Below are 57671 nucleotides of genomic sequence, written 5' to 3' on the forward strand. Positions count from 1 at the left end.
AGCGGCTAACCTTGCGAGATTACCTTCATCACTGGCGCTGTGACCATCACGGTAATGGGCCAGTTGTACTGAGTGTAGATAGGCCAAACTGTCGCCACCCATAGCATCGACTGCGAGCATGGCTTTAATAGGAGGCACCGAGTCGAGTACGATTGTGGTATCGCGCAGCAGACCATCAAAATAGTTTTCCCCAAAAGGTTGTCCAGTTAGCTCGGCAATACGCAGATCGTGGGGCATAACATAGTCGCGCCAGTTAGCATCGATTTGTTTACGTCTTGGGCCAGTGAGCATACCGCCGCCGTGGAGCTTAATGGTAAAGCCTGCTTTTGCGGCGGCATCGAGTAACGGCGCCGCGGCATAACACCAACCACATAAAGGGTCGATAATCGCGTGCAGAGTGCGCACTTTGGTTTCCGAATTGCTGCTGGCCGTGCTAGCAGAATGAGTTGTTGGGGTCGTCATAGTGTTAAACCTTTTGGCTTAAGTTCGTCGCGACATTAGCGACTTAAGCCCTTTGAGATCATTGATTAAAATAGTTTGGTTGGTACCGTTATTTAGGTGCAGTCATTTAGCTAAAAATGGCACGCAATCGCTCACGTGCCTGTCTTTAACTGTTTGCACTTAACTATCTTTTACACCTAACTAGCTGTACCTAATCGCCGAGATAGGTATGGCTGGGCTTACATAGGCCAGGTCATTTCGCCCATGTAAACTTTGGCGCTGATCTCAAGCCCTGCATCGGCTGGCATTTGTGGGTATAGCGCCAGCATCTTTTGGATTAATTCGGCTGAATCTTTCGAGGCTTTTGCAGCAATTTCAAAGGCTTTTACATATTCACGAGTAAAACCGATGGCGTGGGTATTAAATCGCGCTTCGCCTAAATAGTGCCCTGGGATCACTGTGGTCGGCAGCAGTTTTTCCATTGCATCTAAATGGGTTAACCATTCCTGACGCTCAGAGGCAGTTTGAGTGTCAGCCATCCAAACATGCGTGTTATCAAATACTTCTACGCCACCTGTAATGGTTTTTGCCGATGGTACCCACAGGAAAGTGTGTTTAGGGTGTTTATCATTAAAACCTTTGATAATCACTTGCTCACCGTCGATAGTAAAAGTGTCACTGTGAATCGCCTTAGGTAACACTAATTCGCTTGGCGCATTATCTTTTAAAATCGGCCCCCAGTAGGCGAGTTTGCCTTCCATTGAGGCTTTAATAGCATCGACAGTGGTTTGAGTCGCGACGATTTGTGCATCGGGGAAATTCTTTTTAATCACGGCTAAGCCGAAATAGAAATCAGGATCGCTATGGCTGATATACACCTGAGTCAGCTTTTTACCGCTAGCCTTAATGGTGTCGACCAATGTTTGGGCATCGTTATTTTGAAATTGCGCATCGACTAACATCATTTCACGCTCGCCGATGATAAAGCTTGATGACACGGCAAAGATACTGTTTTCGCCCGGATTAAAATGGCTCACTTGCAATGGCGCAGCATTGACCGCGCTAAGTCCCGCCAGCAACAAGGTGGCGGCTAGGCTGATTTTAGACGAGGCCTTCAATGTGGCGTTAACTGTGTTACGTATTGCATAGGTCGATGTGTTCATTTGGGGCTCACTTATAGTCACAGGGTGAAAGAGTAAAAGGTTCGATTTAGCATTCATTGATTTGCAGCTGCTGCAAAAAGTGAGTTAAGTATAGGTTGCAATAATCAATAGATAAATGCGAGTATCTGCCCATGTTTGTTGCATTAATCGGACGAATAGCTGTATGCACTCTGGCACTCTTAATTATTAGCTATTAGCTATTAGCTATGTGGATACGCGAGTATGTGAGTGGGCCTTCGAGTGATTGAAAGTTAGTGATTGAAAGTTAGTGATTGAATGTGAGTGGAGATAAATCATGGATAGACTCGAAGCGGCTAAGGTGTTTGTGACTATTGTTGAGCGCGGCAGCATGATCAGCGCCGCCAATGCCTTAGATATGTCGCGTTCTATGGTGACCCGTTACTTGAGCGAAATGGAAGAATGGTCTGGTGCTAGGTTGTTGCATCGCTCGACGCGTAGCCTCAGCTTAACGCCCGCTGGTGAGCAAGTGCTGGACTATTGCCATCGACTGTTCGAATTGGCTAATGAAGTGCCGGCGGTAAGCCATGCCGCTGTGGCGATTCCGCGGGGATTACTACGTATTAGTTGCTCCCAGTTTTTGGCGCATCAGATTTTAGCGCCCGTGGTACAGCAATATTTAGCCAGTTATCCGCAGGCGAGCGTGAATTTCCACGTGAGCAGCCAAACCGTCGATTTAGTCGCCGAGCGGATTGATCTGGCTATTCGCATTACCAATGAACTCGATCCCAATCTTATCGCTAGGCGCTTAGGGGAGTGTGAGTCTGTGGTATGTGCCGCACCGAGTTATCTTGCCGCGCGCGCCGCCGTGCTGCATCCCGAGGATTTAACTCAGCACAACTGCTTAACCTATTCCTATTTTGGCGATGTGATGTGGCGCTTTTATAAAACCGATGTAGGGGCGAAACAGGCTCAAGCGCTGAACTCCGATCCTAAGTCAAACCAAGGTCAAGCTTTTAATGTGCCTGTGAATGGGAATTTCAGCGCCAATGATTCAATGGTGGTGCTCAATGCTACGCTGGCAGGTGAGGGGATTGCCATGCAGCCCGTTTGGGCGGCGAAACCTTATTTAGATTCGGGTCAGCTAGTGCCTTTATTAACTGAGTTTAAACCTCAGTCCCTCGGTGTGTATGGCGTGTATCAATCCCGCAAACATATGCAGCCTGCACTTAGGGTGATGATGGACATGCTGGTGGCCTACTTTGCCAGCTTGAATTGAAACAGTGTCAGTTTGAAATAGCGCCAGTTTGAAATAGCGCCAAAGTCTACGGCACTCATAGCGTAACTGGATGCCATAAAAAAGGAGCTTAACCCTTTCGAGCTAAACTCCTCAGATTTACACTTGTCTAGAATCTAGAATCTAGAATCTAGATTTACTTTATCATGCGCTTGTATTTCAAGCGGTGTGGCTCAACCACATCGGCGCCATAGGTGTTCTTCAACCATGCCGAGTATTCTGTGTAGTTACCTTCGTAGAAGTTCACTTGACCTTCGTCGCGATAATCCAGAATGTGGGTCGCGATACGGTCGAGGAACCAACGGTCATGCGAAATCACCATAGCGCAACCTGGGAATTCCAGAATCGCTTCTTCCAGTGCGCGCAGGGTTTCAACGTCTAAGTCGTTGGTGGGTTCGTCGAGGAGTAATACGTTACCGCCCGCTTGCAGCAGTTTGGCTAAATGCACGCGGTTACGTTCACCACCAGATAAAGTACCGATGACTTTTTGCTGATCGCCACCACGGAAGTTGAAGCGGCCTACATAGGCGCGGCTCGGAATTTCCATGTTGTTGATACGCATGATGTCTTGACCACCGGAAATTTCTTCCCAAATGGTGTTCTTATCATTCATCGAATCGCGGAACTGCTCAACCGAGGCCAGTTGCACAGTATCACCCAGCTCAATGCTGCCGCTGTCTGGCTTTTCTGCGCCGGATAACATGCGGAACAGGGTCGATTTACCCGCGCCGTTGGCACCGATAATGCCGACGATCGCGCCCTTAGGCACAGAGAACGACAGGTTGTCGATCAAAACGCGGTCACCGTAAGATTTGGTCAGGTTATTCACTTCAATAACCTTGTCACCTAAACGAGGTCCGGGCGGAATAAACAGCTCGTTGGTTTCGTTACGTTTTTGGTAATCGTTAGTGTTCAGTTCTTCAAAGCGTGCCATACGGGCCTTGCCTTTAGACTGGCGGCCTTTCGCGCCTTGACGTACCCATTCCAATTCCTTGGCAATGGTCTTTTGGCGAGCGCTTTCTGTGGCTGATTCTTGCTTCAGACGGGCATCTTTCTGCTCAAGCCATGAAGAATAGTTACCTTCCCACGGAATACCTTCACCGCGGTCGAGTTCTAAAATCCAGCCAGCGGCATTGTCGAGGAAGTATCTGTCGTGGGTAATCGCGACCACAGTACCAGCATATTCCTGCAGGAAGTGCTCAAGCCACGCCACAGATTCAGCATCCAAGTGGTTGGTGGGTTCGTCCAGTAACAGCATTTCTGGCTTTTCAAGCAGCAAACGACAAATCGCTACGCGGCGACGTTCACCACCGGATAATACTTCGATTTTCTCATCCCAATCTGGCAGACGCAGGGCGTTGGCGGCGCGCTCAAGGACGTACTCTAAGTTATGGGCATCTTGGGCTTGAATAATGGCTTCGAGTTCGCCTTGCTCTTTTGCAAGGGCGTCGAAATCGGCATCCGGCTCGGCGTAGGCGGCATAAACGGCATCGAGGCGAGTCAGGGCATTTTTTGCCTCTGCTACCGCTTCTTCAATCGCTTCACGCACGGTTTGATTCGGATCGAGTTTAGGTTCCTGCGGCAGGTAACCGATTTTCAATCCCGGCATTGGGCGCGCTTCACCTTCAATTTCGGTGTCGATACCCGCCATAATGCGCAGTAGTGTCGACTTACCTGAACCGTTGAGGCCGAGTACGCCAATTTTGGCGCCGGGGAAAAAGCTTAAAGAAATATCTTTAAGGATCTGCTTCTTAGGCGGAACAATTTTACCCACCCGCAGCATGCTGTAAACAAACTGAGCCATTTTTCTCTATCTTAAGTGACTAATGATGCGGCTAATTCTACTCGATTGCGCGCCGAACTCAACTCGACAATGAGCCAAGTTCAAGCACTATCTGCAGGAATTTCATGTTTCAAATACTGGGATTGTGACCGCGTTCCGAGTAGAATACCGCGCAACCCTACCTATAAGAATTGGCAGCTGGAGTAAGCAATGCTGAAAAAAGATATGAATATCGCAGATTATGATCCGGAACTGTTTAACGCAATTCAGAATGAAACTCTGCGTCAAGAAGAGCATATTGAGCTGATTGCTTCTGAAAACTACACCAGTCCACGCGTGATGGAAGCGCAAGGTTCACAGTTAACCAATAAGTACGCTGAAGGCTATCCAGGCAAGCGTTACTACGGTGGTTGTGAGTATGTGGACGTAGTTGAAACCTTAGCGATTGAACGTGCTAAACAACTGTTTGGCGCAACTTACGCTAACGTACAACCTCATTCAGGTTCACAGGCAAACAGCGCTGTTTACATGGCATTGTTAAAACCTGGCGATACCGTACTGGGCATGAACTTAGCTCATGGTGGTCACTTGACCCACGGTTCACCGGTTAACTTCTCTGGCAAACTGTACAACATCATTCCTTACGGTATCGACGAGTCTGGCAAAATTGACTACGACGAGATGGAACGTATTGCCTTAGAACACAAGCCTAAGATGATGATCGGCGGTTTTTCTGCCTATTCAGGTATCGTTGACTGGGCAAAAATGCGTGAAATCGCAGACAAAATAGGTGCTTATTTATTTGTCGATATGGCACACGTTGCCGGTCTTATTGCTGCGGGCGTTTATCCAAACCCAGTACCACACGCGCACGTTGTGACATCTACGACCCACAAAACCTTAGCGGGTCCCCGTGGTGGCGTGATCCTATCTGCTGCTGACGATGAAGACTTGTATAAGAAGTTGAACTCTGCGGTATTCCCTGGCGGTCAAGGTGGCCCATTAATGCACGTTATCGCCGGTAAAGCGGTGGCGTTCAAAGAAGCTCTAGAGCCAGAATTTAAAGTGTACCAACAGCAAGTGGTTAATAACGCTAAAGCTATGGTTGAAGTGTTCCTTGAGCGCGGTTACAAAATCGTCTCTGGCGGAACCAGCAACCACTTAATGCTAGTTGACCTGATTGGTCGTGACTTAACGGGTAAAGAAGCCGATGCTGCCTTAGGTAGCGCTAACATTACCGTGAACAAAAATTCAGTGCCAAACGACCCACGTTCACCCTTTGTGACCTCTGGTGTGCGTATCGGTACGCCAGCTATTACGCGCCGCGGCTTTAAAGAAGCGGAATCGAAAGAGCTGACGGGCTGGATTTGTGACATCCTTGATGATGCAAGCAATCCTGCTGTGATTGAGCGTGTTAAAGGCCAAGTATTGGCACTTTGCGCACGTTTCCCTGTTTACGGCTAATTTGCCTATGCATCTACGCTTAGTAGATGAAGGGCCGAGATTGACCGCCGACAGACTTGATACTTATCACATCAGGTATTTAGCATCAGGCACTTAACATCAAGTAGTTAACATTAGGTTGTTAAGCTCAGGTAGTTAACCTCAGCCCATAAATAGGATAAAATCCCATGGCCGCATCTCGCGGCCATTTTTATTGGTAAAATCTTAAGTTTAAATCCATGGCGTTTGACTGAGATTTAACAGGTAAAGCCATTAACGCTTTACCACCATTCACTGGCAGGAGGCTCAATGCATTGTCCATTTTGCAGCGCGACAGATACTAAAGTCATCGATTCCCGATTAGTGGCAGAAGGCCACCAAGTGCGCCGTCGCCGAGAATGCACCGAATGCCATGAAAGATTTACCACCTTCGAAGGCGCCGAATTAGTCATGCCTAGGGTGATTAAGCGCGATGGTTCACGCCAACCCTTCGATGAAGAAAAACTCCAAGGTGGCATGTTGCGCGCCGTTGAAAAACGCCCCGTGTCTATGGATGAAATCGAGCAAGCACTCAGCAAAATTAAATCTACCCTGCGCGCCACTGGCGAGCGGGAAGTGCCGTCAGAAATGGTGGGTAACTTAATGATGGAGCAATTGATGAGCCTAGATAAAGTCGCCTACATACGTTTTGCTTCTGTGTACCGTGCCTTCGAAGACGTGTCTGAATTTGGCGAAGCCATCGCCAAACTGCAAAAGTAGTCATTGAGTTTTGTCGCCGACAAGGCAGACGTGTACGAGCGATTGGCGTGAAAGCACAAATTTAAAAGACAGGTTTGTAAGACTGGTGAAAGCCGAAACCTTTAACAACAGGGTTGAACATGAGCTTGAACATAAGTTGGTCCGTACTCGATACCCAAATGATGAGCCGCGCGATTCAATTGGCGCGCAAAGGCTTTTACACCACGAGGCCCAATCCCAGTGTGGGCTGCGTTATCGTTAAAGATAATCAAATCATCGGTGAAGGTTATCATCAAAAAGCGGGTGAACCCCACGCCGAAGTGCATGCGCTACGTATGGCTGGCGAACGCGCCCGCGGCGCAACGGCCTATGTCACTTTAGAGCCCTGCAGCCATTATGGCCGCACGCCGCCCTGCGCCTTGGCGCTGATCAATATTGGCGTTAAACGTGTGGTGGTCGCGGTGGAAGATCCTAATCCGCAAGTAGGTGGTCGTGGCATTCAAATGCTGCGTGACGCTGGTATTGAAGTGGATGTGGGATTACATCGCGATGAAGCCTATGCCTTGAATTTAGGCTTTATGAAGCGGATGGAATCGGGTTTACCCAGAGTTACAGTAAAATTGGCTGCGAGTCTCGATGGTAAAACCGCGCTGTCTAACGGTGTGTCTAAATGGATAACCGGTCCAGAATCTCGTCGCGACGTGCAGCGATTACGTTTACGTTCTTGTGCACTGGTCACGGGAATTGAAACCATACTGGCGGACGATCCCTCACTCAATGTGCGTTATCAGGAACTTGGCAGCTTAAAAGACAGTGTAACCGAGGCGCAATTACTACAGCCATTAAGAGTCATACTCGACAGCCGCGCCCGTTTGCCGTTATCGGCCGCCTGCTTGGCTATCGTATCGCCGATACTCTTGGTCTCGACCGTGGCTTATCCCGTAGAGTTTCAAGCACAATTGCCCTCCCATGTGAGTTGCCTCGTGTTACCTGCAATTGCAGGTCGCGTCTCATTGCCTGAACTATTAAGCTATTTAGGCCAAAGTTGTAATCACGTGCTGGTGGAAGCGGGTGCAACCTTAGCGGGCGCTTTTTTAGCAGAGGGGCTTGCCGATGAGTTAGTGCTATATCAAGCGATGAAAATCCTCGGTGGGCATGGGCGTAATCTGCTGCAATTGCCCGATTATCAAACCATGGCGCACATTCCTGCATTAACTTTGGTCGATGAGCGCAAATTAGGGCCAGATACCCGTTTAACTTTGAGCGTTATGCTTGATACCTCTTTATCTAAATCGAATTGGAGCAAGATAACCGTTTAACCTTGAGTCTTATGCCTTATTACTTCTTTATTTAATTAAGTGAGTTAACCATGTTTACTGGGATTATTGAAGCCGTTGGCACCCTGCGCAAACTGGAGCGTAAAGGCGATGATATTCGTCTTACCGTGGCGAGCGGCAAACTGGATTTAAACGATGTGCGTTTAGGCGACAGTATTGCCACCAACGGTGTGTGCTTAACGGTTGTGCAGCAATTAGCCGACGGTTATGTGGCTGATGTCTCTGCCGAAACAGTGAGTCTCACCGGTTTTGCTAACTACAAAGTGGGCACTAAGGTGAATCTTGAAAAAGCCGTCACCCCAACCACACGCTTAGGCGGGCACATGGTCAGCGGCCATGTAGACGGTATTGCTATGGTTGAGCAACGCCTAGTGCGTGGTCAAGCCATCGAGTTTTGGTTAGCCGCACCCGCAGAGCTTGGGCGCTACATTGCCCATAAAGGTTCCATCACCATTGATGGCGTGAGTTTGACGGTTAACGAAGTGGACGGCAGTCGATTCCGCCTGACCATAGTGCCGCATACAGCAGGGGAAACCACGTTAATCGACCTGCAAGCGGGCGATAAGGTGAATATCGAAGTGGATTTAATCGCCCGTTATCTTGAACGCTTGATGAATTATGATGGCAAAGACAGCAAGAGCGGCGGCGTCACCATGGAAATGTTAGCCCGTGCCGGCTTTGTGCGTTAGTGCACAGGAGCAGATTATTTAACTTAAGCTTATCGGCAGCTTAGGTTATTTAGGTATAGAATTTCATAACAACAGCAAAATCATAAGGTCCTACAATGGCGCTGCACAGTATAGAAGAGATCATCGAAGATATTCGTCAAGGCAAAATGGTTATTTTGATGGATGACGAAGACAGAGAAAACGAAGGTGATTTGATCATGGCGGCCGAAATGGTAACGCCAGAAGCGATTAACTTTATGGCGAAATATGGCCGTGGACTCATTTGCCAGACCATGACCAAAGCCCGTTGCCAGCAGTTAAATCTGCCCTTAATGGTGACGAATAACAACGCCCAGTTCTCGACTAACTTTACGGTTTCTATTGAGGCAGCCGAAGGCGTGACTACCGGTATTTCGGCCCACGATCGCGCGGTAACAGTCAAAGCGGCCGTGGCTAAAGAGGCTAAAGCGTCTGATTTAGTGCAACCTGGGCACATCTTCCCGTTAATGGCGCAGGACGGCGGCGTATTAACCCGCGCAGGCCACACTGAAGCCGGTTGTGATTTAGCCCGTCTTGCGGGACTTGAGCCATCGGGCGTTATCGTTGAGATTTTGAACGAAGACGGCACTATGGCACGCCGCCCAGATTTAGAGATTTTCTCCGAGTTGCACGGTATCAAAATCGGTACTATCGCGGCATTAATTGAGTATCGCAACACCAAAGAAACCACGGTTGTGCGTGAAGCTAAATGCAAACTACCGACCCGTTTCGGCGAGTTCGACATGGTGACCTTCAGAGACACTATCGACAATCAACTGCACTTTGCCTTAGTCAAAGGTGAGGTGAAAGAAGATTGTTTGGTGCGCGTGCATTTGCAAAATACCTTCAACGATTTACTCCACTCAGAGCGCGATCAGCAACGCAGCTGGCCACTCGAAAAGGCGATGGAGCGTATTTCTGCAGAAGGTGGTGTATTGGTTTTACTCGGGAATCAAGAACACCCCTGTGAAATCCTCTCTAAGGTGAAAGCCTTTGAAGCCGAAGATCAAGGCCAAGCGCCTGCTTCTGCAAAATGGCAGGGGACATCGCGCCGAGTGGGTGTTGGCTCGCAAATTCTCGCTAGCCTTGGCGTGACTAAGATGCGTCTGCTCAGCTCGCCTAAACGCTACCATTCACTTTCAGGCTTTGGCCTTGAAGTGACTGAGTATGTGGCGGACTAAAACCTAAAGTTACACTGAAGTAAAATTAACAATTTCTGATAATTTGCATAGGGCTCTGGGCAATTGGCTGTGATATCATGTCGCCACTTTTCGCCCCGAGCTGGGTGCTTTAGCTAAATTAGGTAAGATAATGAACGTAGTTCAAGGTAATATCGAAGCGAAAAATGCCAAAGTTGCGATTGTAATTTCGCGTTTCAACAGCTTTTTAGTTGAGAGCTTGCTTGAAGGTGCACTTGACACGCTGAAACGTTTTGGCCAAGTCAGCGACGACAATATCACTGTTGTCCGTGTACCAGGTGCGGTTGAGTTGCCGCTAGCTGCGCGTCGCGTAGCTGCCAGTGGTAAATTCGACGGTATTATCGCATTAGGTGCGGTGATCCGTGGTGGTACTCCTCATTTTGATTTTGTTGCAGGCGAATGTAATAAAGGTCTAGCTCAAGTTGCTTTAGAATTTGATCTGCCTGTTGCTTTCGGTGTTTTGACCACTGATACCATTGAACAAGCGATTGAACGTTCAGGTACCAAAGCGGGTAACAAAGGCGGCGAAGCTGCTCTAAGCCTGCTTGAAATGGTCAATGTTCTGCAAGAACTTGAACAACAGTTGTTATAGTAGGAAAAATAATGAAGCCTTCTGAGCGCCGCAAGGCCCGCCGTTTAGCCGTTCAAGCCATCTATTCATGGCAACTAAGCGGGAATAATATTGCCGATGTCGAGCATGAGTTTTTAACTGAACAAAGTCTCGATGGTGTTGATGTAGCTTATTTTCGTGAGCTATTTTCAGGCGTTGCAACGAAGAAAACCCAATTGGATGAGCTGATCATCCCGCATCTGGAACGCCCGATTGATGAAGTGTCTCCAGTAGAGAAAGCCATAGTTCGTTTAGCGACCTATGAGCTGACTTTCCGTAAAGATGTGCCATACAAGGTCGCGATTAACGAAGCGATTGAGTTGGCAAAAGCTTTCGGTGCGGACGAGAGTCATAAGTTTGTGAACGGACTGCTCGACAAACTGGTTGCACGCAAGTAATAAAGACAAACGGTATCTTAGGATACCGTTTTTCATTGCTAACAAAGGTGGCCGATGTAAGTCGTGCCAAACTGTACAGTGAAAGAATTCCAATTAATTGAATGTTATTTTAGCAACCGCGGCCCCACTCGCCGTGATGTGAAGCTTGGCATCGGTGACGATTGCGCTTTAGTGCAACCTGCAGAAAACAAGTCGATCGCTATCTCCTGTGATACCTTAGTTGAAAATGTCCATTTCTTCCCCGATATGCCTCCCGCTGCCTTAGGTTACAAAGCTTTAGCGGTAAATTTATCTGATCTGGCTGCCATGGGCGCTGAACCCGCGTGGATGACGCTTGCCTTAACACTACCCGAAGTCGATGAGACTTGGCTAAGTGGTTTTAGTGAAGGTTTATTTGAAGCGGCCGATTACTATGGCATCGCCTTAATTGGCGGCGATACGACTCGTGGTCCACGGGCTATTAACATCACAGTGCACGGCCAAGTCCCACAGGGTAAGGCACTCACGCGTCATGGTGCTAAAGCGGGTGATTGGATTTATGTCACGGGCACGCTCGGAGATTCGGCCTTAGGTCTGGATATCATTCGCGGCGCGCAACAGGCCAGAGCCGAGCATAAAGAATTCCTGATTAATCGCCATTATCGTCCAACACCAAGAGTCTTAGCGGGTCAAGCTTTGCGTTCGCTTGCCTCCAGTGCAATCGATCTTTCCGACGGGTTTATCTCGGATATCGGTCATGTGCTTAAGGCTTCGGCAGTTGGTGCTGTGGTGGATGTTAATTGCATCCCGCTTTCACGCGCGATGCAAGATACCGTCAGCGAGGAGCATGCCTTAGGTTATGCGCTTACGGGGGGCGAAGATTATGAACTGCTGTTCACCGTTCCTGAAGCGCAAAAAGGTGCGCTTGAGACAGCGTTGAGCCATGCAGGAGCAAAGTTTGTTCGCGTTGGACAAATTTGTGCAGGTAGTAAGCTCAAGTTGCAACTTAATGGTGAGCCGTTTACGCCGCCGTATCACGGTTTCGAGCACTTTTAAGCGAAGAGCATGTTAATGAAATGGTTGTCAAAGGATCAGGTGCTAACGCGCCTGTCATTAAAAAATCCTGTCCACTTTTTGGCACTCGGTTTCGGTAGCGGGCTCGCCGCTAAAGCGCCTGGCACCTTCGGTACTTTGGCCGCAGTTCCCCTCTATTTATTGATGGCGCCATTACCGCTCACTTGGTATATCGGCTTAACCTTATTGAGCGCATTTGCGGGATTTTATATCTGCGGTAAAGCCGCTCAAGATATGGGTGTTCACGATCACGGTGCGATTGTGTGGGATGAAGTGGTTGGGCTACTGATCACTATGATAGCGGCACCAGCAGGTTGGGGTTGGTTGTTAGTCGGCTTTGGTCTATTTCGCTTTTTCGACATCATCAAGCCTTGGCCTATTCGATGGCTCGATGCCAAAGTTCATGGTGGCTTTGGCATTATGATTGACGATGTCTTAGCGGGCGTGTTTTCGTTTATTTGTCTGCAAGGGCTAGTCTGGTGTGTTAGCTAACATTATCGCTAACCTAACATGATAGTTAACCTGACATGTTAGTTAGCATGACCAACAACTAATTCTTAGCTTTGATATAGCCCCTTAGCTTGTGATATAGAGTGTGTAGATTCAAGCGGTTAGCGATCTCATTCGTTATCTGATTCATACTACTATTGCAGCAGTTCCCTTGCGTTCGCGAGGGTATTGCTGGTGATAGTATCGCCACCTAACAGTCTTGCAAGCTCTTGGATACGCTGCTCACGATCGAGCGATTTCATTGTGGTCTCAGTACTGCCTGCCTTATTAAATTTATCGACAAACATGTGTTGATGACCATTGCCCGCAACTTGCGGCAAGTGAGTCACGCACAGTACTTGGGTCGATTCCCCTAAGCTGCGTAACATGCGGCCCACCACTGCTGCGGTGGGGCCGGAAATCCCGACATCCACCTCATCGAAAATTAATGTCGGTGTGGCAACTTTCTTCGCGGTAATCACTTGGATCCCTAGCCCTATCCGTGAGAGCTCACCGCCAGACGCGACTTTCGAAATCGGTTGCAAAGGTTGGCCAGGGTTAGTGGTTACCATAAATTCGATATTGTCACTGCCATTGGCTGACATTTGCTCGGGGTGGAAATTGACTTCGATCGTAAATTTACCCTTAGGCATATTCAGTTCGTGGATTGACTGAGTCACCAGTTTGTCGAGTTCTTTAGCATAGCGGGCACGGCTTTGGCTGAGCTTTTGCGCATTGCTAAGATAAGCGGCTCTACTTGCCTCGACTTGAAGCTGAATTTCTTCAAGTTTACTTTCATCACTGTCTAAGGTGCTTAGCTCAGCCTTTAATGCTAAATGATGTTCGGCCAGTTTATTCGGGCTAACATGATGCTTACGCGCCAGTTGCATGGCTTTTGATAGCCGTTCTTCTAAATAGGCAAAGTGGGTTGGATCGAGTTCAAGCTTACTCAAATAGTGCTGTAATTCGCCGGCACTTTCTTGCACTTGGATTAAGGCATCATTGAGCATTGTGTTGATATTGCTTAATGCAGGATCGTAGCTTTGCAGATCTTCGGCGAGGGAAACGACTCGATTGAGCAACGACTCTATGTTGTTCTCTTCGCCTTCAGTGAGTATATCTAAGCTCGCTTGACAGGTGTCAATCAACTCAGTGCCATTGGCTAAGCGTTTGTGCTCTTGCTCAATTTCATCGAACTCATCAACTTTAAGATCAAACTCATCGAGTTCTTCTACTTGATATTGCACTAATTGCTTACGGGCAATACGTTCATGCTGTGAGGTTTCGAGTTGTTTTAGGTCAGCCTCAATTTGCTTGCAGCGTTGAAAGCTGGCGGCAACCGTATCGATAAGTAATCTGTGGTTGGCATAACTGTCGAGCAGGGTGAGTTGATGTTCACTTTTTAACATCGCATGGTGCGCATGTTGGCCGTGAATACCGATGAGCAACTGACCCAGTAATTTGAGTTGCGTCAGCGGCACTGGATTCCCATTGATGTAGGCGCGTGAACGGCCATCGCTACCAATGGTCCGACGTAGTATGCATTCATCATCGAGTTCAAGATCGTTATCTTCTAACCAACGTTTCGCCAATGGAATATCATCCAAGGAAAAGCGGGCGCTGACCTCGGTTTTATTGGCTCCGGGACGAACACTGCTGGCATCGGCGCGATTGCCTAGGCATAGGCCTAGCGCATCGATGGCAATCGATTTACCCGCACCAGTTTCACCTGTGATGCTGGTCATACCGGGGCGAAAATCCAGTTCTAAAAAACGGACGATAGCGAAGTTATTAATGCTGAGTTGGCAAAGCATAGTGAATTCCTGTCGAAAAACATACCAAACCACTGTATTGATAAACAGTATATACTGATTTTATATACAGTAAAGTGGCTTGGGTAAATAATCGGCATTATCGGTAGTAAATATTTTTAATTAACTGATTATGCATAGGTTCTTACTAAGCTTTCTAAGATAGGTAAACTGAAGAAAGTGACTAAGGTGCCAAATAGAATGCCTTGAGCACTGGTTGAAGCCTGAGTGTTATAACGCTGGGCAAGTAAGTACACGCTAGCCGCGGTGGGCAGTGCGCTCAAGATCACGCCCATGATCAGGTAGTCACCACTTACTCCAAAACGGTTAAGCATAAAGTAGACGAGTGCAGGTTGGATAGCCAGCTTGAAGAGGTTGATAAGGCTCAGTTCGATAAAATTCTTGGGGCTAAATACGCTGCTATCTTTCTGGTAGCGCATCGCTTTGGCGAGTACCATGCCGATAGCAAATAGGGCGCAGGGGCTTGAGGTATTGCCTATTTGCTGGATCATTAGCGCCAGCCCTGACGGCAGTTTTATCTCTAGCGCCGAAATGCCGACGCCAATTAAGCTACCAATAACGATAGGGTTTTTACCGACCGCCATCGCCATTATGACTAAGGCGTGGTGTTGTCTTTGGGTGTTAGTGGCCAGTTCCATCGAGACTAAGGCGACGGCAAACATCAGCACGGATAATAAGCTGGCAATCGCGGCGGCGACTAAGGCACTTTGTTGCTGCGGAAAGAGGATGATGAGCAGTGGAATACCAATAAATGCCGTATTACCAAAGGTGGCATTGAGGGCTCGAATAGCGGCAACCGCATGCTGTTTAGGGTTAGCGATCAGCGATAGCCCAAGGCAGACAAGATAAGTGATTACCATAGCTGTGCTGTAGCCCGCAATAAATCCCCATTGCAAAATCTCGTCAATCGGCTGCTGGGCGAGGGCGATAAGCATGATTGCAGGGAACGCAATATAGTAGACATATTGGTTTAGCACTTGATCCGTATCGACGGGCAAGAGTTTTAGTTTTTGCACTAGTGTACCGAGCAACATGATCCCGAAGACGGCAAACAGAGGGGTTAAAATGGTCATTTCCCTCACTCATCCTTACGATTAAATTTGAATAAACTCGCCCACCGTCGTCATTTTACTGTCGCTATGATTCTTGGTGGACAGAGTTACAGCACTTGCTTCTTTTTATGTCACTTTAGAGCCAGATTTAGCGCCAGCGCAGTAAAACTCGCCACAAAATAACATACCATTTCAATCTAAGGCTATTGCGCTATGGTCGTATAAGTGAATAATTCAATGTTTAAAACACAATCACTTAGTGAATTTAGCGTTTTAACGTCAATACCCAATATGTGAAATTAGGATATGCAATGAGTGATGATTTAGGCGCTGAACTACAACTTGTCTATCTTTTTGTGCATTTAGTCAATGCGGGCAGTTTTTCGCAGGCGGCGAAGGAGCTCGATATGCCCATCGCCACTGTGAGCCGCAAGTTAGCGAAGTTGGAAGAGAAGCTCGATAAACAGCTCTTTATGCGCAGCACCCGCAAGTTACGATTGACAGAGGAAGGGCTGGCGCTCTTTCAACGCTACCAGAGTGTGGTTGCTCAATTTGATGAACTAAGTGGTTTAGGCAGTGATAAACCCGAGGGAACCTTACGCATCGCCGCGCCGATTTCGATTATTTCCATTGTGTTTATTCAGGCATTGAATGAGTTTGGCCGTTTGTATCCAGATATCCGTTTGCACATTTCCCAGAGCAATGAGTTAGTCGATTTGATCGACAAAGGCATAGATGTGGCGATTGTTGGCGGTGCTCAGCCTGATTCTTCTTGGGTGTCGAGTACCTTAGGCGAGCTCGACTATTGCCTGTTTGCCACACCAGAATATTTGGCTCAGGCACCTAAACTTGAGCATCCCGATGATCTTGAAGCCCATCAACTGATAAAAGTCTGGCCGCTGTTTAATTGGCATTTAAAGCATCCAAGCGGCGAGTCTTTTTATTTTAATGGCCCGACTAAGCTCACCCTCACGGATTTACACGGAGCGATTCAGGCGACCTTAGGCCATGGCGGGATCTTGTATGGTCCTGAACTATTTGTAAAACAGCAGATTAAAGAGGGAAAACTCAAAGTATTACTGCCTGAATGGATTGGCGAACAGAGGCGAATTTCGATTTTATATCATCAGCGCAGCCAGCAGCCGCTAAAGGTAAGAGTCTTTATTGAGTTTATGCAGTCAAAGGCGCCAGAGTTATTCTCTATGCGTTGATTTAACCGAGTTATTCTTTAATAAGGGAACTGATTTTTAGCGTCTTTTAGGTTTTACGGTGTTTTTGCTCATGGTGTTTTGCGTTTGTTTTGCGTCTTGCAGGCTGGAGCGTGTCGCGGGCAGTATGCCGAGTTCTAAGAAGTATCCCACTAAACGCCGTAGTTCAAATAAAGAACCGATACGCTGTTGATCTTTGATGGTCAGTTTCCAACTGTCGGTGCGTCCTTCGCTATTGGTTAAGATAAATCCTTGATAAACAATCTTTCTCATTGGAATAACTCAATCTTTATTGATGCTATTTATAGCAACTGGATATCTTTGACGGGATTCGTTGGTGAGGGTGTAAAACGATGATCCCTTTCTTATTCTGCATGGATAATAGGTGCTTGAGTAACCCCAAGCACCCCCATCAATTAAGCGACGCTGATACCGATATTTGATACGCCAGCTTCGATAATGTCTTTGCGTAAACCTTTGACCAGTTCTGCAGTGATCTTCGGATTTTCTTCAATAATTTCCAGCAGAGAATTTTGTAATTCTTTCTCTTCTTCCATGACTTCATGGGCGAAAACGAAATCATCTAATGCTTCATCCACCAAATCGACATCGCTGATCGCTTCGATGTAGTTAGCCACTGTGCTGGATGACAATTTGCTGATATTGACTATGTCTTCTTCAATTTTGCCTTGAATCGCACCCAGTAAGGTCGATATGGCGACCACTGCATCCATAGCAGGGTAGACGCCATAGGCTTCAAAATCAGCAGGATCTGGGGTGTTATCTTCCAAGCGTTGCAGATGCACATCGACATTGAATTTGAGCTTGGAGTCGTACTGGGATTGCCACAATAGTTCTAATGCGGTACTCAACACAGTAGGATCGCCAAACTCACAAACTTCGGAAAACAGTTGATAGTTGGGCAACATACGTTGGCAAAGTGCAGTGGCAAAGAGTTGTTTTTGTGGCAGTGTTAACGCCTTGAGACGTTTAAAGAAGCCCGTTTTTTTGGTCATCTGTTATTTCCGCTGATAGCTGTGATATCACTTGATTTGCCGCAGATTCTACCTTAGTTAACTCATCAAGTAACTCTAGTATTTCGGGTTCGAGATCTTCGACCGCTGTTTCACGTTTTAGTGCCGATTCAATTTCTTGGCATAATCTTTGGGTTGTAGGCACGCCGCAGTAGCAGCTCGCACCATGTAGTTTATGGATAGTACTGAGCATGACGGGGTGATCGTTTTGACTCAGCGCCGTCTGAATTGTCGTCACGGTTTGCGGTAAAGAGTCGAGCAACATTCTCAGCATGTCTAAGGCGAGGTCTGCCTTGTGATTAGCTTGGGTTAAGCATAAATCCCAGTTCAGCGTATGCAGGTCAAAATGGGTGAATTTAGGCCGAGTGATCCAGCGATGGATAACGTCTTTGAGCGCAGCCTCATCAATAGGTTTCGGTAAATATCCATCCATGCCACTGCCTAAAATCAGCTCGCGTTCTTCGGCAATCGCATGGGCCGTCACGGCAATAATTGGCGTGTTACGGTTCATTGAGCCTTGGCGAATTTGCTTAGTGGCACTAATGCCATCTGTGCCTGGCATCTGAATATCCATAAAAATTAAATCGAAGGTGCGAGTCTTCGCCTGTTTAACCGCTTCATCGCCACTGTTGACCGCGATAACCGTCGTCACTAACTCACTGAGCAAGGTGTCGATTAGTTTTAAGTTGGCAAAGTTATCATCCACCGCCAGTACGGTTAAGGATTGGCGCGCCGCCGGCGTGGCTATGGTCACTGGGGCTATGATGTCGTATTCCATCGGTGGATAGAGTAAGTTGCGGGCAAGCTGGTGCTCACTCACGGGCAGAGACAACACCACATCGGCATTCGGGCGGATAAATTGGGTTAAGGCATCCTGTTCTTGGCAATCGTATAGCACCACAAGGCAATCGGTTTTGGTCTTTGCCAAGTTAAGTGTGCTCACCAGTTGTCCTGAATCGCTAAATCCATGGCAACTCAAGAGAACATAGTCGTATGGCGCTTCAGCCGTGTTGAGTGTGGTCAGCAAGCTTGGGATATGCTGATGGTGAGTCACTTTAGTATCCCATTGATTCAATTGGCGACTCAAGACAGCATGAGTCAGCACTCGGGGCTCATAAAACAGTATGGTTTTGTCTTTGAGTTTTTCGAGCGGCAGTGAGTCACCGATTTGGAACTGACCTAAGCCAAGTGGCAAACTGAACCAGAAGTTTGAGCCTTTCTCTGGGGATGAGGTAAAGCCGATTTGGCCGCCCATTTGATTCACTAAACGCTTAGTGATCACTAAACCTAAGCCTGTGCCACCAAAGCGGCGGGAAATCGACGAATCGGCTTGGCCAAAGGCTTGGAATAAAAAGTCTTGCTGGCTTTCATCGATACCAATACCGGTATCGACCACATCACAGCGCAGTACCACTTGTTCTTCCGACTGGCTTTGCAGTTCGATTTTGACCATCACGCTGCCAGAGTCGGTGAATTTAATCGCGTTACCGACCAAGTTATTGATGATTTGGCACACGCGCATGGCATCGCCATTCACATTGTCGGGTACGTTAGGAGCGATATCGACGACGAGTTCTAGGCCCTTGGCCTGAGCGCTGCCCGAGATTAGCGTGATGGTATCGCCTATGGTTTCCCTTAGACCGAAGGGCATGTTTTCCAACACCATTTTACCGGCTTCGAGTTTAGAAAAATCGAGAATATCGTTGATGATACCCAGTAGGTTAGTGGCGCTGCGCTCAATGGTTTTGATGTAATCCACTTGGCTCGAATGCAAAGGGGTTTTCACCAATTGCCGCGCAAAACCAATAACCCCATTAAGCGGCGTACGTAACTCGTGTGACATGTTGGCTAAGAATTCAGATTTAATTCGGCTGGCTTCTAGGGCGCGTTTTTTCGCTAAATCTAACTCGACGTTTTGGATTTCAATCTGTTCTAAGGTTTCCCGCAGATCCGACGTGGCTTGGTCGATATTTTGCTGCATCTCATCATGGTATTCCGACAACGACCCCGCCATGGCATTGATGCCGCGTTTGAGTAAGTCGAGCTCACCAATCAAGTTGCCATCTAAGCGGGCGTCCAATTTACCTTCACGGATTTTAGCAACGACGCGCACCATTTCAGTAATGGGCTGAGTGACGTTTTTCACCAGCCGGAAAGTGAACAGCAAGTTCAACTGTACCCCGATCAACACGATAATAAAGGCGGCGACCGCGGCTCTATGTTGCTCGAGCAAGGCGCGTTCTTTATTGATTATGATGGAGATATAACCTAACAGTTGACCATCGTCTGTTTGGATATCGTAATTGGCGGGAGCGGCGCTGGGCCCGGTGGAGAAAATCGGTGTCCGTAAAATCAGGCTGTCGCCCACATGCTCAATTTCGGTTTTATGCAGTGTGTTAAGCGCTTCTTTGTAGCGCATAATTTCAAAGTCTTTGTGGTAGTGCGAGGTCACAAAGAGTTGATTGTTGGCGTCGAAAATCGCGATGGATTTCACTAAGGTGGATTTGTTGAGCTGCGCTGCGGCGAGTAAGCGTTTGGTCGCCTCGCGATCATTGGCCACTAAACCGATTTCACTGGCAATTGACAGCGGCTCGATAATATTGCTGCCCTGTTCGACGAGCGTATCTTCGAGCTCATAAAAACGGTTTATGGTAAAGTAGCTGCCCAGAAGGATACCGACCAAGATTGTTGGCGCGAGCGCCAGTACAAGAACCCAAGAACGTAGGCTGTATTTGGTCATGTTGTTGACTGGGTTCATAGCAGCGGCGGTGTTTCCTGTAACAGAGACTAAGATAATTTTATAAGACTGCCAGAAAGAGGGCGGTCTTTGCCAGTATTTTATTGATTTAGAGGCCGAAATGGCGCAATTTTTTAAAGCAAAACCAAATAGTTCCAAACAGTTGTCGGCTAAGTTATCGCTGAGCGTCAATCAGCTCGATCACTTAGGGGCAGGTATAGCACAACATCAAGGTAAAGTCGTGTTTATCCCCGGCGCACTGCTCGATGAAACCGTGACGGTACAGCTCACCGAGCAAAAGAAAAATTATGCCCGCGCCAAGTTAATTAAAGTCGATACACCTAGCTCTGAGCGCGTAGCGCCTGAGTGTCCACACTATCACACCTGCGGCGGCTGCGACTTACAGCATATGTCATTATCGGGCCAGCGTGAGCATAAAGAAGCGGCGCTGCTGGATATTATGGCTAAGTTTGCCGGCGCCGAAGGCGGCACGTTATCACCCGCATTAACGGGTGAAGGTTGGCATTATCGTCGCCGTGCCCGTCTTGCGACCTTATTTGATAAAAATACTAAACATTTAAGCTTAGGTTTCCGTGCCGCCAGTAGCAGCAATGTGGTGCCTATCAGCCAGTGTCAGGTGTTAGCTAAGCCGTTATCGGACTTAATAGTCCCCTTTGCTAAGTTGCTGAATCAATTGTCGGCTAAAGCCAGCTTAGGTCACCTTGAGTTAATTGCCGCCGATAATGGTCATTTCGCCGTGCTGCGTATCACTAAGGCGCTAAACGATAAAGATCTGGCTAAGCTGTCAGCCTTTGCTGAGCAGCATCAAATTCACATTTGTCTGCAGGATAATGAAGGCCAATTCCAAGGCGTTGGCGCTGAGTTAGTGTTACCGGTTTATCAGCTGTTAGATGACAAAGCTGAGTCGGATGCGGTGAGTTTAAGCTTCACCCCAGGTAACTTTGTGCAAGTGAATGGACAAATTAACAAGGCCATGGTCGCTCAAGCGATGGATTGGTTAGCGCCAGCGCCTGATGAGCGCATTTTGGATTTGTTCTGCGGTATGGGGAATTTCAGTTTGCCCTTAGCAAAAATGGGCGCGGATGTGATTGGCGTCGAAGGAGTTGCCGAAATGGTGACTCAGGCTCGGGTGAACGCGAAAGCGAACAATCTTGATAAACTGACCTTTTACCACGGCGATTTAAGTGCGGATTTATCCCTTGAGCCTTGGATGGGCAAAATTGATAAATTACTGCTCGACCCCGCCCGCGCTGGGGCGTTTGAAAGCTTGCAATGGCTGAAGAAAATGAAGCCGCGCAAAGTCGTGTATGTTTCGTGTAATCCTGCGAGCTTGGCCCGCGATAGCGCTGTACTGTTAGAGCGCGGTTACCGATTACAGCAATTGGGACTTATCGATATGTTCCCACAAACACACCATATCGAAGCCATGGCACTGTTTGAATTAACCAAGTAATTTGCGCTGGCAAAGTAAGCAAAGCGTTTGAATAACGTAAAAAATGTGATTATTACGTCGGTTGGGTTTGACAAGTTCGCGCCAATGCTGAAGATAGGAGAGCTGAAGTGGTGCCCACTTTCTCTCTGAGCACGGATAAGGAAATAAATTAGATGGTCTCTGTTCGCGAAGCGCACTTTAATGATCCCGATTTTCACTTAGAAGATTGGGTAGCTCGCTATGTTGGTCATGCCGATGAAGCGCAGATGCTGCTCTCTTTGATAGGGCAGATTGACGCCTTACCAGCCAAGAGTCCTGCGGCGAAGAGAGAACTGCTCGAACGTGCTCGAGAGATGATTGAAATCCTCGCACCGCTAAACATGGACATTGAAACCCTGCAGGCGGCAATTTTGTTTGTGGTGCTCGATGCTGGGTTACTGACCGAAGAAGCCATCCAAGAGAAATTTGGTGAACCGCTGGCGCGTTTAGTGGCGAGTGTCGTGACCATGAACGCCATCGGTGCCTTGAAAATCAATCCTAATAGTCGTTCAACCGAGCCGCAAATCGATAATATCCGCCGCATGTTATTGGCTATGGTTGAAGATGTGCGCGCCGTGGTGATCAAGCTTGCCGAGCGTGTGTGTTTGCTACGGGCGGTGAAAAATGCCGACGAAGAAACTCGCGTGCTGCTGGCCCGCGAAATTGCCGATATTTATGCGCCGCTGGCTAACCGTTTAGGGATTGGACAATTGAAGTGGGAGCTGGAAGATATTTCTTTTCGCTATCTGCATCCTGATACCTATAAAGACATTGCTAAGCAATTAGATGGCAAACGACTGGATCGTGAAGTCTTTATCGACAAGTTTGTCAGTCAGTTGCAACAAAGATTAGATGAAGACCAAATTCGCGCTAAGGTCTACGGCCGGCCGAAACATATCTACAGTATTTGGCGCAAGATGAAGGGCAAGCACCTCAAATTTGATGAGTTGTTTGACGTGCGCGCCGTGCGTATCGTGACTGAGCGTCTGCAGGATTGTTATGGCGCGTTAGGTGTTGTGCATACGCTTTGGCACCATATTCCGCGGGAATTTGACGACTATGTCGCTAACCCTAAGCCTAACGGTTATCAATCGATTCATACCGTAGTGGTGGGGCCTGAGGGCAAAACCGTTGAAATTCAAATTCGTACCCAAGACATGCATGAAGATGCAGAGCTGGGTGTGGCCGCGCACTGGAAATACAAAGAAGGCAATCATTCCGGTAAGCAAAGTGGCTACGAAGAAAAAATTAACTGGCTGCGTAAAATTCTGCAATGGCAGGAAGACGTGGTCGAAAGTGGCAACTTGGTCGAAGAAGTGCGCAGCCAAGTGTTTGAAGACAGAGTCTATGTATTCACCCCAAGCGGTGAAGTTGTCGACTTGCCACTGGGCTCAACCGTGCTCGACTTTGCCTATTACATTCACTCCCAAGTGGGACATAAATGTATTGGTGCTAAGGTCGATGGCCGTATTGTGCCGTTCACCTATCAGGTTGAAACGGGCGAGCGTATCGAGATCATCACCTCGAAACAGCCCAACCCCAAGCGTGACTGGCTTAACCCTAACTTAGGTTATATCCGTACCTCGCGGGCGCGTTCGAAAATTCAGCATTGGTTTAAGCAGCAGGACAGAGACAAGAATATTGTCGCCGGCAAAGAAATGCTTGAATCCGAATTGGCGCGGGTGAGCCTTAAAATTAAAGACGCGGCTATTGCGGTCGAGCGCTTTAATATGGCGAACATGGATGACTTACTGGCGGCGATTGGCGGCGGTGATGTGCGTCTGCATCAAGTGGTTAACCATATTCAGAGCCGACTGCGACTCGACGAAGTGTCAGAAGAAGATGCGGTCGAAGAATTAGTTAAGAAAGGCCAACATAAACCGACCTCCAGTGGCCGTGGTCAGGTTGAAGTCAACGGTGTGGGTAACTTGCTTAACCATATCGCTCGTTGTTGCCAGCCCGTTCCCGGTGATGAGATTTTAGGTTTTATCACTAAGGGCCGCGGTATTTCTGTGCATCGCGCTGATTGTGAGCAAGTTAAAGAGTTAATGCGGGTTCACCCAGAGCGTGGCGTCGATGTGGTCTGGGGCGAAAATTACTCCGGCGGTTATCGCATGCGTCTGCGGGTATTAGCCCACGATCGCAGTGGCTTATTGCGTGACTTAACCTCAGTGCTGGCGGCCGAAAAATCCAATGTACTGGCCATGAGTTCGTCATCGGACACTAAAAATCAGACAGCCGCGATTGAGTTGGAACTGGAGCTTTATAACCTCGATGGTTTATCGCGAGTGTTATCTAAACTGACCCAAGTCGATAGTGTGATCGAGGCAAGACGGCTTTAAGGCTAGCAACGCCTATCGAAGTGAATAGCCTTGAAATCTCTAGCAATATAAAAGACTTTGAGAAGCCATCTTGAAGCTAGAAAGTAATAAAGGATAGGGGCGGCAAGGCGAATTTCGCTGGCCGCCTTTTTATTTGGTTTTTTTATGAAAATTGAGTTGGATGACCAGTTAATTTAGTCTTTTGTATGTTTAGCTGTTGCTGCAAGCCATTCATAATGGCTTGTCATGGCATTCACTCACCGACTCGCAGCCAGTCCATCCGTGGATGCTCGACCGCCCCGTCCATGGGGCGGACGGTCGTCTCGCTAATCATCATGGCACGCCTTTCGAGTGCTTGCGTAACCTGTTGGTTTTAAAGACTAGATCTAATCTTAACGATTATAGGCGCTACTCTATTGGGCAGAAATGAGCTATGTTTTGCACGGAATTCTCTGCATTCCGGATAAACAAAAATAATTCTAAGCGCTGAATCGTGGGCAGCGATGAACTTAAGGATGTAACGCTTGGCTTGAGGCTTTACCTTTACACCATTTGCCGCTGTTGTGCTGCTTTTTAAACTCGCACATACTATCCCATCGACCACTTATGCCACTGTATTGACGGCGAAACTCTTTGGCTGAAGTGAGCCATGCATCGGACGAAATGCCTAATTCATCGAGCAGTTTTGGCAGCTGATTATCAATATAACCTTTTTTATCAAGGCGAATGGCTCGTCCCGTCCAATCTATTAACTCAAGATAATCAGCAAAATGAAACGGAATACCCGTTTGCTGATTCTGAAGTGTTGAACCATCAAATTTTGCGAGGGCTTTATGTGGTATTTGCTGTAGGTTATCTGCGGTAGTTTTGGCCAGTTGGGGCGCGTTGCTATGAGGATTAAGCGCATTCACGCGCTCCTGAATCGATGTAAAATCAGAGGATTGCAAAGAGTCGGCAATCCCTGCTCGAATAGGATTTAAATCGACATACATCATGCACGCCAGCAGTGCTTGCTCATCTAACAAGGCTTGTGACTTAAAACGGCCTTCCCAAAAAGCACCTTTACACTCATCTTCACGATTGGCCTTACGGGCAATTTCTTCATTTAAACAGCGCATAAACCAAGAGATACTGCTCAGTCGCTCATGCCACTCGGCGAGAAATGCATCAAGTAACATCGCTTCACCGTCGATTAAAGCATCACCATTCATATACTTAGTGGCGACAGCATGGCCTTTAGTGATTTGACACCAGCGGCGAATAATATCTTTTTGCGTTAGCGATTTCGCCTTGTCGACATCAATTTTAAGCACTAAATGATAGTGATTACTCATCACCGCATAGGCACAAATATCAATACAAAAAATAGCGGACAAGACTTTGATTTTATCAACAATCCAGCCACGTCGATGCTCGTAACTGCGACCAGTGAGTTTATCCTCACCACACAAAAAAGCCCTTCTAACACAGCGATTTATCACATGATAGAAAGGCGTTGCATTGGCATCAATTAATTGTCTTCTAGCCGAAGTCATCACAAGTCACCGTACTGGCTAAATTAGGATAACTTAAAGCCTAGTCTAGAGGGCAAGAAAACACAAAAAGATATGGCTGTCCTCTCTATCTCGCTCTATCTCATTGATGATGTTAGTTAAGAGAGCATCGCTCATGATAAACTCGTTCCTCAGTTTGCGACAGAACCCTCGGAAGGTGTATGGCGTCCACTACGAGAAGCAGATATGTCTCATAGAGTCGATGCAGTAAGTTGGTGGAACAGTACCGGAAGAGGATATGGAGCAAGACCTCCTGAGGTTAGAAACTGGATGCTGGACTCAAATAACTATTACCTTGATTATTACTCTATAAACAGATCGCAAGGTGCTATGTTAGGGCAAACATATTTAAAGCCATTGATTTAAAACGAGGTTCTTATGGGTGGCATTGAATCTGAAATTGTTAAAAAAATCGAGCTTGGGAATTCCTTTGAAGATAAGGGGGATTTTAACAAAGCATTGGAGGTTTATTTTTCGGCATTAACTGATATAGAAGATGCCATTGTTGATAAATATAAATCGGAAGAGGCTCGGTGGTTAATTTCATGCATATGTGGTGTGTATTTCTTAAAAAAAGAATATCTTGAGGCAAAGAAGTGGGCTCTTGAGATATTTAAATATAACATTCCTGAGTATGGAACGTCAGAGCTAATTGATTTAGGGGTAATATATTTCGAGCTGGAAGATAAGGATAATGCTTTTGAGTGTTTTTCAAAAGCATATGCAAGAGGGAAAGGCAGAGCCTTTCAAGGCTATAACAAAAAATATTTTGATTTTTTTAAATCGTATAAAAAATAGGGTAATGCCTCCAATCAGTTGAAATGGTGCCTTTCGATAAAGGCACCAATCACTTTCTCGGGTACTGTCGCACAGTTGACGTTAAGAGTTTCATGGTGGATGATCTTCGAATATGAATTTGGAGCATCCACAGCATGACACTCAATTTTTCGGGACGGCATTATCCATCAGATATCATCATGCTGGCACTTCGCTATTACCTTGCTTATAAGCTTAGCTACCGTGATATTGAGGAAATCTTCGCTGAGCGTAATATCCACTTTGACCAATCAACCTTAAACCGTTGGGTTATTAAATACGTGCCACAACTTGAAGCTAAGTTCAGAGCAAAAAAGCTGGTTCTGTCGCAAACTGAGGAACGAGTTTATCATGAGCGATGCTCTCTTAACTAACATCATCAATGTTGCTAAACTTTTCTGGACGCCATTTCCCAACAGATATCATCATGCAAGCCCTACGATATTACCTGGCCTATAAACTGAGTTACCGTGAAATTGAGGAGATGTTCGCTGATCGTAATATCCATTTTGACCACTCAACACTGAACCGTTGGGTTATCAAATATGCGCCGCAACTCGAAGCCGTATTCAGGAAGAGAAAGCGTCGAGTATCAGGGGCGTGGCGAATGGACGAAACCTACATAAAGATTAAAGGTCGCTGGGTTTACTATTATCGCGCCGTGGATAAATACGGTGCTATTATTGATTTTTATTTGAGTGAGACCCGTGATGAACCTGCTGCTCGGGCGTTTTTCAATAAAGCTATCAACCAACATGGCTTACCTGAAAAGGTCGTCATTGATCAAAGTGGGGCGAATGCTGCGGCATTAGACACCATTAATATTCGTCTTTGGCTGTCTGGTTGCATGTTGTTTATGATTGAGGTTTTAGCCATAAAATATCTGAATAATATTGTTGAGCCAAGTCATCGAAAAGTGAAAGGTAAAATGCATCAATGTTTGGGTTGGAAGTCTTGGGAAGGTGCCGAATCAACGCTTGCTGGTGTTGAACTTTGGTTCATGATAAAGCAAGGGTAAATGAACACCACCGAAAAGATGAAACCATGGGAACAATTTTATTCTTTAGCCGCATAATTGTATCTGAGGGATCTTGCGCCCTCAAATCTTAGCTGCAAGCTCTCAGTTTGCGACAGAATCAAATATGTGTAATCGGCTATTACAAGCCGGCTCTAGGAGAACTAACTCGAAAACATATTGCTGCTCCTGCTTTTCTGCTTTTCCCTATCCCAAGTTCTGGTTAATCAACAACGCCATGCTAATCGATCATGAATATGGCTCATGTTGTATGTGAAATAAAACCGTTTTTGTTCATGTGCCGAACCACGTATAAATGATTCCAAGCGAAATATTAGACAAGCTTGAAGTTGCATCCTAGCTAAGCCATCAGGACTAAAGTCATCGGCACTTAAGTTAAAAGTAAGTCGCCCCTAAACGACTGTGAGACAACTGAGTAAGAATCTCAGGACAGAACCTCAGACAGAACACTAATAATGTCTATCAGAGTCGGGTCTAGAAGCTAGAAGCGCAGGGCATAAACTCAGGTTTGAAATCAGACAATGGGATACTGGATCACTATGAATAAGCATTTTACATTTACGATTAACAGCATTTGTCTTGATGAAAATTATCATCCCTCAGACAAGACGCGTATCACGACTAACTTTGCTAATTTGGCCAGAGGCAGCCATCGCCAAGCGAACTTACGCAACGCGTTAAAGATGATTGATAACAGCTTTAATGCCTTAGCGCATTGGGATAATCCTAAAGGCGATCGTTATAGCGTTGAGCTGGAAATTATCTCCGTTAATCTGGATATTGACGGCAGTGGTCAAACCTTCCCATCGATTGAAGTTTTGAAAACCAATATTGTTGATCATAAAACCAATAAACGTATTGAAGGCATTGTAGGTAATAACTTTTCATCTTACGTACGCGATTATGACTTTAGCGTATTACTGGCAGAACATAATAAGGGCCAAGCCAAATTTAGCATTCCAGATGATTTCGGTGGTCTACATGGCAAGCTATTTCAGTCTTTTGTTAATTCTGATGCTTACAAACAGAATTTTAATAAGCCACCGGTTATCTGCCTCAGTGTTTCGGATAATAAAACCTACCATAGAATTGAGAATCAGCATCCTGTATTAGGGGTTGAATATCAGCCAAATGAATCGTCTTTAACTGAGCAATATTTCAAAAAAATGGGCTTACAGGTGCGTTATTTTATGCCGCCCAATAGCGTGGCACCGTTAGCTTTTTATTTCTTTGGTGATTTACTCAATGATTACACTCACCTTGAGTTGATAAGCACCATCAGCACTATGGGAACTTTTCAAAAAATCTATCGCCCTGAGATTTATAACGCCAATGCTGTTGCAGGGAAATGCTATCAACCCAATTTGAAAAACTTGGATCATTCATTAACTCAAATTGTTTATGATCGAGCAGAACGTAGCCAATTGGCTAATGAGCAAGGAAAATTTGCCGCGGAGTACTTTATCAAACCCTACCAAAAGTTTTTTGAACAATGGTCTGCTAATTTCGTTTAGTCGCTCTGCGCTTAATCGTCACGCTCAATAATTAACCCAATACGGCATTAATATCATGACAACACTACTTAATAAAACACCGCTTAACAAAACATTGCTTAACCAAACCCTTTTACCGACTTCAACGGCAGGCAGTTTGCCTAAACCTGTGTGGCTGGCAGAGCCGCAAACACTTTGGTCTCCTTGGAAATTGCAAGGTGAGGAATTAATTGCAGGTAAACACGATGCACTGCGTTTGTCATTACAGGATCAACTACACGCAGGGATTGATATTGTCAGTGATGGCGAGCAAACGCGGCAGCATTTTGTCACTACGTTTATTGAGCACCTCAACGGCGTTGATTTTTCAAAACGTAAAACCGTGAAAATTCGCGATCGTTATGATGCGAGTGTACCTACGGTTGTTGGCCCAGTGAGTCGCCAAAAGTCCGTGTTTGTTGAAGATGCCAAATTTTTACGCAAGCAAACTACGCAACCAATTAAATGGGCTCTGCCTGGCCCAATGACCATGATAGATACGCTTTATGATGACCATTATAAAAGTCGCGAAAAGCTTGCGTGGGAATTTGCCAAAATTCTTAATGAGGAAGCCAAAGAATTAGAAGCGGCGGGGGTTGATATTATCCAATTTGATGAGCCTGCCTTTAATGTGTTTTTTGATGAGGTAAACGAGTGGGGCATTGCGTGTTTAGAACGAGCCATTGAAGGGCTTAAATGCGAAACGGCGGTGCATATTTGTTATGGTTATGGCATCAAAGCCAATACAGATTGGAAAAAAACCTTGGGCTCAGAGTGGCGCCAATATGAAGAAGCATTTCCTAAACTGCAAAAGTCTAATATCGATATTATCTCGCTAGAATGTCACAACTCCCATGTGCCTATGGAGCTACTTGAGCTCATTCGCGGTAAAAAAGTCATGGTCGGCGCGATTGATGTCGCCACCGATACCATTGAAACCGCAGAGGAAGTGGCTGACACCCTACGAAAAGCCCTTAAATTTGTCGATGCCGACAAGCTCTATCCTTGTACCAACTGCGGCATGACGCCTTTATCCCATCAAGTCGCAAGAGGCAAACTCAACGCCTTAAGTGCAGGCGCAGAGATCGTCAGAAAAGAACTCTTGGCATTAAGATAAGACGTGTTAAGTGCTGCTGTCTGTTTTATCGCAGCATGAGTCCAGCTTTGTTGGAAGGGTATCGACGTCGGTATTAAAAAAACGGGATTGGCAAATTGATGCCAATCCCGTTTTCATTTCTAAGCTCATGTATTTAGTGCTTACAGTTAGTGCTTAGGTTTATGCATTGTCTTGGCGCTTATTCACCAAGCTTTGGTGTGCGCGGCGGGATCATGCGCCTTTCACCTGTTGACTCAAATGCACCTGCAAATTTAAGCAGGTTATTATCGTCATAGGCGCGGCCCGCGAAGGTTAACCCCACTGGCATGCCAATATCGGCCATCACGCCCATAGGCACAGTCACAGTCGGTACCCCTAAGTGACGAATTGCGAGGTTTCCGTTTGCCACCCAAACTCCGTTGCTCCATGCAATATCGGCTGAAGCCGGATTCACATGGGCATCGGCAGGGCCGACATCGGCCACGGTTGGGAACAGCACGGCATCAAGTTTTAGCCCGTCCATCCAGTCTTCGAGATCTAGCTTACGGGTCTTCTCTAAGCCACGCAGACCATCGGGAATACTGTCGATCTGGTCATAGGATTTAAGACCACGTTTAGCCATGTTGACGTACTCTTCCATGCCTGCCGCTAAGTCACCTTCACGGTTTGGCAAGGTGCCAAGATCATGGGGGAAAATCAAATGCCCAACAACATCAGCAAGTTTGTTGAGTTTAGGGTCATTGTTAGCACGCAGGAATTCATCGAACGCCCAACCCGAGAGTTCCCATAATTCATCATGGAGGAATTGGGGCGTGACTATGCCACGGTTAAACACGGTCGGCGCGCCGGGGCGGTCGCCTTCACAATTGGATACCAGCGGGAAATCAACTTCAATCACTTCGGCGCCAGCGGCTTCCAGGGCTTTACGCGCCGCTTCCCACAAATCGATAACCGATTGGCGAGTATGGATGCGTTGACCTGTTGGGCCACCGATACCTGGGTTTTCGCTGGTTCCCGCCAATTCATCCTTATTGATGTACATGCGCGGCACCCCAAAACGCTTACCCTTCAGCGTGTCGGCTTGAGCGGCGAGCGCCAGATAGGATTCTGGGCGAACTGTCGATGCTTTAGGGATTTGAACCCAAGGTTGCAGGCGCCAAAGGTCGCCACGGGTGATAGGGTCATCGGCCACAATCACATCGAGCACTTCGAGCATATCCGCCATAGTGCGGGTATAAGGCACGACCACATCCATGGTTGGGGTTAATGGCCAGTTGCCGCGCACGGAAATCACGCCGCGAGACGGCGTATAGGCACACAAACCGTTATTGGACGCAGGGCCACGGCCACTCGACCAAGTCTCTTCGGCAAGACCGAACGCCGAGTAGCTTGCCGCCGTTCCAGTGCCCGCACCGTTGGAAGAACCCGAGGCAAAGGGCGCAGTCAGATAATTCGCATTGTAGGGGCTTTCGGCGCGGCCATAGTGACCACGCTGCATGCCGCCATTCGCCATAGGTGGCATATTGGTTTTGCCTAAGCAAATAGCACCCGCGGCGCGTAGGCGCTCGACGGCGAAGGCATCGTACTGGGCCACTAAATCTTTAAATGCTGGGCTGCCAGATGCCGCCGTCAGTCCCTTCACTAAATAACTGTCCTTAGCGGTGTAAGGAATACCATCGAGCGGGCTTAAGGTTTCGCCACGGGCACGGCGCGCATCGGAAGCCTCGGCTTCTTTGAGCGCATCGGGATTGTGCACCACTAACGCATTGAGCTTAGTCTGCGTCGCTGGGCCGTCATACGCCTCAACCCGTGCGAGATAAGACTTCACCAGCTCCACTGCTGTGGTGCGGCCAGATTCGAGTGCGTCACGCAGCTCGGCAATGGAAACTTCAGTCACTTCAAACATCTTACGCCCTCCCGCAGAAAACCAATTGTGGTGCAATAACAGTGACATCAAGCGTCATACTGTTCTCCTTGGTGTACTTACTTTCCAGAAGGGATCTGCTGGGTAATACAGTGGATATTGCCGCCACCTAATAAAATCTCCCGCGCGGGCACACCCACAATCTCATGCTCTGGGAAGATTTCCTGCAGTTTTTGCGCGGCGATATCGTCGGTTGCTGGGTCAAGCAGTGGGAATACGATGCGGTCGTTAGTGATTAAAAAGTTCACATAAGAGCCCGCTAAGCGCTCGCCCGCAGTGCGCGGTACGCCAGTGCCTTCTGTTACGCCTTTTGATTCTTCTTCGGTGCAATACAGCGGCCCTGGTTGTGGCAGCAGGTGAATTTTTAACTTACGGCCTTGTGCATCCACGGTATTTTGCAGCACATCGAGCGCGGCTTTTGAACGTGGATATTGTGGATCAGATTCATCATCAGTCCAGTGCAAAATCACTTCACCTGGACGCGCGAAACAGCACATGTTGTCGATATGACCATCGGTCTCATCCATGTACACGCCATCTTGTAACCAGATAAACTGCTTAACATTCAAATAGTCACGCAGTAAGTCTTCAATCTGTTCTTTCGTCAGTTCAGGATTACGGTTGGCGTTGAGTAAACATTCGGCACTCGTCATACAGGTGCCTTCACCGTCAACATGGATAGAACCCCCTTCGAGGATCAGCGGCGCGCTGTAACGGGCAAATCCATGTTGCTTGAGCATTTGTGCGGCAACCTGTTCGTCCTTATCCCATGGGAAGTACAAACCACCGTTATGGCCGCCCCAAGCATTAAAGCCCCAGTCAACACCGCGGCATTCACCCTCGGCATTAACTACCACAGTTGGCCCAGTGTCACGCGCCCAGCAATCGTTACTGTCCATTTCGACCAAGGTGACGTGGGATGGCATTACCGTTTTAGCTTCAGCTAAAAAGGCTTTAGGAACACCCATATACACGGGCGTCGCTCCACCAATGGCATCGGCCACCTTAGCAAAGGTCGCTTGAGCATAAGCGCCTGCAGAGCGCCAGTTATCAGGACGATAGGGCCAAATCATCCATACGGCTTGCTGCGCCGCCCATTCGGCGGGCATATAAAAACCATCTTGATATGGCTTAGTCGTTATCGGCGTGGTATCCACAGTCGCGTTTGTCATGAATTTTGTCTCCAGTAATGCTCAAATCTATAAGGGTGTACGCCCAATTTGGGGCGACAGAATAGAAATACACCTAACATAATCAAATAAATCGAATGACCGTATTCATTACGCTGCGCTCATCACGAGCATTTATTACATGCATTCATCACACGTATAGTTAGGCCGAAATTGTTAGGTCTTCACTCAGTGAGTTTTAGCTTCATTGAAATATTGCTGCGTATCTTATCATTTAAGATGGCCTGCGCTAAATACTTGTATGCAGGACATAGATGAGAATTTGTAGGGTCGTTAAGTCGTCAGTTTATTGCTCATGGGGTGAATATCATCACTACATGGCGCGAATGCTCTTTTAGTTAAAATAAGACCAGTTAAATAAGAACCCTAAGATCTGTTATTAGCATCAAAATAGCGCTTTTATGTAACCTAGCTTATCATCATCGCTTTATTATAGCCTTTCGCTAATCAGCACTGCTGAGGCGTATTCTTTTTGTTCATCCTCAGTATTTAGCCTGTTTTAGCATTTATCTTTAAAGGAGGTAAGCATGACTTCCCAAACTGTGCCATTAACTTCATTTTCGACCACTGAACCTTCTACAACGGGATTTTCTATAACAGATGTTGAGCCGCTGCTTAAGATCATGGAAAAATTGCGCGACCCACAAACAGGTTGCCTGTGGGATAAAGCACAAACCTTTCAAACCATAGTGCCTTTTACCTTAGAGGAAGCCTATGAGGTTGCCGATACTATAGAGCGCTTAGCCTGGGATGAGTTGCCCGATGAACTTGGGGATTTATTATTTCAAATCGTATTCTATTGTCAGCTCGGTAAAGAGCAGGGGCTGTTTGATTTTTCCACTGTGATTGAGAAAATTAGCGACAAGTTGACCCGCCGTCATCCCCATGTGTTTGGTGAGCAAAATCCGCAAATAGGCGATAGCGCCCAAGCGATGAAAGCCAATTGGGAGGCGATTAAAGCGACTGAGCGTGAACAAAAGGCGCAGCAAGTGGCGGGTGAAACCCAAGCTGATACTGTGGTTTCAGCGTTAGATAATATTCCGCGTACCCAACCGGCGCTGTCACGCTCAATCAAAATTCAGCAGAGGGTGGCGCGAGTCGGTTTCGATTGGGCCGAACTTGAACCTGTGGTCGCTAAAATCCACGAAGAAATCGATGAAGTCTTACATGAAGTGAATCAACCCGAGCAAGACCAAGCGAAAGTGCAGTCCGAAATGGGCGACTTATTATTTGCCGTGGTGAATCTAGCCCGTCATCTTAAGGTCGATCCAGAGCAAGCGTTGCGTCAAGCCAACCTTAAATTTGAACGCCGTTTTCGCGGCGTAGAACAGTTGGCGAGTGAGAGCGGTAAAAGCATGCAAGAGCACACATTAATGGAGCTTGATGCCTATTGGGACCAAGTAAAAGCGACAGAGACGAGATAAACGGCAAATTATCCCGATTGGTGTTTGTCGAATCGCGCCGCCTTTGGTATACTACTGCCCCGTCCTAGTGCTTTCTTACAAGCACGTATTTTCAAACTCATTTTCTCAGGTTCAGCATGACTACAAGGTATATCTTCGTTACTGGTGGCGTTGTTTCATCACTAGGTAAAGGCATTGCAGCAGCATCATTAGCTGCAATTTTAGAGGCCCGCGGTCTCAATGTAACCATCATGAAACTGGACCCTTACATTAACGTTGATCCGGGTACCATGAGCCCAACCCAACATGGCGAAGTATTTGTTACTGAAGACGGTGCAGAAACAGATCTCGACTTGGGTCACTACGAGCGTTTCATCCGTACTAAGATGAATCGTCGTAACAACTTCACTACCGGTCGTATTTACGAAGAAGTATTACGTAAAGAACGTCGTGGCGATTATTTGGGCGCAACCATTCAGGTTATCCCACACATCACTAATGCGATTAAAGAAAAAGTATTAGCAGGTGGCGAAGGCCATGATGTGGCTATCGTCGAAATCGGCGGTACTGTGGGTGATATCGAATCCTTGCCGTTCCTAGAGTCTATCCGTCAGCTCGGTGTTGAGCTCGGCCGTGATCGTACTCTGTTCATGCATTTAACCTTAGTGCCTTTCTTAGGTGCTGCTGGCGAAGTGAAAACTAAGCCAACTCAACACTCAGTGAAAGAGCTGCGTTCTATCGGTATTGCACCAGATGTGCTGGTTTGCCGTGGTGATCGTGCGATTCCTGCTAATGAAAAAGCCAAAATTTCGCTGTTCTGTAACGTCGAAGAGCGTGCGGTTATTTCATTAAAAGATGTTGATAGTATTTATAAAATCCCAGCTTTGTTACGTTCGCAAGGTTTGGATGACTTAGTGGTTAAGCGTTTCGGTTTAGAATGCCGCGAAGCGGATCTGTCTGAGTGGGAAAATGTTATTTATCAAGAAGCTAATCCAAACGGCGAAGTCGTTATTGGTATGGTGGGTAAATACATTGAACTGCCAGATGCCTATAAGTCAGTTAACGAAGCATTAAAACACGCTGGCCTTAAAAACCGCGTATCTGTGACCATCAAGTACATTGACTCACAAACCGTAGAAGCCAAAGGCGAAGAAGTCTTACAGGGCTTAGACGGTATCTTAGTACCAGGCGGTTTTGGCGAGCGTGGTGTTGAAGGTAAGATCTTGGCGGCAAAATTTGCCCGTGAAAACAATCTACCGTATTTCGGTATTTGTTTAGGTATGCAAGTTGCCCTGATTGAATTTGCGCGTAATGTTGCAGGCATGGCTGATGCACATTCAACTGAATTCAATAAAGAAACACCATTCCCAGTCGTGGGTTTGATCACTGAATGGATTGACGAAGAAGGTAACGTCGAGCAGCGCCATGAAGCGTCTGACTTAGGTGGCACTATGCGTTTAGGCGCTCAATTGTGTCATTTACTCGATGGTTCGAAAGCGGCTCAAGCCTACAAAGGCAATAGCTGTGTAGAACGTCACCGTCACCGTTATGAAGTGAACAACAAATACAGAGAGCGTTTAGAACAAGCTGGCATGATCTTCAGCGGTTTGTCTTCTGATCGTAAGCTGGTGGAAATGATCGAATTAAAAGATCACCCATGGTTTGTTGCAGGTCAATTCCATCCTGAGTTCACCTCAACTCCGCGCGATGGTCACCCATTGTTCGAAGGGTTTATTGCTGCGGCAAGTGCGCATCAAAAACGTGATCTGAAGTAAGAATATTTGAGGCCGGACCCGCGACAGTGGGGCCGGCCTTTTGCTACACTCGTCGCTACTTGAAACATAAGAATTTAATACCTCTGGGTATAAACAGCATGCGTATCAGTTGCATCTGTATGGACGCAAACCGTAAATGGAATTTTGTTCTTTTCTGCGGTATGTGACTTCCATTTATTCCCATAGGTATTGGTTTTTTCTTTTATCTTTAAACTTAAATCGAGGGTGTTATGGCTAAGATTATTAACGTGATTGGTCGCGAGATTATGGATTCTCGTGGTAACCCAACTGTTGAAGCCGAAGTGCATTTAGAAGGTGGTTTTGTGGGTATGGCTGCGGCGCCTTCTGGCGCATCTACCGGTAGCCGCGAAGCGTTAGAATTACGTGATGGCGATAAAAGCCGTTATTTAGGCAAAGGCGTATTAACGGCTGTTGCCAACGTAAACGATTTAATCCGCACTGCGTTATTAGGCAAAGATGCCACTGCACAAGCTGAGCTTGATCAAATCATGATCGACTTAGACGGCACAGAAAACAAAGACAAGTTAGGCGCAAACGCGATTCTGGCTGTGTCTTTAGCGGCTGCCAAAGCGGCTGCAGCATTTAAAGGTATTCCTTTATACGCGCACATCGCTGAATTGAACGGCACGCCAGGCCAATATTCTATGCCTGTGCCTATGATGAACATCTTAAACGGTGGCGAGCACGCGGATAACAACGTTGATATCCAAGAATTCATGGTGCAACCAGTTGGCGCGAAAACTTTCCGTGAAGCACTGCGCATGGGCGCTGAAATCTTCCATACGCTGAAAAAAGTATTGCACGACAAAGGTCTAAGCACTTCTGTAGGTGATGAAGGTGGTTTTGCACCTAACTTAGCCTCAAACGCTGATGCGTTAGCCATTATCAAAGAAGCGGTTGAACTGGCTGGCTACAAGTTAGGTACGGATGTGACCTTAGCGCTGGATTGCGCCGCATCTGAATTCTACAAAGATGGCAAGTACGATTTAGCGGGCGAAGGCAAAGTATTCGACTCGAACGGTTTCTCTGATTTCTTAAAATCATTGGCTGACCAATATCCAATCGTGTCTATCGAAGACGGCTTAGACGAATCAGATTGGGATGGTTGGGCTTACCAAACTCAAATCATGGGCGACAAGATCCAATTAGTGGGCGACGATTTATTCGTTACTAACACTAAAATCTTAACCCGTGGTATCGAAAACGGTATTGCAAACTCAATCCTTATCAAGTTCAACCAAATCGGTTCATTGACTGAGACTTTAGCGGCCATTCGCATGGCGAAAGAAGCGGGTTACACAGCAGTGATTTCACACCGTAGTGGTGAAACTGAAGATTCAACCATTGCTGACTTAGCCGTAGGTACTGCAGCTGGCCAAATCAAAACCGGTTCACTGTGTCGTTCTGACCGTGTTGCTAAGTACAACCAATTGCTGCGCATCGAAGAGCAATTAGGTGAAAAAGCGCCATACCGTGGTTTGAAAGAGATCAAAGGTCAGGCGTAATTTAAACTTTGATGTAAAAAGGCCACCACTTGGTGGCCTTTTTTGTTGTACTATCTGCTGTATATTTTTTTAATCCAAGATACTGACGCTAATTCCTCCATGAAATTTTTTGTCATTGCACTCATAGTGCTACTCGGTTTACTGCAATTTCGTCTTTGGTCGGGAGATAATAGTCTTCCTGAATATTTCGTCCTGCAAAAACAAATTGCCGCGCAGCAAGAAGGTAACGCCAAACTTAATGAGCGTAACCAAGTGCTGAAGGAAGAAATCATCGATTTGAAAAGTGGTACCGAAGCCATAGAAGAACGTGCGCGTAACGAACTTGGCATGGTCAAAGAAGGTGAAACCTTCTATCGCGTCGTGGGTGGTGAGCGCTCGGTATCGAGTCCATCTCAGTAATATGGAGTTAGGATGACAGAGCTAGGACATTTAGATCTTGGATTAAATGAACAATCCAATCCCGATAGTCAATCTGATCTGGTAACACAAATTGAATTGCAGCGCCAAGCTGAGCATGTCACTCAAGCTGTGGTTGCCATCGTTCCCGCCGCAGGCATAGGTAGCCGTATGGGCGCCGAAAGACCTAAGCAATATCTTGAGGTGTGCGGCCAGAGTATTCTTGCTCATACCTTAGATAAGCTCTTGTCTCACCCGCACATTTCCCACGTCATCGTCGCCTTACATCCGAATGATACTATCTTCAATACCCTGCCACAGGCCGCGCATCCTAAATTGACCACAGTATTAGGTGGCGGTGAGCGCGCAGATTCTGTGTTGGCGGCGCTGCAAATTGCGCCTGAGCACAGTTGGGCCTTAGTGCATGATGCGGCAAGACCTTGTTTAACCGCGACGGATATCGACAAGTTACTCGCATCCAGAGTGCAATTTCCCCAAGGCGCGATTTTGGCCATGCCAGTGCGCGATACCATGAAGCGCGCCAATAAACAGGGCGAAATCAGTGCTACTGTGTGCCGCGATAATTTATGGCATGCATTAACGCCGCAGTTATTTCCGGCAGCGCAACTCAAAGATTACCTCAATGCCGCTCTGGCGGCAGGTGCGGTAGTGACAGATGAGGCTTCGGCGATGGAATGGGCGGGCATTTCACCCGGACTCGTTTCGGGCCGTGCTGACAATATAAAAGTGACGCATCCCGATGATTTGGGATTGGCCGAATTGTTTTTAATGCGTGCCGCAAAATAGTCATAATCCAAGTAAAATAATACGTTAGGAATATTAAATGAAAATCCGTATCGGCCATGGTTTCGATGTGCATAAATTTGGTGCTGCACGACCCCTCATTCTTTGCGGCGTCGAAGTACCCTATGAAACTGGCCTAGTCGCTCATTCAGATGGTGATGTGGTACTGCATGCGATTTCCGATGCGATTCTCGGCGCATTGGCGCTGGGTGACATAGGTAAACATTTCCCCGACACAGATGCCGCCTATAAAGGTGCTGATAGCCGCGTATTGCTGCGTCATTGCTATGCTTTAGCGAGGGCGAAAGGCTTTGTGCTGGGTAATCTTGACGTCACTATCATAGCGCAAGCCCCTAAAATGGTGCCGCACATTGAGGCAATGCGCCAAATATTGGCCGCAGATTTAACCTCGGAACTTGACGACATTAACGTCAAAGCGACCACGACTGAACAGCTAGGATTTACCGGGCGTAAAGAAGGTATTGCGGTAGAAGCCGTGGTATTGATGACCCGTAAACACGATTAACTTAAGAGTAAAAAAGTCCCATGAGCGAATTACATTATCTGTATGGCAAGCCTTTAGGTACAGCAGATTTAAGAACCCAAAATAGCGATTTTATCGTGAAAGAGATTTTACCTTTTAGCCCAACGGGTGAAGGTGAACATCACATGCTGCATGTACGCAAAGAAGGGCTAAATACAGTACAAGTCGCTGAAATGATCGCTAAGTTCGCTAAGGTGCATCCGAAGGAAGTGACCTACGCTGGGCAAAAAGATAAAAATGCCATCACAGAACAATGGTTCGGTGTGCGTATTCCGGGTAAAGAAACGCCGCTTTGGAAAGATCTCAATAGCGAGCGTTTGACCATATTGTCGAGCAGCCGTCACAGCAAAAAACTGCGAATTGGTGCTTTAGTCGGTAACCGTTTTATTCTTACCCTGAGAAATGTTACCCAAGTCGAAGACATTATCAGCCGTATCGAAAAGGTCGCTCAAGTGGGCGTGCCCAATTACTTTGGTGAGCAACGCTTTGGTCACGATGGCAAAAACTTAGTTTTTGGTCGCCAAATGATGGCGGGTAAAAAAGTCAAAGATAGAAATAAGCGCAGCATGTATTTGTCTGCGGTGCGCTCAAATCTGTTTAACACTGTAGTGTCGTATCGTTTAGCCAACCATGGCACTAAGCCGCTAGCGGGTGATTGTGTGATGTTGGCGGGCAGCAAAAGCTTCTTCGTTACGCCTGAATGGGATCTCATCGTATTGAAACGTCTGATTGAAAAAGACATTCAACTATCAGCACCATTATGGGGCCGTGGCATGATGTTGCCTCAAGGCGAAGCTGCTGCGGTGGAAACCTTGGCCATGAGTGAGTTGGCTGACGATTGCTATGGCCTTGAACATGCGGGATTAGAGCAAGAGCGTCGTCCGTTACTGCTTGAGCCCCAAGCCCTTAAATACGAACAAACCGCCGATGGTCTCGTGTTGGAGTTTGTGTTGCCTGCGGGTAGTTTTGCCACATCCTTGTTGAGAGAGTTAGTCAATTATCAAGATGTTAAAGAGCAGCAATGGCAAGCGACATTGGTGCAGGAGCCTGCGCCTGAGGTAGTTAACGCTAACACTGATACTGTTAAGACTGAAGCAGAGTCATGATCCGTATCCTTGTTAGCAATGACGATGGGATTAATGCTCCAGGTATCAAAGCCTTATCTGAGGCTTTGGCTGAAATAGCGACTGTGCTGACTGTTGGGCCGGATCGAAATTGCTCTGGTGCGAGCAACTCATTAACCTTGACTAATCCATTAAGAATTAATAGGTTAGATAATGGCTATATTTCCGTTCACGGTACACCGACAGATTGCGTTCATTTGGCTATCCGAGAATTATGTGATGGCGAACCTGATATGGTGGTGTCTGGCATCAATGCGGGGGCAAATATGGGTGATGACACCTTATATTCGGGGACAGTTGCCGCCGCGATGGAAGGACGCTTTTTAGGTTTTCCTGCAATAGCGATTTCGCTTAATGGCCGTAAATTCGAACATTATCAATCGGCTGCTATTTATGCTCGGCGGATAGTTCAAGGTTTGTTGGCCCAGCCTTTGGCAAAAGATCAGATCTTAAATGTGAATGTGCCTGACTTGCCACTTGATCAAATTAAAGGGATCAAAGTGACTCGCCTCGGTGCTCGTCATAAGGCCGAAGGCATAGTGCGAACGCAAGATCCTGCCGGACGTGAAATCTTCTGGCTTGGTCCACCGGGACAAGAGCAGGATGCCACAGAGGGTACTGATTTTCATGCTATCGCCAATGGCTATGTTTCAATTACGCCCTTGACGGTTGATTTAACCGCCTACGGACAACTAACGGCATTGCAAAATTGGGTAGATAAAATATGACTCGAGTTGCCTTAACATCGGCGGTGAATTTAGCTAAAAAGCTTCAAGATGCGGGGATCCGTAATCAAGCCGTGTTAAAGGCGATATCGCATACGCCGCGAGAAATGTTTCTCGATAATGCGCTAGCCCATAAAGCTTATGAAAATACGGCTTTGCCAATTGGACAAGGGCAAACCATTTCGCAGCCTTATATTGTTGCCCGTATGAGCGAACTCTTACTGCACAAGATGCCACAGCGAGTGTTAGAAGTGGGGACTGGATCGGGCTATCAGGCAGCCATTTTGGCTCAATTGGTGCCTCAGCTTTGTACTATCGAACGGATCAAAGGTCTACAAATTCAAGCAAGACAGCGTTTAAAACGATTAGATTTGCATAATGTGTCGTTTAAATATGGCGATGGTTGGTTGGGATGGGCTAATCGTAGTCCGTTCGATGCCATTATGGTGACTGCGGCGGCGGCGACTATACCAGAAGCTTTATTGTCTCAGTTGGCTGATGGAGGGGTGTTAGTCTTACCTGTGGGAGAGGATACTCAGCAATTGATGCGTATTACGCGTAATGCTGACCGCTTTAGTTCTGAAACCATTGAAACGGTTAAATTTGTACCTTTAATTAATGGAGAGTTAGCTTAACCTTGTGTTGTGCTACTGTGTTAAGCGAAGTGCTTGTTTTGCACAGAAGGCGTCATTTTCTCATCATAAACAGTAATACAACCTTACCAAGGAGTTTTTATTGTTGAATGCGGGTTTACTCTTAAACCTTTGCTTTATATTTCTGCTTGTAGGCTGTAGCTTTCAGGCCAGCAGACCCGCACCCGTCGAAAATATTTCCCATAGCTACTCTAAAAATAGCAAAGGCCACATTAAATCGAATTCATATAAAGTTAAAAAAGGCGACACTCTCTACTCTATTTCTTGGGCTGCAGGGAAAGACTTTTCTGAAATAGCTAAACTTAATCAATTAGATAACCCTTATACAATTTACCCTGGACAGATTTTATATTTAACTAATGCTAAATCTAGTAACCAATCAAAATCTACGACTTTAGATGGAAATATAACGGGTAATTCAGATGCTAATTCAAGTAAAAGTGATAAAAAACAATTAGATGATAAGGTTTATCAGTCTAATGCTAAGTCAAGTAACGATCTGAAAAAAACACTTGATCAGAAAGCTAAGCCCGCGTACCCTGTAACAAGTTCCCAACAAAATGTTAACCAGCTAATGGTTCCACCCACCTCAACACTGCCAGCCAGTGTGAGTCAGTGGCAGTGGCCAGTAAGAGGGAAGTTAATCGGAACTTATTCTGCCAATGAGCAGGGAAATAAAGGTATTAAGATCGCGGGAAATCGGGGAGATATCATCAAAGCTGCTGCAGATGGGCGGGTGGTATACGCAGGAAGTGCTCTTAGGGGTTACGGTAATTTAGTGATTATTAAACATAGTGACGATTACCTTAGTGCTTATGCTCATACGGACAAGATCTTAGTCAAAGAAAAGCAACATGTCCTCGCAGGGCAGACTGTTGCAAAAATGGGCAATACAGGTGCCAATCGGGTAATGTTACATTTTGAAATTCGTTACCATGGACAGTCTGTAAACCCACTTACTTATTTACCTAAACAATGATTGTTTGGGGCCTTGTTGGCAAATGGAGGATAGGAAATTGCACTAATTCAGCAGTTTAATTAGGTTTGGGAGATTTGATCATGAGCCGCATAAATAGCACTGCCGCAGAAGCACTAGTAGATTTTTCCGTAGAAACCGTAGACTTTGATCTTGAAAAAGAAGAAGTTGCCACCGATCTAGTCCAAGAGCTAGGAATAGAACAACAGGTCCAAGATGACCTGCAAAAAAATCTTGATGCTACTCAACTTTATCTAGGTGAGATTGGTTTTTCCCCACTTCTTAGCGCAGAAGAAGAAGTTTACTTTTCCCGTAAGGCCTTAAAAGGTTGTGCAAAATCCCGTAATCGCATGATCGAAAGTAATTTACGTCTCGTCGTAAAAATTGCACGTCGTTACAATAACCGCGGCTTAGCACTGCTCGATCTTATCGAAGAGGGTAATTTAGGTTTAATTCGTGCCGTAGAAAAGTTTGACCCAGAAAGAGGTTTTCGTTTTTCAACCTATGCGACTTGGTGGATCAGACAGACGATTGAACGCGCTATCATGAATCAAACTCGTACTATTCGTTTGCCGATTCATGTTGTTAAAGAACTCAACGTATACTTGCGCACAGCCCGCGAATTAGCACAAAAACTGGATCATGAACCTACAGCGGAAGAAATTGCTGAAAAACTGCAAGTTTCTAGCTCTGATGTGAGCCGCATGCTTAAGCTGAATGAAAAAATTACCTCTGTTGATACGCCTTTGGGGGGCGATAACGAGAAAGCATTATTAGATGTATTGGCCGATGATGATAGTGTTGGCCCTGACTATAAAGTGCAAGATGAAGACATCTCTAACTCGGTGGTGAAATGGCTTAACGAGTTGAACACAAAACAAAGAGAAGTATTAGCCCGTCGTTTTGGTTTGTTAGGTTATGAACCTTCTACGCTTGAAGATGTAGGGGCTGAAATTGGTTTAACCCGTGAACGTGTTCGTCAAATCCAAGTGGAAGCATTAAAACGCTTACGTGATTTATTGGGTTCTCAAGGTTTATCTGTTGAAGCTTTATTTAGAAACTAATATCTGTCTTCTGGTGCCTTTCAGAGAAGCTATCCAGAAAATGTACTTAGTGTGAGATCACGTCATAAAGTAAAACGCCCACTATAGAGTGGGCGTTGTTATTTTTAGGCTTTTATTTAGATCACCTGATGTCTAGCTCAAGCGTTTCAGTTCATAGAGCAATTCAAGCGCCTGTTTTGGCGTTAAGTTATCGGGATTAATGCTACTTAATTTAGTCAAAGCTGGATTTTCAACCGGTTCAGGTAAAGCGAGTAAGCTTTGAATGGGCGTCCTCGTTCCTTCTGGTTGATGATCGCGACTCTCCAATTGCTGCAATTTATGTTTCGCTGCTTTAATCACTTTGTTTGGCACGCCGGCAAGCGCCGCAACTTGTAAGCCGTAGCTTTTACTGGCGGCGCCTTCTTGTACTGCATGCATAAAGGCGATGGTATCATCGTGCTCTATGGCATCAAGGTGCACATTGTAAACACCTGCCATTAAGTCAGGTAATTGAGTTAGCTCAAAATAATGGGTGGCGAATAGGGTCATAGCCCCTACTTGCTGGGCTAAATATTCCGCCGCCGACCAAGCTAGTGATAAACCATCATAGGTGGATGTTCCACGGCCGATTTCATCCATTAACACTAAACTACTGGCAGTGGCATTGTGCAGGATGTTGGCAGTTTCAGTCATTTCTACCATAAAGGTTGAGCGGCCAGAGGCCAGATCGTCTGATGCGCCAATACGGGTAAAGATGCGATCAATCGGGCCAATCAGGGCGCGATCTGCTGGAACAAAACAACCAATATGGGCCATCAGTGTAATCAAGGCGACTTGGCGCATATAGGTTGATTTACCGCCCATGTTAGGTCCAGTCACAATCAACATACGTCGTTGATTATGTAAGATTACTGGGTTAGCGATAAACGGCGTTTGGCTAACACGCTCCACCACTGGATGGCGACCAGCCTCTATCTGTACGCCGATATCTTGGCTCAGCTCTGGACAAGTGTAGCCCAAGGTTTCGGCACGCTCGGCAAAGTTACTCAGTACATCAAGCTCAGCCGCAGCTCTAGCAAAAGCCTGTAATTCATGTAATTTCGGCAGAATAAGATCGAATAACTGTTCCCATAACTGCTTTTCGAGTGCCAGGGCTTTACCTTGGCTCGAGAGGACTTTTTCTTCGTATTCCTTAAGTTCAGGCGTGATATAACGCTCCATATTCTTAAGTGTTTGGCGTCGTTGATAATTGAGCGGTACTTGTGAGGATTGCAGACGGCTCACTTCGATGTAATAGCCGTGTACGCGGTTATAGCCGACTTTAAGTGTATTGATGCCAGTACGTTCTTTTTCTCTGGCTTCAAGTTGTACTAAGTAATCACTCGCTCCTTCGCTCAGGCCGCGCCATTCATCCAGTTCGCTGTTGTAGCCTTCACGGATCACTCCGCCATCGCGGATAAGCATAGGTGGATTATCGACTATCGCGCGCTCAAGCAGGGCTTGCTCAGCGGGGAACTCACCTAAGTGTTGCCGTAATTGAGTCGTGTGCGGCGCGCTCAGTGTGCTTAAACTCTGTTGTAATTCAGGCAATAAGCCCAGAGCTTGACGTAAACGGGCAAAGTCTCTTGGGCGAGCGGTACGCAGCGCGAGTCTTGCCATGATACGTTCGATATCGCCAAGTGCCTTTAACTGCTCATGCAAATCTTCGTGGGCAGCGGTATCGAGGAGTTCAGTCACCGCCTGTTGGCGCGCCTTGATTTGCTTAGGATCTCGCAGAGGCTGATGGATCCAGCGTTGTAACATACGGCTGCCCATAGGCGTTGCCGTATTATCCAATACTGCCGCTAAGGTATTATCGCGGCCACCGGCAAGGTTTTGAGTTAATTCTAAATTTCGGCGAGTTGCCGCATCGAGTACTATGCTATCGGTTTGATTGAAGCGGATAATGGCATTAATATGGGGCAGTGCCGTGCGCTGTGTGTCTTTGACATATTGCATCAAGCAACCCGCAGCCTGCAGTGATAAACGTGCATCTGCGATGCCAAAACCATGTAAGTCTTTAGTGCCAAACTGAGCTAGCAGTAACTTGATACTCGTATCGTAATCAAATTCCCATTCAGGGCGACGACGTTTACCTTTAAAACCGTTAAGTAGACCTAGTTCGCCAAAGTCTTCACTGTAGAGAATTTCAACGGGATTAGTGCGTTGCAATTCCGCTTCTAATGACTCTCGCGTGTCGAGCTCTGCAATCACAAAACGTCCGGATGAAACATCTAATGTGGCATAACCAAAACCAACTTTACCTTGATAAACCGCGGCTAACAGATTGTCTTGGCGTTCTTGTAGCAACGCTTCGTCGGTTAAAGTGCCTGGCGTGACAATTCGCACCACTTTACGTTCTACTGGCCCTTTAGATGTCGCGGGATCGCCAATCTGTTCGCAAATCGCAACTGATTGACCAATTTGAACTAATTTTGCAAGATAGCCTTCCACAGCATGGTAAGGAAGCCCCGCCATCGGAATAGGATCGCCACCACTTTTACCGCGCGCAGTGAGTGAAATGCCTAACAGCTCAGAAGCGCGTTTAGCATCGTCATAAAACAACTCGTAGAAGTCACCCATGCGATAAAACAGCAACATATCGTGATGTTCTGCTTTCATCGTCAAGTACTGACGCATCATAGGAGTATGTTTTTCTAAATCATCGGTATCAATTACATTCATTAAATCGTTATCGTCCGTTGTGACTGCCTAAAGGCGATACAGTTTGTGTGGTTAAGGGTGATTAAGCGCTATGGAAGCGGAAGACTGCTGTACAATTTTCAGCTAAAAAGACCACGCAAAATTTGTTGCGCCAATCTTAGCAATAATTTAGCGAAAATTGAGCCCTTAACGATGGATATTGATCAAAGGGAGCTATTATCTGATTTGATATTCGCTAAAACCTTGGCCATATTAAAAATCCTATCAGCTAAAAATAATTCAGTCACAGGTATTGATACTGTATGATTGTACAGTATACTAGTCAGCAGAATTAAGACAAAAAGCGCGGCTTTTTGAATTACCCGTTTGTAAATTGAATATCACTTTTGACAGCTTAATGCTTGTCTTGATGAGGGAACAGGAATGAAGGTCGATCCAAATAAAGAGAAAGCACTTGCTGCGGTATTGATCCAAATTGAGAAACAATTTGGTAAAGGCTCCATCATGAAGCTGGGCGAAGATCGCTCTATGGATGTTGAGACCATTTCTACCGGTTCTCTGTCTCTGGACGTTGCTTTAGGTGCTGGCGGTTTGCCAATGGGTCGTATCGTTGAGATCTATGGTCCTGAATCATCAGGTAAAACAACACTGACTTTAGAAGTGATTGCCGCCGCGCAACGTGAAGGCAAAACCTGTGCCTTTATCGATGCAGAGCATGCATTAGACCCTATTTATGCTAAAAAATTGGGCGTAGATATTGATAACCTGCTGTGTTCGCAACCGGATACCGGCGAACAAGCGCTTGAGATTTGTGATGCTTTAACTCGTTCAGGCGCTGTTGACGTTATCGTAGTTGACTCAGTGGCGGCATTAACGCCTAAAGCTGAAATCGAAGGCGAAATTGGTGATTCTCACATGGGTCTAGCGGCGCGTATGATGAGCCAAGCCATGCGTAAACTTGCGGGTAACTTAAAGCAATCTAACACCTTACTTATCTTCATCAACCAAATTCGGATGAAAATTGGTGTGATGTTCGGTAACCCAGAAACTACAACCGGTGGTAACGCGCTGAAGTTTTATGCTTCTGTTCGTCTAGACATTCGCCGCACTGGTGCCATTAAAGACGGCGATGAAGTGGTCGGTAACGAAACTCGCGTTAAAGTGGTGAAAAATAAGGTTGCAGCGCCGTTTAAGCAAGCTGAGTTCCAAATCCTTTATGGCCAAGGTATTAACCGTACTGGTGAGTTAGTAGACTTAGGCGTAGCCCATAAGTTGATTGAAAAAGCGGGCGCTTGGTACAGCTATAAAGGTGACAAAATCGGCCAAGGTCGTGCTAATGCTGGCAAATATCTGACTGAAAACCCAGCTATTGCTGCTGAAATTGACAAGACGCTACGTGAGTTGCTTTTGAGTAATCCGAGTGCCTTGGCTGCCAAAGCTGATGATAGCATTGAGGACAATATTGATTTAGAGACAGGCGAAGTATTCTGAGTCAGTCAGCCCATCAAATTGCGGTCGCGCTGTTAGCGCGCCGCGATTATTCCCGTTTACAAATCCGCGATAAATTGCTCGAAAAAGGTTTCGAACTTAACGATATCGAACCTGTACTCGATGCTTGCGAATCCTCCGGTTTTATTAATGATGCTCGTTATGCCGAACTGTTGGTGCGAAGCCACATCAGTCGAGGCCACGGTGCAATACGCATCCGCCAAGCAATCGCACAGAAAGGCTTATCTAAAGACTGCATTGAAGCCGCTTTGGTTAATTGTGATTGTGATTGGTTTGAACTAGCAAAAGATAAAGCCACCAAAAAATACGGTGTACCTCGCGTAACAGAAGTGAAGGGCTCTAAAGCTCGGGATCTCATCGCAAAGGAAAAGGCCAAACGAGTGCGTTTTTTAATGGGTCAAGGCTTTAGCTACGATCAAATCACTTACGCACTAGATTCAGATCCCAATGATCTCGATGAAGATTATTAAATTTGGAGCTAAGACTGTAAAAGCTCATCTAAATATCATCAATGAGTCTTGTCCATTTCGTACTTCACATTAGACTCACTTGCTTAAATATTGTCCGTGCCGCGATAAACTTACGCCGTCTTTATTTGTGCTTTATCCTGTCGTTTTGCTTCTAGTGACTCTGGTGTGGGCGATTCACGCTAAAATATTAAATTCCTGATGTGTATATCACCAATCAAGACTGGTCGTCCTTCCTTAGTCTGCTTATAATGCTGGGCAAATAGAAATACGGCTAGCCTAAGGCGTAGCTGGTAATGCTTACCCAATTCAGGATGATTTCATGTATCAAACTACAGCAGAGCTCAGAAGCGCTTTCCTCGAATTTTTCCGCAGCAATGGTCATCAAGTTGTGGACAGTAGTTCATTAGTGCCAGGCAACGATCCCACTCTTTTATTTACCAATGCAGGCATGAACCAGTTCAAGGACGTGTTTCTTGGCATGGACAAGCGCAATTATACGCGTGCGACCACTGCTCAACGTTGTGTACGCGCTGGTGGTAAACATAACGATTTGGATAACGTTGGCTACACAGCACGTCATCACACCTTTTTCGAAATGCTAGGTAACTTCAGTTTTGGAGATTATTTTAAAGAAGAAGCGATTCGTTTGGGCTGGACTTTTTTAACTGAAACGTTAAAGCTGCCGAAGGAACGTCTGTGCGTCACTATTTATCAGACAGATGATGAAGCCTTTGAAATCTGGAATAAAAAAATTGGTGTCGCTGCCGAGAACATCATACGTATCGGTGACAATAAAGGTGCTGCCTTTGCGTCAGATAACTTCTGGCAAATGGGTGATACCGGTCCTTGTGGTCCATGTACTGAGATTTTTTATGATCATGGTGATCATATTTGGGGCGGACGTCCTGGCAGTCCTGAAGAAGATGGTGATCGTTTCATCGAAATCTGGAACATCGTTTTCATGCAGTACAACCGTCAAGCATCGGGTGAAATGTTACCTTTGCCTAAGCCCTCGGTTGATACAGGCATGGGGATTGAGCGTATTGCTGCGATTATGCAGGGCGTACATTCTAACTACGAAATCGATATTTTTCGTACTTTGATTGCTAAAGCCGCAGAGGTCATTGGTGTTAGTGACTTATCTGAAAAGTCGCTGCGAGTCATTGCCGATCATATCCGTTCATGTGCATTTTTAATTGCCGATGGCGTTATGCCGTCGAACGAAGGCCGCGGTTATGTGCTGCGCCGTATTATTCGCCGCGCAGTTCGCCATGGTAACAAGTTAGGTGCGACCGAAGCTTTCTTCTATAAGCTGGTTCCGTCTTTGATTGCGGTGATGGGCGATGCAGCAAAAGGGTTAGCTGAGACTCAAGCGATTGTTGAAAAAGCACTGAAAGCGGAAGAAGAGCAATTTGCCCGTACGCTTGAACGTGGTTTAGGCATTTTAGATACTGCCTTAAACGAGTTGAAAGGTGACACTTTAGACGGTGAAACCGTATTTAAGCTGTATGACACCTATGGCTTCCCAATGGATTTGACCGCTGATGTCTGCCGTGAGCGCAACATCATTGTCGATGAAGCTGGTTTCGAAGTCGCCATGGCTGAACAACGTAGCCGCGCACAAGCTGCCGGTAACTTTGGTGCAGATTATAACGCTGCGCTGAAAATTGATGCTGAAACTGCATTCAGTGGTTACACCGAATTAGCGGGTCAAGCTAAGGTCACCGCGATTTATCAAAATGGTGAGTCAGTGACGGCGATCAAAGCGGGTGATGAAGCCGTTGTCGTGCTCGATGTAACCCCTTTCTACGCGGAATCTGGCGGTCAAGTAGGCGATAAAGGCCAATTGGTTGCGAACGGTATTGAGTTTACGGTAAACGATACGCAAAAGTATGGTCAAGCAACGGGCCATCAAGGTGTTTTGGCTACAGGTAGCTTGAGCGTTGGCCAAGTTATTGAAGCGAAAGTGGACAAAAAACTGCGTCACCGTACTCAGTTAAACCATTCTGTTACGCATTTACTGCATGCCGCACTGCGTCAAGTGCTCGGTACTCATGTCTCGCAAAAAGGTTCTTTGGTTGATCCAGAGCGTTTACGTTTTGACTTCTCTCATTTCGAAGGCGTAAAAGCTGCTGAATTAAAAGAAGTTGAAGAATTAGTTAACACTCAAATTCGTCGTAACCATGAGCTGAAAACCGCTGAAATGGGCATAGATGAAGCTAAAGAAAAAGGCGCTATGGCACTCTTTGGTGAGAAATATGATTCACAAGTGCGTGTTGTGACTATGGGCGATTTCTCTATCGAATTATGTGGCGGTACTCATGTGGGTCGCACTGGCGATATCGGCTTATTTAAGATCACCTCTGAAGCGGGTATTGCTGCAGGTGTGCGCCGTATAGAAGCCGTTACTGGTGCTGCAGCTATGGCTTATGTGGCGCAGCAACAAGCTGAACTGGAAGAAGCCGCTGCCTTATTGAAAGGCGATGCCAACTCAGTGGTGGCTAAGTTAAAAGCGCAGCTCGATAAGATGAAGCAACTCGAAAAAGAAATGGCGCAGTTGAAAGATAAGCTAGCGGCCGCAGCGAGTGCAGACTTAGTGGGCGATGCCGTTGTAGTTAATGGCGTTAACGTACTGATCAAAAAATTAGACGGCGTTGAGGCAAGTTCACTACGTGGCTTGCAAGATGAATTAAAACAGAAATTGAAATCGGCCATTATCGTTCTTGGTACAGCGCAGGAAGGGAAAGTTAACCTGATCGCGGGTGTGAGTAACGATCTGATCGGTAAAGTCAAAGCGGGTGAGCTAGTCGCTATGGTCGCTTCACAAGTAGGCGGTAAAGGCGGTGGTCGTCCTGATATGGCTCAAGCGGGCGGTAGCCAACCAGAAAATCTGGATGCGGCATTGGCTCAAGTATTACCTTGGATTACTGAGCGTCTAGCTTAAGAGGTTGCTGTGCCCCAAAAACGAAAGCTTAGTGGTAGCAAGCTTTTTGTGAAAAAGTTCGGCGGCACTTCGGTGGGTTCTATTGAACGTATCGAAGCGGTCGCTGAGCAGATTACAAAGTCAGCTCACAATGGTGAGCAGCAAGTCTTAGTTTTATCCGCGATGGCGGGTGAGACGAATCGCCTGTTTGCACTTGCAGCACAAATTAATCCGCGCGCCTCGGCGCGCGAGTTAGACATGCTAGTCTCGACGGGTGAGCAAGTGAGTATTGCTTTGATGTCTATGGCGCTACAACGTCGCGGCATAAAAGCGAAATCCCTTACGGGCGATCAAGTGCAAATTCATACAAATAGTCAATTTGGCCGCGCTAGCATTGAGCGAGTTGATACTGAATATTTGCAGTCTTTGCTTGCCGATGGTGTTGTGCCGATCGTTGCAGGGTTTCAGGGCATCGATCCTCAAGGCGAAGTGACCACCTTAGGACGCGGTGGTTCAGATACCACAGCAGTAGCCTTAGCGGCAGCGTTAGAAGCCGATGAATGCCAGATTTTTACCGATGTGGCAGGGGTATTTACCACAGATCCGAATATTGATAGCAGTGCACGTCGCCTCGATGTGATTGGGTTTGATGTGATGCTCGAAATGGCAAAGCTTGGCGCTAAAGTATTGCATCCCGATTCTGTTGAATACGCCGAGCGTTTTCGCGTACCGCTGCGAGTATTGTCGAGCTTTGAAGCTGGGCAGGGGACGTTAATCCAGTTTGGCGACGAGTCGGAATTAACGATTGCCTCGTTAGTGCAAGGTATCGCGATTAATAAGGCACTGGCAACGCTGACGATTGAAGGGCTGTTTACCACCAGTGAACGCTATCAAGCGTTGTTAGGCTGCTTAACTCGATTGGAAATCGATGTGGAATTTATTTCTCCATTGAGGATCCATGAGGATGATCCTTCGGGTCGCGTCAGTTTTATGCTCGCTGAGGCTAAGGTCGATACTCTACTTAATGAGCTCGAAGGCTTAAGTGAAAGCCTCGCACTCGGGCCATTGATTATCGAACGTCAACGTGCAAAAGTATCTTTAGTTGGCAAAGGTTTACAGGCAAAAATGGGATTATTGACTAAGATGTTAGAAGTCTTGGGTAATGAAACTATTCATGCTAAGTTACTCACGACGTCAGAGAGTAAATTATCAACCGTTATCGATGAAAGGGACTTACACAAGGCGGTTCGGGCGTTACATCACGCTTTCGAGCTAAATAAGGTGTAATTAAATAACCGTTTGAGTATTGAATACTATTAATTTGTACTAAGCTGACCTTATAATAAGCCCATCTACCGGATGAGTGCCGTGTGTAAGCTGAATTAAGAAATAAAGGAGCTATCGAATGCTGATTTTGACTCGTCGTGTTGGCGAAACACTGATGATTGGTGATGAAGTCACAGTTACAGTGCTAGGGGTAAAAGGCAATCAAGTGCGTATTGGTGTGAATGCACCAAAAGAGGTTTCTGTTCATCGCGAAGAAATCTACCAACGCATTCAATCTGAAAAATCAGGTACACCATCGGAAGGTGGTAACTTTTAGTACCTTGTTTTGGCAAGCGTACTACGGCAACAGAAGAGTCAGTTTTTTAACTGGCTTTTTTATTTTTTAGACCGAAAGATTGGCGTAAATCAATACATTGGCTTGATATAACAGCAATGTGATTAAAAACAGTTCAAATGGAATCTGTTTCGGAAAAAGGGTTTGACTTATTTTCGTCAAACAGTAATATGTGCGCCAAGAAAACGGAGAGGTGGCCGAGTGGCCGAAGGCGCTCCCCTGCTAAGGGAGTATGGGCTTTAACTCCCATCGAGGGTTCGAATCCCTCCTTCTCCGCCATTTCTTAAAGATAGAAAACAGTGCGCGTGTAGCTCAGCTGGATAGAGTACCTGGCTACGAACCAGGCGGTCGGAGGTTCGACTCCTTCCACGCGCACCATTTTTTATTAGTGTTTGATGTAAAAGTAAATTTAGATACAAGTCGCGCGTGTAGCTCAGCTGGATAGAGTACCTGGCTACGAACCAGGCGGTCGGAGGTTCGACTCCTTCCACGCGCACCATCTCTGCATTAGTTAATCTTTAACTCATCAGTTTTGAATTTCATAAGAAATTTTGTAGATAATTGCTTATAGCAAAGAGTTAAAATGCGCGTGTAGCTCAGCTGGATAGAGTACCTGGCTACGAACCAGGCGGTCGGAGGTTCGACTCCTTCCACGCGCACCAATTTAGATTAATATGATTTAAATCGTATTAATGTTTTACCGTTTAACATGCGCGTGTAGCTCAGCTGGATAGAGTACCTGGCTACGAACCAGGCGGTCGGAGGTTCGACTCCTTCCACGCGCACCAATTTAAATTAATATGATTTAGGTCGTATTAGTGTTTTACCGTTTAACATGCGCGTGTAGCTCAGCTGGATAGAGTACCTGGCTACGAACCAGGCGGTCGGAGGTTCGACTCCTTCCACGCGCACCAATATAGTTAACGAGATACGTCTTGTTGATTTAAAGCGTTAAACGCGGAGAGGTGGCCGAGTGGCCGAAGGCGCTCCCCTGCTAAGGGAGTATGGGCTTTAACTCCCATCGAGGGTTCGAATCCCTCCTTCTCCGCCATTCTATTCTCTTAGTCGAGGGGAATAGAATAAATTTGCGAGATAAAAGTGCTTATCCTAGACTCAATCATGATTGGATCTATTAGAAGTACAAAAACGAGTTTGCGCGTGTAGCTCAGCTGGATAGAGTACCTGGCTACGAACCAGGCGGTCGGAGGTTCGACTCCTTCCACGCGCACCATATAGATAAGCCCTGCAAGCAATTGCAGGGATTTTTTATTTTTTAATCTGTATGGTTTAACTCATTATATTTTTACCCGCTTAGGTTTAACCTTAACTTTGCATCATCATCTTTTGCCTTACCTTAGTATCTTCGGTGTCGCTATCTTTAGCCATTTCGCTTTAAACACTTCTCTTTCTTAGGTTCAACTCACTGAAGAATCTGCTTTTGCCTGTGTTGAGAGTCTAAGACGACATTGGATACCCATATCAGTCTCTCAGCGCTGTCTCTAGAGGTATTAGCTGTTCTTTAGCCTACATGTGTGCAGTTTACTCATGTAGGCAGCGATGGGCTACGTGTGAGCTCATGAGCGATAGATCACGGGGAATGATGAGGATGAATGGTGAGGTGGTTTCAATACTGTGCCGTAGGTTAAATGGCAGTGTTTAGAATTGACTCGGGTTCAATGCGGCATCTGGCCCAAGAGCGTAGATTAAGGCTCATAATTGATCATAGATTGCAGTGATATAGATACAAGAAGGGCAGCCAAGTGGCTGCCCTTCATTCAGTTAGAACCAATCATAACAAGTGAATCAGAGTAAATGAGAAGCTTAAGCTTCTAACTTAGCGAACTCAGATTTTTGTTCATTGAGTTTGTCCATATCTCGCTTGAGATCGGCCATCTTGGCGCGCTCTTTGTCGATAACCTCGGCTGGAGCTTTTGCCACAAAACCTTGGTTCGATAATTTGCCTTCGATGCGAGCGATCTCTTGGCCGAGCTTTTCAAGCTGTTTGTCGATACGGGCCATTTCGGCGGCGACATCAATTAAGCCTGCCATAGGGATCAGTAGCTCCATTTCGCCAATCAAACCTGTGGTCGACATAGGCGCAGTTTCGCCATCGGCTAAAATGGTCATGCTTTCTAAGCGGGCAAGCGTAGTGAAGAAGGTTTGGTTCGCTTCTACACGGGCTTTATCCTGCGCGCTAACACCACGAAGTAGGGCATTTAGCGGTTTAGATGGGGCAATGTTCAGTTCGGCGCGAATGTTACGCACCGCTACGATCACTTGCTTAACCCATTCTAAATCGGCCATTGCTGCGCTATCGACTTTAGCGGCATCAAATGTTGGGAACGGCGCAAGCATAATGGTATCACCTGCGATACCGGCTAACGGTTTAACGCGCTGCCAAATGGTTTCAGTGATATACGGCATCATAGGGTGCATCAGGCGTTGCATCGCTTCGAGTACTGTCACTAAGGTGTGACGGGTGCCGCGCATTTGCGTTTCGCTGCCGTTTTGCAATACCGGTTTGGTTAACTCTAAGTACCAGTCACAGAACTGGTTCCAAGTGAACTCATACAGGGTATTGGCCGCTAAGTCGAAACGATAGGCTGTCATGTGATCGTCAAAGGTCTTAACGGTTTGATTGAACAAGCCGATAATCCAGCGATCGGCCAACGACAGCTCCATCTCGCCACCTTTGTGCTCTGGTGAACCTGGGCCGCAATCTTGATCTTCTGTGTTCATCAGCACGTAGCGTGAGGCGTTCCATAACTTGTTACAGAAGCTACGGTAACCGTCTAAGCGCTTCATGTCCCAGTTGATGTCACGACCCGTTGATGCCATTGCCGCAAGCGTAAAGCGCAGTGCATCAGTGCCGTGGGCTTCTATACCGTCAGCAAACTCTTTGCGAGTGCTCTTTTCAATCTTGGCGGCCAGTTGTGGCTGCATCATATTACCGGTACGTTTTTCAACGAGATCTTCAAGGCCGATACCGTCGATCATGTCTAATGGATCGAGTACGTTGCCCTTAGATTTTGACATCTTGTTACCCGCTTCATCGCGGATAAGACCGGTTACGTAGACGGTTTTGAACGGGACTTGTGGTTTACCGTCTTCATCTTTGATGAAGTGCATGGTCATCATGATCATACGGGCAACCCAGAAGAAGATGATGTCAAAACCTGTCACCAACACGTCGGTTGGGTGGAAGGTTTTTAAATCTTCTAAATTGTCAGGCCAACCTAAGGTCGAGAAAGTCCACAGGGCTGAGCTGAACCAAGTGTCCAGTACGTCTTCGTCTTGGCGTAATGTCATTGAGTCGGCAATATTGTGCTTAGCACGTACCTCGGCTTCGTTGCGGCCGACATAGACTTTGCCGTTTTCGTCGTACCAAGCTGGGATGCGGTGACCCCACCACAATTGACGCGAAATACACCAGTCTTGAATGTCGCGCATCCACGAGAAGTACATGTTCTCGTATTGCTGCGGCACAAATTTAATGCTGCCATTTTCAACGGCTTCGATAGCGGTTTTCGCCATTGGCGCAACAGCTACATACCATTGGTCGGTCAGCATCGGCTCGATAACCACACCGGAGCGATCACCGTAAGGCACTTTCAAGGCGTGAGGCGCGATTTTTTCGAGCAGCCCTAAAGTGTCAAATTCAGCGACGATAGCATCGCGGGCTTTAAAACGATCAAGTCCGGCAAAGCGTTCAGGCAGGCTGCCATCGAGCGTTTTGTTAAAGGTACCGTCAGAGTTCACCACTTCGGCGCTCACGCGAATGGCGGCATCTAAGGTCAGCACGTTGAACATGGGTAGGTTGTGACGTTTACCGACTTCATAGTCGTTAAAGTCATGGGCCGGGGTGATCTTCACGCAACCTGTACCAAAGGCCATGTCGACGTAATCGTCGGCCACGATAGGAATGCGGCGGTTAACAATCGGCAACAGAATAAACTTACCGACCAGCGCTTGATAGCGTTCATCATCGGGATGCACTGCAACCGCACTGTCGCCGAGCATGGTTTCTGGGCGCGTGG

At 46.7% G+C, this 57671-nt stretch carries 46 protein-coding genes, 8 tRNA genes and 1 pseudogene (2 of these 55 cut by a window edge); 42 read left to right on the forward strand and 13 right to left on the reverse strand.

Annotation, left to right across the window (positions count from 1 at the left end; all coding sequences use genetic code 11):
* Positions 1-462 carry the 5' portion of a DsbA family protein gene (locus tag L5M49_RS08090; protein WP_263265806.1) on the reverse strand. It extends 231 nt beyond the left edge of the window, so the window shows 462 of its 693 coding nt (coding positions 1-462); the start codon lies at positions 460-462; its stop codon lies off the left edge, out of view.
* Between the two features lie 218 nt (positions 463-680).
* Positions 681-1604: an MBL fold metallo-hydrolase gene (locus L5M49_RS08095; protein ID WP_263265807.1), complete on the reverse strand. Its 924-nt coding sequence runs from the start codon at positions 1602-1604 to the stop codon at positions 681-683.
* A 295-nt stretch (positions 1605-1899) separates the two neighbouring features.
* Between L5M49_RS08095 and L5M49_RS08100 the strand changes: the two genes are divergently transcribed.
* Positions 1900-2841, forward strand: a complete 942-nt coding sequence (locus L5M49_RS08100; RefSeq protein ID WP_263265808.1) for a LysR family transcriptional regulator — start codon at positions 1900-1902, stop codon at positions 2839-2841.
* Positions 2842-2995: 154 nt separating this feature from the next.
* Here L5M49_RS08100 and ettA read toward each other — a convergent pair whose 3' ends face one another.
* Positions 2996-4663 (reverse strand): energy-dependent translational throttle protein EttA, encoded by a 1668-nt coding sequence (gene ettA / locus L5M49_RS08105; protein ID WP_028761391.1) that lies wholly within the window; start codon positions 4661-4663, stop codon positions 2996-2998.
* Positions 4664-4852: 189 nt separating this feature from the next.
* Here ettA and glyA point away from each other — a divergent pair, with 189 nt between their 5' ends.
* The 9 genes from glyA to L5M49_RS08150 all read left to right on the forward strand — a co-directional run bounded on the left by glyA (position 4853) and on the right by L5M49_RS08150 (position 12619).
* Complete coding sequence (gene glyA, locus L5M49_RS08110; protein ID WP_105251747.1) at positions 4853-6106, forward strand: serine hydroxymethyltransferase; 1254 nt, start codon at positions 4853-4855, stop codon at positions 6104-6106.
* Positions 6107-6394: 288 nt separating this feature from the next.
* Positions 6395-6844, forward strand: a complete 450-nt coding sequence (nrdR, locus tag L5M49_RS08115) for a transcriptional regulator NrdR (protein WP_006082643.1) — start codon at positions 6395-6397, stop codon at positions 6842-6844.
* Positions 6845-6963: 119 nt separating this feature from the next.
* Complete coding sequence (ribD, locus tag L5M49_RS08120) at positions 6964-8142, forward strand: bifunctional diaminohydroxyphosphoribosylaminopyrimidine deaminase/5-amino-6-(5-phosphoribosylamino)uracil reductase RibD (RefSeq protein ID WP_263265809.1); 1179 nt, start codon at positions 6964-6966, stop codon at positions 8140-8142.
* A gap of 50 nt (positions 8143-8192) precedes the next feature.
* Positions 8193-8849, forward strand: coding sequence for a riboflavin synthase (locus tag L5M49_RS08125; protein ID WP_006082641.1), 657 nt, complete (start codon positions 8193-8195; stop codon positions 8847-8849).
* A 95-nt stretch (positions 8850-8944) separates the two neighbouring features.
* A complete protein-coding gene (ribBA, locus tag L5M49_RS08130) occupies positions 8945-10048 on the forward strand; it encodes a bifunctional 3,4-dihydroxy-2-butanone-4-phosphate synthase/GTP cyclohydrolase II (protein ID WP_028761388.1) in 1104 nt (367 codons plus the stop codon).
* 130 nt (positions 10049-10178) lie between these two features.
* A complete protein-coding gene (gene ribE / locus L5M49_RS08135; protein WP_006082639.1) occupies positions 10179-10658 on the forward strand; it encodes a 6,7-dimethyl-8-ribityllumazine synthase in 480 nt (159 codons plus the stop codon).
* An 11-nt stretch (positions 10659-10669) separates the two neighbouring features.
* Positions 10670-11074, forward strand: coding sequence for a transcription antitermination factor NusB (nusB, locus tag L5M49_RS08140; protein ID WP_006082638.1), 405 nt, complete (start codon positions 10670-10672; stop codon positions 11072-11074).
* A gap of 78 nt (positions 11075-11152) precedes the next feature.
* Positions 11153-12109: a thiamine-phosphate kinase gene (gene thiL, locus L5M49_RS08145; protein ID WP_037392620.1), complete on the forward strand. Its 957-nt coding sequence runs from the start codon at positions 11153-11155 to the stop codon at positions 12107-12109.
* Between the two features lie 15 nt (positions 12110-12124).
* Positions 12125-12619: a phosphatidylglycerophosphatase A gene (locus L5M49_RS08150; RefSeq protein ID WP_263146996.1), complete on the forward strand. Its 495-nt coding sequence runs from the start codon at positions 12125-12127 to the stop codon at positions 12617-12619.
* A gap of 152 nt (positions 12620-12771) precedes the next feature.
* Here L5M49_RS08150 and recN read toward each other — a convergent pair whose 3' ends face one another.
* Positions 12772-14430, reverse strand: coding sequence for a DNA repair protein RecN (gene recN / locus L5M49_RS08155; RefSeq protein ID WP_263265810.1), 1659 nt, complete (start codon positions 14428-14430; stop codon positions 12772-12774).
* 128 nt (positions 14431-14558) lie between these two features.
* Positions 14559-15521 carry an AEC family transporter gene (locus L5M49_RS08160; RefSeq protein ID WP_263146999.1) on the reverse strand — a complete coding sequence of 321 codons (963 nt, stop codon included), beginning with the start codon at positions 15519-15521 and terminating at the stop codon, positions 14559-14561.
* Positions 15522-15811: 290 nt separating this feature from the next.
* Between L5M49_RS08160 and lldR the strand changes: the two genes are divergently transcribed.
* Complete coding sequence (lldR, locus tag L5M49_RS08165; RefSeq protein WP_105251752.1) at positions 15812-16711, forward strand: LysR family transcriptional regulator LldR; 900 nt, start codon at positions 15812-15814, stop codon at positions 16709-16711.
* Between the two features lie 36 nt (positions 16712-16747).
* Here the strand turns inward: lldR and L5M49_RS08170 are convergent, their stop codons facing one another.
* The 3 genes from L5M49_RS08170 to barA all read right to left on the reverse strand — a co-directional run bounded on the left by L5M49_RS08170 (position 16748) and on the right by barA (position 20500).
* Positions 16748-16981 carry a DUF3319 domain-containing protein gene (locus L5M49_RS08170; protein ID WP_131523583.1) on the reverse strand — a complete coding sequence of 78 codons (234 nt, stop codon included), beginning with the start codon at positions 16979-16981 and terminating at the stop codon, positions 16748-16750.
* Between the two features lie 143 nt (positions 16982-17124).
* Positions 17125-17724, reverse strand: coding sequence for a YjaG family protein (locus L5M49_RS08175; RefSeq protein ID WP_028761381.1), 600 nt, complete (start codon positions 17722-17724; stop codon positions 17125-17127).
* Positions 17699-20500, reverse strand: coding sequence for a two-component sensor histidine kinase BarA (barA, locus tag L5M49_RS08180; RefSeq protein WP_259213278.1), 2802 nt, complete (start codon positions 20498-20500; stop codon positions 17699-17701). Before barA ends, L5M49_RS08175 begins: the two co-directional genes overlap by 26 nt.
* A 100-nt stretch (positions 20501-20600) precedes the next feature.
* Between barA and rlmD the strand changes: the two genes are divergently transcribed.
* Both rlmD and relA read left to right on the forward strand, forming a co-directional pair.
* The gene (gene rlmD / locus L5M49_RS08185; protein WP_263265811.1) at positions 20601-21953 is read left to right on the forward strand and encodes a 23S rRNA (uracil(1939)-C(5))-methyltransferase RlmD; all 1353 of its coding nucleotides are present in this window, start codon (positions 20601-20603) and stop codon (positions 21951-21953) included.
* Between the two features lie 152 nt (positions 21954-22105).
* Positions 22106-24313 (forward strand): GTP diphosphokinase, encoded by a 2208-nt coding sequence (relA, locus tag L5M49_RS08190; RefSeq protein WP_263181209.1) that lies wholly within the window; start codon positions 22106-22108, stop codon positions 24311-24313.
* A gap of 488 nt (positions 24314-24801) precedes the next feature.
* On the opposite strand, the gene L5M49_RS08195 is transcribed toward relA, so the two are convergent.
* Positions 24802-25827: a transposase gene (locus L5M49_RS08195; protein ID WP_263147011.1), complete on the reverse strand. Its 1026-nt coding sequence runs from the start codon at positions 25825-25827 to the stop codon at positions 24802-24804.
* 396 nt (positions 25828-26223) lie between these two features.
* Here L5M49_RS08195 and L5M49_RS08205 point away from each other — a divergent pair, with 396 nt between their 5' ends.
* The 5 genes and pseudogenes from L5M49_RS08205 to L5M49_RS08225 all read left to right on the forward strand — a co-directional run bounded on the left by L5M49_RS08205 (position 26224) and on the right by L5M49_RS08225 (position 30346).
* Entirely contained in the window at positions 26224-26643 is a 420-nt protein-coding gene (locus L5M49_RS08205) for a tetratricopeptide repeat protein (RefSeq protein ID WP_011919768.1), read from the forward strand.
* Between the two features lie 134 nt (positions 26644-26777).
* Positions 26778-26978 (forward strand): annotated as a pseudogene (locus L5M49_RS08210) (IS6 family transposase); the annotation flags it as partial.
* A 65-nt stretch (positions 26979-27043) separates the two neighbouring features.
* Positions 27044-27679 (forward strand): IS6 family transposase, encoded by a 636-nt coding sequence (locus tag L5M49_RS08215; RefSeq protein ID WP_263265812.1) that lies wholly within the window; start codon positions 27044-27046, stop codon positions 27677-27679.
* A 557-nt stretch (positions 27680-28236) separates the two neighbouring features.
* Positions 28237-29211 (forward strand): DUF1852 domain-containing protein, encoded by a 975-nt coding sequence (locus L5M49_RS08220; protein ID WP_011847443.1) that lies wholly within the window; start codon positions 28237-28239, stop codon positions 29209-29211.
* Positions 29212-29266: 55 nt separating this feature from the next.
* Positions 29267-30346 carry a methionine synthase gene (locus L5M49_RS08225; protein WP_012089815.1) on the forward strand — a complete coding sequence of 360 codons (1080 nt, stop codon included), beginning with the start codon at positions 29267-29269 and terminating at the stop codon, positions 30344-30346.
* A 178-nt stretch (positions 30347-30524) separates the two neighbouring features.
* On the opposite strand, the gene L5M49_RS08230 is transcribed toward L5M49_RS08225, so the two are convergent.
* Both L5M49_RS08230 and aguA read right to left on the reverse strand, forming a co-directional pair.
* Entirely contained in the window at positions 30525-32231 is a 1707-nt protein-coding gene (locus L5M49_RS08230) for an amidase (RefSeq protein WP_263265861.1), read from the reverse strand.
* 77 nt (positions 32232-32308) lie between these two features.
* On the reverse strand, positions 32309-33421 hold the full coding sequence (gene aguA / locus L5M49_RS08235; protein ID WP_263265813.1) for an agmatine deiminase: 1113 nt from the start codon (positions 33419-33421) through the stop codon (positions 32309-32311).
* Between the two features lie 545 nt (positions 33422-33966).
* On the opposite strand from aguA, the gene mazG reads away from it, so the two are divergent.
* From mazG to rpoS, 11 genes are all read left to right on the forward strand, one after another.
* The gene (gene mazG, locus L5M49_RS08240) at positions 33967-34863 is read left to right on the forward strand and encodes a nucleoside triphosphate pyrophosphohydrolase (protein ID WP_263265814.1); all 897 of its coding nucleotides are present in this window, start codon (positions 33967-33969) and stop codon (positions 34861-34863) included.
* Positions 34864-34979: 116 nt separating this feature from the next.
* Entirely contained in the window at positions 34980-36617 is a 1638-nt protein-coding gene (locus L5M49_RS08245; RefSeq protein WP_006082617.1) for a CTP synthase, read from the forward strand.
* A gap of 230 nt (positions 36618-36847) precedes the next feature.
* Complete coding sequence (eno, locus tag L5M49_RS08250) at positions 36848-38143, forward strand: phosphopyruvate hydratase (RefSeq protein ID WP_006082616.1); 1296 nt, start codon at positions 36848-36850, stop codon at positions 38141-38143.
* 99 nt (positions 38144-38242) lie between these two features.
* Positions 38243-38542: a cell division protein FtsB gene (gene ftsB, locus L5M49_RS08255; protein ID WP_263265815.1), complete on the forward strand. Its 300-nt coding sequence runs from the start codon at positions 38243-38245 to the stop codon at positions 38540-38542.
* A 12-nt stretch (positions 38543-38554) separates the two neighbouring features.
* Positions 38555-39346, forward strand: coding sequence for a 2-C-methyl-D-erythritol 4-phosphate cytidylyltransferase (gene ispD, locus L5M49_RS08260; protein WP_263265816.1), 792 nt, complete (start codon positions 38555-38557; stop codon positions 39344-39346).
* A gap of 37 nt (positions 39347-39383) precedes the next feature.
* The gene (gene ispF / locus L5M49_RS08265; RefSeq protein WP_263265817.1) at positions 39384-39869 is read left to right on the forward strand and encodes a 2-C-methyl-D-erythritol 2,4-cyclodiphosphate synthase; all 486 of its coding nucleotides are present in this window, start codon (positions 39384-39386) and stop codon (positions 39867-39869) included.
* Positions 39870-39889: 20 nt separating this feature from the next.
* Entirely contained in the window at positions 39890-40993 is a 1104-nt protein-coding gene (gene truD, locus L5M49_RS08270; protein ID WP_263265818.1) for a tRNA pseudouridine(13) synthase TruD, read from the forward strand.
* Positions 40990-41739 (forward strand): 5'/3'-nucleotidase SurE, encoded by a 750-nt coding sequence (gene surE, locus L5M49_RS08275; protein WP_263265819.1) that lies wholly within the window; start codon positions 40990-40992, stop codon positions 41737-41739. Before truD ends, surE begins: the two co-directional genes overlap by 4 nt.
* Complete coding sequence (locus tag L5M49_RS08280) at positions 41736-42371, forward strand: protein-L-isoaspartate(D-aspartate) O-methyltransferase (RefSeq protein WP_263173235.1); 636 nt, start codon at positions 41736-41738, stop codon at positions 42369-42371. Before surE ends, L5M49_RS08280 begins: the two co-directional genes overlap by 4 nt.
* 100 nt (positions 42372-42471) lie before the next feature.
* Entirely contained in the window at positions 42472-43368 is an 897-nt protein-coding gene (locus tag L5M49_RS08285; RefSeq protein ID WP_263265820.1) for a peptidoglycan DD-metalloendopeptidase family protein, read from the forward strand.
* Between the two features lie 80 nt (positions 43369-43448).
* On the forward strand, positions 43449-44429 hold the full coding sequence (gene rpoS, locus L5M49_RS08290; RefSeq protein WP_028761361.1) for an RNA polymerase sigma factor RpoS: 981 nt from the start codon (positions 43449-43451) through the stop codon (positions 44427-44429).
* Between the two features lie 132 nt (positions 44430-44561).
* Here the strand turns inward: rpoS and mutS are convergent, their stop codons facing one another.
* Positions 44562-47132, reverse strand: coding sequence for a DNA mismatch repair protein MutS (gene mutS / locus L5M49_RS08295; RefSeq protein ID WP_263265821.1), 2571 nt, complete (start codon positions 47130-47132; stop codon positions 44562-44564).
* Between the two features lie 402 nt (positions 47133-47534).
* On the opposite strand from mutS, the gene recA reads away from it, so the two are divergent.
* The 13 genes from recA to L5M49_RS08360 all read left to right on the forward strand — a co-directional run bounded on the left by recA (position 47535) and on the right by L5M49_RS08360 (position 54865).
* Positions 47535-48602, forward strand: coding sequence for a recombinase RecA (recA, locus tag L5M49_RS08300; RefSeq protein WP_198572895.1), 1068 nt, complete (start codon positions 47535-47537; stop codon positions 48600-48602).
* Positions 48603-48619: 17 nt separating this feature from the next.
* Positions 48620-49090, forward strand: a complete 471-nt coding sequence (locus L5M49_RS08305; protein WP_371135013.1) for a regulatory protein RecX — start codon at positions 48620-48622, stop codon at positions 49088-49090.
* Between the two features lie 319 nt (positions 49091-49409).
* On the forward strand, positions 49410-52034 hold the full coding sequence (gene alaS / locus L5M49_RS08310; protein ID WP_198572893.1) for an alanine--tRNA ligase: 2625 nt from the start codon (positions 49410-49412) through the stop codon (positions 52032-52034).
* Positions 52035-52043: 9 nt separating this feature from the next.
* Positions 52044-53300 (forward strand): aspartate kinase, encoded by a 1257-nt coding sequence (locus tag L5M49_RS08315; protein WP_006082603.1) that lies wholly within the window; start codon positions 52044-52046, stop codon positions 53298-53300.
* Positions 53301-53418: 118 nt separating this feature from the next.
* The gene (csrA, locus tag L5M49_RS08320) at positions 53419-53616 is read left to right on the forward strand and encodes a carbon storage regulator CsrA (protein ID WP_006082602.1); all 198 of its coding nucleotides are present in this window, start codon (positions 53419-53421) and stop codon (positions 53614-53616) included.
* A 205-nt stretch (positions 53617-53821) separates the two neighbouring features.
* Positions 53822-53913 (forward strand) — tRNA-Ser (locus L5M49_RS08325).
* A gap of 22 nt (positions 53914-53935) precedes the next feature.
* A tRNA-Arg gene (locus tag L5M49_RS08330) sits at positions 53936-54012 on the forward strand.
* 44 nt (positions 54013-54056) lie between these two features.
* A tRNA-Arg gene (locus L5M49_RS08335) sits at positions 54057-54133 on the forward strand.
* A gap of 86 nt (positions 54134-54219) precedes the next feature.
* Positions 54220-54296, forward strand: a tRNA-Arg gene (locus L5M49_RS08340).
* 49 nt (positions 54297-54345) lie between these two features.
* A tRNA-Arg gene (locus L5M49_RS08345) sits at positions 54346-54422 on the forward strand.
* A gap of 49 nt (positions 54423-54471) precedes the next feature.
* A tRNA-Arg gene (locus L5M49_RS08350) sits at positions 54472-54548 on the forward strand.
* 45 nt (positions 54549-54593) lie between these two features.
* Positions 54594-54685, forward strand: a tRNA-Ser gene (locus L5M49_RS08355).
* A 103-nt stretch (positions 54686-54788) separates the two neighbouring features.
* A tRNA-Arg gene (locus L5M49_RS08360) sits at positions 54789-54865 on the forward strand.
* A gap of 590 nt (positions 54866-55455) precedes the next feature.
* Here the strand turns inward: L5M49_RS08360 and L5M49_RS08365 are convergent.
* On the reverse strand, positions 55456-57671 hold the 3' portion of the coding sequence (locus L5M49_RS08365; RefSeq protein WP_263265822.1) for a valine--tRNA ligase. 661 nt of this gene lie beyond the right edge of the window; the window shows 2216 of its 2877 coding nt (coding positions 662-2877); its start codon lies beyond the right edge, outside the window — the gene reads right to left on this strand; its stop codon occupies positions 55456-55458.

Source organism: Shewanella sp. SM74 (assembly GCF_025653725.1).
GTDB lineage: Bacteria > Pseudomonadota > Gammaproteobacteria > Enterobacterales > Shewanellaceae > Shewanella > Shewanella oncorhynchi.

Excerpts from the sequence above, each read along its gene's own strand:
- alaS (WP_198572893.1), top strand. The coding sequence starts at position 49,410 with ATGTATCAAACTACAGCAGAGCTCAGAAGCGCTTTCCTCGAATTTTTC.
- L5M49_RS08280 (WP_263173235.1), top strand. The coding sequence starts at position 41,736 with ATGACTCGAGTTGCCTTAACATCGGCGGTGAATTTAGCTAAAAAGCTT.
- glyA (WP_105251747.1), top strand. The coding sequence starts at position 4,853 with ATGCTGAAAAAAGATATGAATATCGCAGATTATGATCCGGAACTGTTT.
- L5M49_RS08100 (WP_263265808.1), top strand. The coding sequence starts at position 1,900 with ATGGATAGACTCGAAGCGGCTAAGGTGTTTGTGACTATTGTTGAGCGC.
- csrA (WP_006082602.1), top strand. The coding sequence starts at position 53,419 with ATGCTGATTTTGACTCGTCGTGTTGGCGAAACACTGATGATTGGTGAT.
- ispD (WP_263265816.1), top strand. The coding sequence starts at position 38,555 with ATGACAGAGCTAGGACATTTAGATCTTGGATTAAATGAACAATCCAAT.
- recA (WP_198572895.1), top strand. The coding sequence starts at position 47,535 with ATGAAGGTCGATCCAAATAAAGAGAAAGCACTTGCTGCGGTATTGATC.
- L5M49_RS08195 (WP_263147011.1), bottom strand. The coding sequence starts at position 25,827 with ATGACTTCGGCTAGAAGACAATTAATTGATGCCAATGCAACGCCTTTC.
- L5M49_RS08230 (WP_263265861.1), bottom strand. The coding sequence starts at position 32,231 with ATGTTTGAAGTGACTGAAGTTTCCATTGCCGAGCTGCGTGACGCACTC.
- eno (WP_006082616.1), top strand. The coding sequence starts at position 36,848 with ATGGCTAAGATTATTAACGTGATTGGTCGCGAGATTATGGATTCTCGT.
- L5M49_RS08215 (WP_263265812.1), top strand. The coding sequence starts at position 27,044 with ATGTTGCTAAACTTTTCTGGACGCCATTTCCCAACAGATATCATCATG.
- ettA (WP_028761391.1), bottom strand. The coding sequence starts at position 4,663 with ATGGCTCAGTTTGTTTACAGCATGCTGCGGGTGGGTAAAATTGTTCCG.
- mazG (WP_263265814.1), top strand. The coding sequence starts at position 33,967 with ATGACTTCCCAAACTGTGCCATTAACTTCATTTTCGACCACTGAACCT.
- L5M49_RS08225 (WP_012089815.1), top strand. The coding sequence starts at position 29,267 with ATGACAACACTACTTAATAAAACACCGCTTAACAAAACATTGCTTAAC.
- L5M49_RS08160 (WP_263146999.1), bottom strand. The coding sequence starts at position 15,521 with ATGACCATTTTAACCCCTCTGTTTGCCGTCTTCGGGATCATGTTGCTC.
- rpoS (WP_028761361.1), top strand. The coding sequence starts at position 43,449 with ATGAGCCGCATAAATAGCACTGCCGCAGAAGCACTAGTAGATTTTTCC.
- L5M49_RS08170 (WP_131523583.1), bottom strand. The coding sequence starts at position 16,981 with ATGAGAAAGATTGTTTATCAAGGATTTATCTTAACCAATAGCGAAGGA.
- L5M49_RS08220 (WP_011847443.1), top strand. The coding sequence starts at position 28,237 with ATGAATAAGCATTTTACATTTACGATTAACAGCATTTGTCTTGATGAA.
- barA (WP_259213278.1), bottom strand. The coding sequence starts at position 20,500 with ATGAACCCAGTCAACAACATGACCAAATACAGCCTACGTTCTTGGGTT.
- nrdR (WP_006082643.1), top strand. The coding sequence starts at position 6,395 with ATGCATTGTCCATTTTGCAGCGCGACAGATACTAAAGTCATCGATTCC.
- ribBA (WP_028761388.1), top strand. The coding sequence starts at position 8,945 with ATGGCGCTGCACAGTATAGAAGAGATCATCGAAGATATTCGTCAAGGC.
- relA (WP_263181209.1), top strand. The coding sequence starts at position 22,106 with ATGGTCTCTGTTCGCGAAGCGCACTTTAATGATCCCGATTTTCACTTA.
- nusB (WP_006082638.1), top strand. The coding sequence starts at position 10,670 with ATGAAGCCTTCTGAGCGCCGCAAGGCCCGCCGTTTAGCCGTTCAAGCC.
- L5M49_RS08245 (WP_006082617.1), top strand. The coding sequence starts at position 34,980 with ATGACTACAAGGTATATCTTCGTTACTGGTGGCGTTGTTTCATCACTA.
- surE (WP_263265819.1), top strand. The coding sequence starts at position 40,990 with ATGATCCGTATCCTTGTTAGCAATGACGATGGGATTAATGCTCCAGGT.
- ftsB (WP_263265815.1), top strand. The coding sequence starts at position 38,243 with ATGAAATTTTTTGTCATTGCACTCATAGTGCTACTCGGTTTACTGCAA.
- ribD (WP_263265809.1), top strand. The coding sequence starts at position 6,964 with ATGAGCTTGAACATAAGTTGGTCCGTACTCGATACCCAAATGATGAGC.
- lldR (WP_105251752.1), top strand. The coding sequence starts at position 15,812 with ATGAGTGATGATTTAGGCGCTGAACTACAACTTGTCTATCTTTTTGTG.
- mutS (WP_263265821.1), bottom strand. The coding sequence starts at position 47,132 with ATGAATGTAATTGATACCGATGATTTAGAAAAACATACTCCTATGATG.
- L5M49_RS08175 (WP_028761381.1), bottom strand. The coding sequence starts at position 17,724 with ATGACCAAAAAAACGGGCTTCTTTAAACGTCTCAAGGCGTTAACACTG.
- L5M49_RS08205 (WP_011919768.1), top strand. The coding sequence starts at position 26,224 with ATGGGTGGCATTGAATCTGAAATTGTTAAAAAAATCGAGCTTGGGAAT.
- L5M49_RS08150 (WP_263146996.1), top strand. The coding sequence starts at position 12,125 with ATGAAATGGTTGTCAAAGGATCAGGTGCTAACGCGCCTGTCATTAAAA.
- recN (WP_263265810.1), bottom strand. The coding sequence starts at position 14,430 with ATGCTTTGCCAACTCAGCATTAATAACTTCGCTATCGTCCGTTTTTTA.
- ribE (WP_006082639.1), top strand. The coding sequence starts at position 10,179 with ATGAACGTAGTTCAAGGTAATATCGAAGCGAAAAATGCCAAAGTTGCG.
- L5M49_RS08095 (WP_263265807.1), bottom strand. The coding sequence starts at position 1,604 with ATGAACACATCGACCTATGCAATACGTAACACAGTTAACGCCACATTG.
- aguA (WP_263265813.1), bottom strand. The coding sequence starts at position 33,421 with ATGACAAACGCGACTGTGGATACCACGCCGATAACGACTAAGCCATAT.
- L5M49_RS08125 (WP_006082641.1), top strand. The coding sequence starts at position 8,193 with ATGTTTACTGGGATTATTGAAGCCGTTGGCACCCTGCGCAAACTGGAG.
- rlmD (WP_263265811.1), top strand. The coding sequence starts at position 20,601 with ATGGCGCAATTTTTTAAAGCAAAACCAAATAGTTCCAAACAGTTGTCG.
- truD (WP_263265818.1), top strand. The coding sequence starts at position 39,890 with ATGAGCGAATTACATTATCTGTATGGCAAGCCTTTAGGTACAGCAGAT.
- ispF (WP_263265817.1), top strand. The coding sequence starts at position 39,384 with ATGAAAATCCGTATCGGCCATGGTTTCGATGTGCATAAATTTGGTGCT.